The sequence below is a fragment of the Clostridioides sp. ZZV15-6598 genome, assembly GCF_020657705.1.
GTDB lineage: Bacteria > Bacillota > Clostridia > Peptostreptococcales > Peptostreptococcaceae > Clostridioides > Clostridioides difficile_F.
Genome location: NZ_JAGWCS010000003.1, coordinates 1 through 57671 on the forward strand (window position 1 = coordinate 1; position 57671 = coordinate 57671).

At 28.6% G+C, this 57671-nt stretch carries 49 protein-coding genes (1 of these 49 running past the window's edge); 6 read left to right on the forward strand and 43 right to left on the reverse strand.

The annotated features are described in order from the left end of the window. Positions 1 to 89 precede the first annotated feature (89 nt). Positions 90 to 866 (forward strand): 3'-5' exonuclease, encoded by a 777-nt coding sequence (locus KGF50_RS00815; RefSeq protein WP_227846389.1) that lies wholly within the window; start codon positions 90 to 92, stop codon positions 864 to 866. Positions 867 to 952: 86 nt separating this feature from the next. Here the strand turns inward: KGF50_RS00815 and KGF50_RS00820 are convergent, their stop codons facing one another. After that, positions 953 to 1705 carry an exodeoxyribonuclease III gene (locus KGF50_RS00820; RefSeq protein WP_227846390.1) on the reverse strand — a complete coding sequence of 251 codons (753 nt, stop codon included), beginning with the start codon at positions 1703 to 1705 and terminating at the stop codon, positions 953 to 955. Positions 1706 to 1840: 135 nt separating this feature from the next. Beyond that, positions 1841 to 2791, reverse strand: a complete 951-nt coding sequence (gene galT / locus KGF50_RS00825; RefSeq protein ID WP_227846391.1) for a galactose-1-phosphate uridylyltransferase — start codon at positions 2789 to 2791, stop codon at positions 1841 to 1843. A gap of 373 nt (positions 2792 to 3164) precedes the next feature. Between galT and KGF50_RS00830 the strand changes: the two genes are divergently transcribed. Further along, on the forward strand, positions 3165 to 4361 hold the full coding sequence (locus tag KGF50_RS00830; RefSeq protein ID WP_227846392.1) for a pyridoxal phosphate-dependent aminotransferase: 1197 nt from the start codon (positions 3165 to 3167) through the stop codon (positions 4359 to 4361). Between the two features lie 87 nt (positions 4362 to 4448). On the opposite strand, the gene KGF50_RS00835 is transcribed toward KGF50_RS00830, so the two are convergent. From KGF50_RS00835 to KGF50_RS00845, 3 genes are all read right to left on the reverse strand, one after another. Further along, positions 4449 to 4901: a MarR family winged helix-turn-helix transcriptional regulator gene (locus KGF50_RS00835; protein ID WP_227827215.1), complete on the reverse strand. Its 453-nt coding sequence runs from the start codon at positions 4899 to 4901 to the stop codon at positions 4449 to 4451. Positions 4902 to 5211: 310 nt separating this feature from the next. Further along, the gene (gene purB / locus KGF50_RS00840) at positions 5212 to 6657 is read right to left on the reverse strand and encodes an adenylosuccinate lyase (protein WP_227846393.1); all 1446 of its coding nucleotides are present in this window, start codon (positions 6655 to 6657) and stop codon (positions 5212 to 5214) included. A gap of 140 nt (positions 6658 to 6797) precedes the next feature. Continuing rightward, the gene (locus KGF50_RS00845) at positions 6798 to 7709 is read right to left on the reverse strand and encodes a tyrosine-type recombinase/integrase (protein ID WP_227434244.1); all 912 of its coding nucleotides are present in this window, start codon (positions 7707 to 7709) and stop codon (positions 6798 to 6800) included. A 255-nt stretch (positions 7710 to 7964) separates the two neighbouring features. On the opposite strand from KGF50_RS00845, the gene KGF50_RS00850 reads away from it, so the two are divergent. Together KGF50_RS00850 and lepB are read left to right on the forward strand one after the other, a co-directional pair. Continuing rightward, positions 7965 to 8789 (forward strand): undecaprenyl-diphosphate phosphatase, encoded by an 825-nt coding sequence (locus tag KGF50_RS00850; RefSeq protein ID WP_227846394.1) that lies wholly within the window; start codon positions 7965 to 7967, stop codon positions 8787 to 8789. 39 nt (positions 8790 to 8828) lie between these two features. Next, entirely contained in the window at positions 8829 to 9359 is a 531-nt protein-coding gene (lepB, locus tag KGF50_RS00855; protein ID WP_227846395.1) for a signal peptidase I, read from the forward strand. 77 nt (positions 9360 to 9436) lie between these two features. Here lepB and KGF50_RS00860 read toward each other — a convergent pair whose 3' ends face one another. The 31 genes from KGF50_RS00860 to KGF50_RS01010 all read right to left on the reverse strand — a co-directional run bounded on the left by KGF50_RS00860 (position 9437) and on the right by KGF50_RS01010 (position 50409). Continuing rightward, positions 9437 to 11224 (reverse strand): UvrD-helicase domain-containing protein, encoded by a 1788-nt coding sequence (locus KGF50_RS00860; protein ID WP_227846396.1) that lies wholly within the window; start codon positions 11222 to 11224, stop codon positions 9437 to 9439. Positions 11225 to 11576: 352 nt separating this feature from the next. Continuing rightward, the gene (locus KGF50_RS00865) at positions 11577 to 13910 is read right to left on the reverse strand and encodes a diguanylate cyclase (RefSeq protein WP_227846397.1); all 2334 of its coding nucleotides are present in this window, start codon (positions 13908 to 13910) and stop codon (positions 11577 to 11579) included. 349 nt (positions 13911 to 14259) lie between these two features. Further along, the gene (locus KGF50_RS00870; RefSeq protein ID WP_227846398.1) at positions 14260 to 15072 is read right to left on the reverse strand and encodes a response regulator; all 813 of its coding nucleotides are present in this window, start codon (positions 15070 to 15072) and stop codon (positions 14260 to 14262) included. A 4-nt stretch (positions 15073 to 15076) separates the two neighbouring features. Next, complete coding sequence (locus tag KGF50_RS22500; RefSeq protein ID WP_227846399.1) at positions 15077 to 16873, reverse strand: histidine kinase; 1797 nt, start codon at positions 16871 to 16873, stop codon at positions 15077 to 15079. Between the two features lie 325 nt (positions 16874 to 17198). Next, entirely contained in the window at positions 17199 to 18740 is a 1542-nt protein-coding gene (gene rny, locus KGF50_RS00880) for a ribonuclease Y (protein WP_227434331.1), read from the reverse strand. A 175-nt stretch (positions 18741 to 18915) separates the two neighbouring features. After that, the gene (gene recA, locus KGF50_RS00885) at positions 18916 to 19962 is read right to left on the reverse strand and encodes a recombinase RecA (RefSeq protein ID WP_227434237.1); all 1047 of its coding nucleotides are present in this window, start codon (positions 19960 to 19962) and stop codon (positions 18916 to 18918) included. 289 nt (positions 19963 to 20251) lie between these two features. Continuing rightward, positions 20252 to 20794, reverse strand: coding sequence for a CDP-diacylglycerol--glycerol-3-phosphate 3-phosphatidyltransferase (pgsA, locus tag KGF50_RS00890; RefSeq protein WP_227846400.1), 543 nt, complete (start codon positions 20792 to 20794; stop codon positions 20252 to 20254). Then, positions 20781 to 22115, reverse strand: coding sequence for a 30S ribosomal protein S12 methylthiotransferase RimO (gene rimO / locus KGF50_RS00895; RefSeq protein ID WP_227846401.1), 1335 nt, complete (start codon positions 22113 to 22115; stop codon positions 20781 to 20783). The genes pgsA and rimO overlap by 14 nt, the downstream gene beginning before the upstream one ends. Further along, on the reverse strand, positions 22109 to 23167 hold the full coding sequence (mnmH, locus tag KGF50_RS00900) for a tRNA 2-selenouridine(34) synthase MnmH (protein ID WP_227846402.1): 1059 nt from the start codon (positions 23165 to 23167) through the stop codon (positions 22109 to 22111). The genes rimO and mnmH overlap by 7 nt, the downstream gene beginning before the upstream one ends. A 2-nt stretch (positions 23168 to 23169) precedes the next feature. Next, on the reverse strand, positions 23170 to 25581 hold the full coding sequence (locus tag KGF50_RS00905) for an FtsK/SpoIIIE family DNA translocase (protein ID WP_227846403.1): 2412 nt from the start codon (positions 25579 to 25581) through the stop codon (positions 23170 to 23172). Positions 25582 to 25703: 122 nt separating this feature from the next. Beyond that, positions 25704 to 26438, reverse strand: a complete 735-nt coding sequence (locus KGF50_RS00910; RefSeq protein ID WP_227434232.1) for a ClpP family protease — start codon at positions 26436 to 26438, stop codon at positions 25704 to 25706. Positions 26439 to 26549: 111 nt separating this feature from the next. Next, positions 26550 to 27773, reverse strand: a complete 1224-nt coding sequence (gene dapG, locus KGF50_RS00915) for an aspartate kinase (protein WP_227846404.1) — start codon at positions 27771 to 27773, stop codon at positions 26550 to 26552. Between the two features lie 9 nt (positions 27774 to 27782). Further along, positions 27783 to 28028 (reverse strand): YlmC/YmxH family sporulation protein, encoded by a 246-nt coding sequence (locus KGF50_RS00920; RefSeq protein WP_003419503.1) that lies wholly within the window; start codon positions 28026 to 28028, stop codon positions 27783 to 27785. A gap of 34 nt (positions 28029 to 28062) precedes the next feature. Beyond that, positions 28063 to 29310 (reverse strand): M16 family metallopeptidase, encoded by a 1248-nt coding sequence (locus KGF50_RS00925; protein WP_227846405.1) that lies wholly within the window; start codon positions 29308 to 29310, stop codon positions 28063 to 28065. A 156-nt stretch (positions 29311 to 29466) separates the two neighbouring features. Beyond that, the gene (locus KGF50_RS00930) at positions 29467 to 30210 is read right to left on the reverse strand and encodes a polysaccharide deacetylase family protein (protein ID WP_227827201.1); all 744 of its coding nucleotides are present in this window, start codon (positions 30208 to 30210) and stop codon (positions 29467 to 29469) included. A gap of 384 nt (positions 30211 to 30594) precedes the next feature. Further along, positions 30595 to 31995 carry an MDR family MFS transporter gene (locus KGF50_RS00935; protein WP_227846406.1) on the reverse strand — a complete coding sequence of 467 codons (1401 nt, stop codon included), beginning with the start codon at positions 31993 to 31995 and terminating at the stop codon, positions 30595 to 30597. A gap of 48 nt (positions 31996 to 32043) precedes the next feature. Then, positions 32044 to 32460, reverse strand: coding sequence for a MarR family transcriptional regulator (locus KGF50_RS00940; RefSeq protein ID WP_227846446.1), 417 nt, complete (start codon positions 32458 to 32460; stop codon positions 32044 to 32046). A 156-nt stretch (positions 32461 to 32616) separates the two neighbouring features. Beyond that, positions 32617 to 34728: a polyribonucleotide nucleotidyltransferase gene (gene pnp, locus KGF50_RS00945; protein ID WP_227836148.1), complete on the reverse strand. Its 2112-nt coding sequence runs from the start codon at positions 34726 to 34728 to the stop codon at positions 32617 to 32619. Positions 34729 to 34851: 123 nt separating this feature from the next. Beyond that, positions 34852 to 35697 carry a DegV family protein gene (locus tag KGF50_RS00950; RefSeq protein ID WP_227846407.1) on the reverse strand — a complete coding sequence of 282 codons (846 nt, stop codon included), beginning with the start codon at positions 35695 to 35697 and terminating at the stop codon, positions 34852 to 34854. A gap of 238 nt (positions 35698 to 35935) precedes the next feature. After that, positions 35936 to 36193, reverse strand: coding sequence for a 30S ribosomal protein S15 (gene rpsO / locus KGF50_RS00955; protein ID WP_227434225.1), 258 nt, complete (start codon positions 36191 to 36193; stop codon positions 35936 to 35938). 103 nt (positions 36194 to 36296) lie between these two features. Then, positions 36297 to 37226: a bifunctional riboflavin kinase/FAD synthetase gene (locus KGF50_RS00960; RefSeq protein ID WP_227846408.1), complete on the reverse strand. Its 930-nt coding sequence runs from the start codon at positions 37224 to 37226 to the stop codon at positions 36297 to 36299. Positions 37227 to 37357: 131 nt separating this feature from the next. Next, positions 37358 to 38263, reverse strand: coding sequence for a tRNA pseudouridine(55) synthase TruB (gene truB, locus KGF50_RS00965; RefSeq protein ID WP_227846409.1), 906 nt, complete (start codon positions 38261 to 38263; stop codon positions 37358 to 37360). A gap of 12 nt (positions 38264 to 38275) precedes the next feature. Then, positions 38276 to 39247, reverse strand: a complete 972-nt coding sequence (locus KGF50_RS00970) for a DHH family phosphoesterase (protein ID WP_227846410.1) — start codon at positions 39245 to 39247, stop codon at positions 38276 to 38278. Further along, the gene (gene rbfA, locus KGF50_RS00975) at positions 39240 to 39620 is read right to left on the reverse strand and encodes a 30S ribosome-binding factor RbfA (protein ID WP_227434221.1); all 381 of its coding nucleotides are present in this window, start codon (positions 39618 to 39620) and stop codon (positions 39240 to 39242) included. Before rbfA ends, KGF50_RS00970 begins: the two co-directional genes overlap by 8 nt. A gap of 42 nt (positions 39621 to 39662) precedes the next feature. Further along, complete coding sequence (infB, locus tag KGF50_RS00980) at positions 39663 to 41603, reverse strand: translation initiation factor IF-2 (RefSeq protein ID WP_227846411.1); 1941 nt, start codon at positions 41601 to 41603, stop codon at positions 39663 to 39665. A 21-nt stretch (positions 41604 to 41624) separates the two neighbouring features. Then, entirely contained in the window at positions 41625 to 41936 is a 312-nt protein-coding gene (locus tag KGF50_RS00985) for a L7Ae/L30e/S12e/Gadd45 family ribosomal protein (protein WP_227434219.1), read from the reverse strand. Continuing rightward, a complete protein-coding gene (gene rnpM / locus KGF50_RS00990; protein WP_227434218.1) occupies positions 41926 to 42207 on the reverse strand; it encodes an RNase P modulator RnpM in 282 nt (93 codons plus the stop codon). The genes KGF50_RS00985 and rnpM overlap by 11 nt, the downstream gene beginning before the upstream one ends. A gap of 6 nt (positions 42208 to 42213) precedes the next feature. Next, positions 42214 to 43368 (reverse strand): transcription termination factor NusA, encoded by a 1155-nt coding sequence (nusA, locus tag KGF50_RS00995; RefSeq protein ID WP_227434217.1) that lies wholly within the window; start codon positions 43366 to 43368, stop codon positions 42214 to 42216. 29 nt (positions 43369 to 43397) lie between these two features. Next, positions 43398 to 43859: a ribosome maturation factor RimP gene (rimP, locus tag KGF50_RS01000; RefSeq protein ID WP_227846412.1), complete on the reverse strand. Its 462-nt coding sequence runs from the start codon at positions 43857 to 43859 to the stop codon at positions 43398 to 43400. 212 nt (positions 43860 to 44071) lie between these two features. Further along, positions 44072 to 48370, reverse strand: a complete 4299-nt coding sequence (locus KGF50_RS01005; RefSeq protein WP_227846413.1) for a PolC-type DNA polymerase III — start codon at positions 48368 to 48370, stop codon at positions 44072 to 44074. Positions 48371 to 48582: 212 nt separating this feature from the next. Then, positions 48583 to 50409, reverse strand: a complete 1827-nt coding sequence (locus tag KGF50_RS01010) for an SH3 domain-containing protein (protein ID WP_227846414.1) — start codon at positions 50407 to 50409, stop codon at positions 48583 to 48585. A 305-nt stretch (positions 50410 to 50714) separates the two neighbouring features. Between KGF50_RS01010 and KGF50_RS01015 the strand changes: the two genes are divergently transcribed. Further along, the gene (locus tag KGF50_RS01015; RefSeq protein WP_227846415.1) at positions 50715 to 51452 is read left to right on the forward strand and encodes an NAD-dependent protein deacylase; all 738 of its coding nucleotides are present in this window, start codon (positions 50715 to 50717) and stop codon (positions 51450 to 51452) included. A gap of 118 nt (positions 51453 to 51570) precedes the next feature. Beyond that, on the forward strand, positions 51571 to 51891 hold the full coding sequence (locus KGF50_RS01020; RefSeq protein WP_009905401.1) for a MazG-like family protein: 321 nt from the start codon (positions 51571 to 51573) through the stop codon (positions 51889 to 51891). A 212-nt stretch (positions 51892 to 52103) separates the two neighbouring features. On the opposite strand, the gene KGF50_RS01025 is transcribed toward KGF50_RS01020, so the two are convergent. The 7 genes from KGF50_RS01025 to KGF50_RS01060 form a co-directional block, all read right to left on the reverse strand. After that, positions 52104 to 52253 carry a hypothetical protein gene (locus tag KGF50_RS01025; protein WP_227846416.1) on the reverse strand — a complete coding sequence of 50 codons (150 nt, stop codon included), beginning with the start codon at positions 52251 to 52253 and terminating at the stop codon, positions 52104 to 52106. Between the two features lie 1036 nt (positions 52254 to 53289). Next, positions 53290 to 54741 (reverse strand): leucyl aminopeptidase, encoded by a 1452-nt coding sequence (locus tag KGF50_RS01035; protein ID WP_227846418.1) that lies wholly within the window; start codon positions 54739 to 54741, stop codon positions 53290 to 53292. Positions 54742 to 54756: 15 nt separating this feature from the next. Then, positions 54757 to 55197, reverse strand: coding sequence for a MarR family winged helix-turn-helix transcriptional regulator (locus KGF50_RS01040; RefSeq protein ID WP_227846419.1), 441 nt, complete (start codon positions 55195 to 55197; stop codon positions 54757 to 54759). Between the two features lie 260 nt (positions 55198 to 55457). Then, positions 55458 to 55886 (reverse strand): GerW family sporulation protein, encoded by a 429-nt coding sequence (ytfJ, locus tag KGF50_RS01045; RefSeq protein ID WP_227846420.1) that lies wholly within the window; start codon positions 55884 to 55886, stop codon positions 55458 to 55460. Beyond that, positions 55840 to 56391, reverse strand: coding sequence for a DUF2953 domain-containing protein (locus KGF50_RS01050; RefSeq protein ID WP_227846421.1), 552 nt, complete (start codon positions 56389 to 56391; stop codon positions 55840 to 55842). The genes ytfJ and KGF50_RS01050 overlap by 47 nt, the downstream gene beginning before the upstream one ends. Positions 56392 to 56691: 300 nt before the next feature. Then, entirely contained in the window at positions 56692 to 57231 is a 540-nt protein-coding gene (gene scpB / locus KGF50_RS01055; RefSeq protein ID WP_227846422.1) for an SMC-Scp complex subunit ScpB, read from the reverse strand. A gap of 1 nt (position 57232) precedes the next feature. Further along, on the reverse strand, positions 57233 to 57671 hold the 3' portion of the coding sequence (locus KGF50_RS01060; protein ID WP_227846423.1) for a segregation/condensation protein A. The gene runs 281 nt beyond the window's last position; only the last 439 of its 720 coding nucleotides appear in the window; its start codon lies off the right edge, out of view; its stop codon occupies positions 57233 to 57235.

Genomic DNA, 57671 nt, shown 5'->3' on the forward strand with positions numbered 1-57671 from the left:
AAAATAAAAGTATTTTTGTTTAAAAATTTAATTTAGCTTATAATATAATCTATACTAGTAATAATACAAAAATTTAGGAGATAAACTTTATGGAATACATAATTTTCGATTTGGAATTCAACCAAGGATTTGACAAAAAACTCAATAAAACTGTGTCCAATGAAAAATGTCCTTTTGAAATTATACAAATAGGAGCAATTAAACTGGATTCTAAATTTAATATAGTAGATACATTTAATAGCTATATTAAACCTACAATATACAAGGCAATGCACCCTTTTATTAGTCGCATGACTAATATCAAAGACTCTGATTTTAACGATTCACCTACTTTTCCTGAGGTCTATAACAATTTCATAAAATTTATATCATCACAAGACCCTATACTATGTGTTTGGGGAGTTGGAGATTTAAAGGAATTATATAGAAATATCAATTATCATAAGCTAGCATCAGATATTTTACCTAAGTCTTATATTAATATTCAACAACATGCATCTAAATACTTTAATAATCCAGCAGGGAAAAGTATTGGCTTACAAAATGCTATTTCTATATTGGAACTTGATGAAAAAATGTCTTATCACAATGCTTTAAATGATGCATATTATACAGCAAAGGTTTTTATTAAGATATACAATCCAAGTATAGTACCTGATATATATGTGTACACAAATATTAAATCTAAATCTATAAAGTATTCTAATAAAAAAAGAGTTGACTATGATAAATTATTTGATGAGTTTAAGAAAATTCTAAATCGTGATTTGACTAAAGACGAGAAAAAAATTATTAATTTAGCTTACAATATGGGAAAAACAAATCAATTTGAATTAGAAAATTGTAAGCAAAGAAAAAATAAGTGAAATTTTTCTAGGTTAAAAACAGGCATGTAGATTAAAAGAATAATTAAATTTACATCTACAGCCCAATTTTTATCCTGATTAAACTTCTATCTTATCTCTAATTCTACTGGACAATGGTCTGACCCCAATACCTCAGTGTGTATATTTACATTTGTCAATCTATCTTCTAGTTTTTTGGATGCACAAAAATAATCTATTCTCCATCCAGCGTTATTTTTTCTTGCATTAAATCTATATGACCACCAACTATACACTCCTTCTTTATCAGGATTAAAGTATCTATATGTGTCTATAAATCCACTATCTAATAATTTAGAGAATTTTTCTCTTTCTTCCTTCGTAAAACCTGCATTCTTTGTGTTGTTTTTAGGATTTTTCAAGTCTATTTCTTTATGTGCAACATTCATATCTCCACACACTATTACAGGCTTATGATTATCTAATTTAACCAAATAATCTATAAAATCATCTTCCCATCTAGTTCTATATTCTAATCTCTTTAACTCAGATTGAGAGTTTGGCGTATATACAGTAACAAAATAAAAATCTTCAAATTCTAAAGTTATAACTCTACCTTCCTTATCATGTTCTTCTATATTTATTCCATACATTACTTTTAAAGGCTCTTTTTTTGTAAATATAGCAGTACCTGAATAACCTTTTCGCTCTGCATAATTCCAGTATTGAAAATAACCTGGCAAATCTAACTCTATTTGCCCTTCCTGTAATTTAGTCTCTTGTAAACAAAATATATCTGCATCAATATCTCTAAAAAAGTCTAAAAATCCTTTCCCAACACATGCTCTTATCCCATTAACATTCCACGATATAAATTTCATATTCCACTCCTCATCTAAATAGTAATTTTCTATTAGTTTTTTCATTTATTTTTCTATTTGTTTTTATTTTAACATTAATATACTATAATTTTATTTTAAAATCATTATTTCTTTAATACCTAAAAAATATATACTTTAATCAAATTTTAATTTTTTTGTTAATTCTTCAGGATTCATTGAAGAAACATACATATTTGTTCCAAGTTCAAATCCTCCAAGGTTATACTTTCTTGGTATTATGTGCATATGAACATTAAAGTATGATTTTGTTTCAATTTTTGTTGGATGAGTATGAATACATAAGTTAAATGGCATATATCCATTTATATTATATAATTTTTTAAATAATTTTTCGAATATCATAGAAATCTCTTTTATATTGTTATCTGTTAATTCATCAAACTTTATGTTGTCTTTAAATATTACCCTTACTTCTCCACTGTATTTAGTTGCATAGGGTATAATTACTAAAAAAGCATCTCCATTATAAACTACTCTTTTATTTAAACTTATTTCATTTTCTACCAAGTCATTATACAAAGAGCTTTTATTGCTATCATAATACTCTTTTGAAACCAACAACTCATTTGTAATTTCAGGTGGAATAAAAGACATAGATAGTATTTGAGCATGTGGATGCATCAAAGATGCTCCAGCCTTTCTCAAGAAATTTTTAAAAATACTCACATATTCTACTTTGTCATCTTTCGACAAATCTTTAAATCTATTTCTATACATAAAAAAAACATCTTCAAATTCTTTTTGATTCATATTGTAAAAACTGCTGTTATGTTTATTACTTTCTATCATTACCTCATGAATACCATATATATCTCTTGCTAAACCATCAATTATAGGAAATTTATTATATATAGATTTTACAAGCCAACCTTCGTCATCTTTTATTTCAAATAGCGTATCCGTTGCATAAACTTCATTTCCCTTGCAAAATGGGCATCCTTCATCGTATTCATTAGTCTCTTCTTCATCATTTGGTACATCAATTGTATCTAATGGCCTTTTCAACCTATCAGTAGCAAATATAACAACATCATTAGTAATTGGATCTATTCTTAATTCTCTCATAATTAACACCTCTTAGTTAATAGCCTTTAATATAATTATATGATATTTATTGTATCTGTTAAATAAATTTATAATATTTTTTATAATTTTACATATTTAGTATTAGGTATTTTAAATTTGTAATACAAAAAAATATAACTAATATATCCATATATTATCATACTATAAATAAGTTTATGTACATATAATTTATTAGTATAAATATGAGTATTTCACTCTAATTTGTTAAAAGTTTATTTTAAAGCTATATTAATTTTTTTTGATGATTTTTACCTATAAGTATGTTATTATTATCTTGTAAAGATGTCTTGTATTCCAATATACAATTTACATAATACAATATACGTACTTAAATTAAATAGGGGGTATTAAAATGAATTATTCAAACAGAGTTAGTGCAATGCAAGCCTCTCCAATCAGAAAACTTGTTCCATTTGCACAAGCAGCAAAAGATAAAGGAATCAAAGTATATCACTTAAACATAGGTCAACCAGACATAAAAACTCCTCAAGGGTTTTTTGATGCTGTTAAAAACTTTGATAGCGAAGTTTTAGAATATGCTACTTCTGAAGGTATTCCAGAATTATTAGAAGCACTTCAAAATTACTACAAAACTTACGATATGAATTTTGAAAAAGATGAATTATTAGTGACTAATGGTGGTAGTGAAGCTTTACTTTTCACTATGATGGCTGTTTGTGACCCAGGAGATAATTTATTAGTTCCAGAACCATTCTATACTAACTACAATGGATTTGGTCAATGTGTAAACGTGGAAGTTAATGCTGTTACAACAAAAGCAGAAAACGGTTTCCACCTTCCATCAAAAGAAGAAATAGCTTCTAAGGTAGATGATAGAACTAAAGCTATAATTCTTTCTAACCCAGGAAATCCAACTGGTGCAATTTATACAAAAGAAGAACTTAATATCCTAGCTGAAATAGCTAAAGAAAAGAACCTATGGATAATAGCAGACGAAGTTTATAGAGAATTTGTTTATGATGGACTTGAATACACTAGCTGTGGTAACTTAGAAGGTGTACAAGACAGAGTTATAATAATAGACAGTGTTTCTAAGAGATACAGTGCTTGTGGTGCTAGAATTGGTTCTATTGCTTGTAAAAACAAAGGACTTATAGCTCAAATACTTAAATTATGTCAAGGAAGACTTTGTGTTCCTACATTAGAACAAATAGGAGCTGTTGAATTATACAAAACTCCAGTTTCTTACTTCAAAGAAGTTAATGAAGAATACAAAAAAAGAAGAGACGTATTATACAATGAATTAATGAAAGTTGAAGGTGTTATCTGTAAAAAACCAACTGGTGCATTCTATATAGTTGCTAAATTACCAGTTGAAAATGCAGAAGATTTCACAGTTTGGATGTTAAAAGAATTCAACAAAAATAATGAAACTGTTATGGTTTGCCCTGCTGAAGGATTCTATGCTACTCCAGGTTTAGGACGTGACGAAATAAGATTAGCTTACATCTTAAATGAAACTGACCTTCATAGAGCTGCTACATTATTAAAAGAAGGTTTAGAACAATATGTAGCTTTACACAAATAAATTTTAAAAATTTACCTTATGTAAATTTTATTAGATAAAAAATCCCCTTTTCAACCAGTATTTGAAAAGGGGATTTTTCATAGTTTCCTATTTAAATTCATCTTTATTTAATATATATTGAAGAGTATTTATTGCTCCTAGATAGTTCTTTCTATCTTCTTCAGTTAGTCTAGAAAGCTTTTCTTCTAATCCATCACTTAATTTATCCATAAAATCAGAAGCTATCTTATCTCCTTCTTCTGTAATATCAATTAAATACTTTCTTCTATCAACTAAATCTCTTTCTCTTGTTACATACTTCTTTTCTGTTAAATCATCTACCATACTAGTTAGACTGCCTTTTTCTATATTTAATTTAGAGCATAAATCAGTCATGCTTATTACTCCATAATTTCTTATAAATACTAATGCTCTTAATTGTGTTTTATTTACATTATAGTCTGGTGCGAATTTTTTTAGGTCTTCTAAATATAAACTAGAATAAATCTTAGGAAATGTTTTTACCAAAAAACTTATAGTATCTTTTACTACGTATTTCATACAATCACCTCGGTTGTTTTAAAATTTATTAAATTATCTAACTAACTTTATTTCAGTTTACATTAAAAATATTGCAAGTACAATAGTTTTTGAATAATGATTAAATTTAATTAGTAATCTTATTGTTTTTCTTATTTTTAACTATATTTTTCTAATTAAATATTATTTATATAGCTATTTTATTGAATTCATGATATAGTAAGTAAGGAAGAACTCTTCACAGCGGTGAAGAGCAGACGCTAGCCCATTAAAATGGCTATCTTATTTATAAATAAGATAGCCATTTTTAATTATATTTTATCCATAAAACTTAAACTCTTAAATCCACATCTACTTTTCCTAAATCTTCTTTATAATCTTTTATAGCTGGTTCTACAACTTCATTTACAAATTCCACAACCTGTTGTGGAGCTCTACCTATAAAGTTTTTTGGGTCCATTATAGATAGTATTTCTTCCTTGCTCATTTTAAATGAATCATCATTCATTATAAGCTCAATTAAATTATTATCTTTACCTTCATGTTTAACTCTATAAGCAGCTTTCATAGAATATTCTCTTATTATCTCATGTAATTCCTGTCTATCCCCACCTCTTTTTACAGCTTCCATAAGTATTGTTTCTGTAGCCATAAAAGGAAGTTCTTCATTTACACGTTTATTTATCATATTTTCATATACTACTAACCCATCAGTTACATTTATACCTATTTCAAGTATAGCATCTGCTGCCATAAAAGCTTGAGGTATAGCTAGCCTTTTATTTGCTGAGTCATCTAATGTTCTCTCTAACCATTGAGTAGCCTGTACCATTGCAGGGCTTATAGATTCAGATATTATATATTTAGATAAAGAAGCTATTCTTTCACTTCTCATTGGATTTCTTTTATAAGCCATTGCTGATGAACCTATTTGATTTTTTTCAAACGGCTCTTCTAATTCTTTTAGACTTTGTAAAAGTCTTATATCATTAGTCATTTTATGCATACTTTGAGCTATTCCTGATAATACACTTATTACTTGATAGTCTAGCTTTCTAGTATACGTTTGTCCACTTACTGCATAAGAAGAACTATATCCCATTTTTTTGCATATTTTCTTATCTAACTCTTTTACTTTTTCATGGTCTCCTTCAAATAAACTTAAAAAACTTGCTTGAGTTCCAGTAGTCCCTTTAACTCCTCTTAATTTCATATTGTCTATTCTATAATTTAAGTCTTCTAAATCAATGATTAAATCTTGAGCCCACAAACAAGCTCTTTTTCCTACTGTTGTAAGTTGTGCTGCTTGAAAGTGTGTAAAACCAAGAGCTGGCATATCCTTATACTTAAGTGCAAATTCTTTTAAGTTATTTATTAAATTTACAAGCTTTACTCTTAAAAGTTTTAAGGCTTCATTCATTTGTACAACGTCTGTATTATCTCCAACATAAGCAGATGTTGCTCCTAGGTGGATGATTCCTTTAGCTTTTTCACATTGTAAACCATACGCTTTTACATGAGACATTACATCATGTCTTACTTCTTTTTCTATTTTTCTAGCTTCATCAAAATTTATATTATCTATATTAGCTCTTAACTCATCTAATTGTTCTTCAGTTATATTGATTCCTAACTCATGCTCGCCTTCAGCAAGAGCAACCCATAATCTTCTCCATGTAGAAAATTTAAATTGTGGAGAAAATATATAACTCATATCTTTACTACAGTATCTATCTGTAAGCGGATTTGAGTACGTAGTATATTTGTTATCTATCATTATATTAGCACCTTCCTTAAATCTTTTGTTGTATAGTTATTATGTACATATTAGTACATAAATAATTATATATAATTTTACGAACTATAACAAGACTTTTTTATTTTTTGTTCATATTTATATAGAGTATTTTTTATGTGCTAATACTTTTTATTTATATCTAGATTATCTTTTTCGATTAAATAATCTACAATCTCACTATCAACAAAATTCAATACATATTTATATCTAATTGCATAGTATTTATCACTCCAGCCAAGTTGATTTTTTACGTCACTCTCATCTGCCCCAAGTCTTAAACTTATTGCTGCAAATGAATGTCTAAAATCTCTTGCTGAATATTGAGAAAGTCCAGCTAAATCTAATGCTTTTTTTACTATCAATCTGACATTTCTGTCTGTTATAGAATTGCTTTTTTGAGTTGTAAAAATAAAATCATCATTAGGTATTATTACTTCCGGAAGTCCAGAATAATTTCTGTAGTCTTCTAAAAGCCTAAAAAAGTATGGATGTAACTTTACTACTCTCTCTTTTCTTCCCTTTCCTAGTCTAACATACGAGTTATCGTTTTCATCTACCATAAGGTCTTTCCACTTTAAGCTAACTAATTCATTTAATAAACACCCAGTAGTAACTAGACAGACTATTATTACTCTATCTCTTATATTCAGTTTTGGTAAAATACCTATAAGCTTATTTATTTCCTGTATGCTTAAAACATCATCCTTTGTCTTTATTCTAGTTACTGTCGGTTTTTCTACATGTCTAAATGGATTTATATCTATATATCCTTCTTTTTTTAAGAAGTTATAAAAACTATGTAAATAACTATATATCTTTTCACAAGTTGATTTTGCATATTTAGTTTGTATATAGTCCACAAAATTTTTACAATCTTCCTTTGTTACATAAATTAATTCTTTTCCTTTTAAAAACTCTTTAAATAGCATAACCTTTGATAAATAATCGTGTTTTGTATTTGGGTTTAATTTTGTAGAAAAAACATTAAAAGTTTCATACTCATAATCATCCAATATTTTCGTACTATACATAATAACTCCTTTCCTTTTCATAAAATAAAATAGTTATACTTTTACTATACCATATATTTCCCCTTCTTATATACCCCTTATTCAATAGACAAGTTTCAAGTTTATTTTTTTTAATTATGAAGGTTTTATGAAAATATCAATCTTTCATTGTGCACTACACAGTACTGTGGTATTATAAGTTAGTAAAAGATGGCATATTTTATTAATATTTGAATAAAATATGCTACTATAAATTTGTATTGGAGGTATTTAAATTTGGAAACATTTAGTTTGCTTGAAGTTTTTAAAGCAGTCATTTTGGGAATAGTTCAAGGAATCACAGAATGGCTACCAGTAAGTAGTACAGGGCATATGATATTAGTTGATGAGTTTATAAAATTGAATTTTTCATCTACATTTATAAATACATTTTTGGTTGTAATTCAATTTGGTTCAATATTAGCTGTACTTGTTATATTTTTTAGGAAGTTAAATCCTTTTGATAGTGCAAAGAATACTAAACAAAAAAAAGAAACAGTTCGCTTATGGCTTAAGGTTATAATTGCAGTTATACCATCTGGAGTTATTGGGATACTGTTTGAGGATGATATAGATAGACTATTCTTCAATTCAACAGTGGTTGCTATTGCCCTTATCGTATATGGTATAATAATGATAGGACTTGAAAGTAGAAATAAAAGACCAAAATATAAAGATTTTTCTCAAGTTACATATAAACTAGCTCTTTGTATAGGTTTATTCCAATGTCTAGCTCTTATTCCAGGTACATCTAGATCTGGTTCAACTATAATCGGTGCAGTATTACTTGGTACTTCTAGATACGTAGCAGCAGAATTTTCATTCTTCTTAGCTATTCCTACAATGCTCGGAGCTAGTGCATTAAAACTTTTAAAAGCTGGCTTTGGATTTACTGGATTTGAATGGCTTATTTTGGGTGTTGGCTCTGTAGTAGCTTTTGTGGTTTCAATCGTAGTTATTAAGTTTTTTATGGATTATATCAAAAAACACGATTTCAAAGTCTTTGGTTATTATAGAATAATTTTGGGTATAGTTGTTCTTGGTTATTTCTTTTTATTCTAGAGTATTTTAATTTAATGACAAATGATAAGGAGAAAAATTATGAGTGTTAAAAAGGAAATATTTGATTGGATTAAGTCAATAGCCATGGCTATTGTACTTGCATTTGTAATATTACAATTTATAAGACCTTCTATTGTTAGTGGAGAATCAATGTATCCTACTTTAGATGATAAAGACTATCTAATTTTAAATAGAATATCATATAAAGTTGGTAAACCTGAAAAAGGTGATATTGTAGTTTTTAAAACTAATTTAGTTGATGGAGATACTGGAAAGAAAAAAGATTTAATAAAGAGAGTTATAGCTACAGAAGGCGACAGTATAAAAATATCCAATTCTAAAGTATATGTAAATGGCAAATTACTAACTGAACCATATATACATAATAATTATACTTCTGGAGATATAGACACAGTTGTTCCAAAAGGAAAGTTATTTGCAATGGGTGATAATAGAGAAAATAGTAATGATAGTAGATTCCCAGATGTAGGCATGGTTGATGAAGATGAAATTCTTGGGAAAGTCATGGTAAGATTATTACCTTTTGATAATATTGGAAAAGTAAATTAAAAAAATAAGAGACTGAGTTGGTAATATTTATTTTACACAATTCAGTCTCTTTTAATTTTTTGAATTCAAAATACTTTTTATTCCCTATCTTCCTTTGATTCTGTAATAATTCTTATTATATCACTTGCATCTTCATTAAAAGTTGTTACTATACTTAGATAATCAGTGGCCCTACTCATAGCCAAATAAACCTTATTTAAATCACCTACAAAGTCATTTACTTGATAATCTTGCTCTGTATCATTTATTGTTTGATTATATAACATTTCTAACTCACATATTATTATAGCCTTATATTCTAAATTCTTTATTGTATATATATTTGCTATTGTCGTTCCTATCTTCTTGCTTATGTTTGTTAAGTTATCTTCTGCACATATATAAGGAATTTGTGCTTCTTCTAATGCCTTTTTTAACATGTATTGAAAATAAATAGTTTTTCCACTTTTTAATTTCTTCTTGTTATAAGGATATACAATAGCAACTTCAGAATAATCAAGACCTTTTTTGCCTATCAAATATTCAATTTCCCATATTACAGAACTTATTTGGTCGTCTAAGTCACTTACTTTTATTATATCAACCGACTTATTACCACCTCTAAGTGCTTTTGTATTAAAAAAAGTATTAAACTTTGTATTAGGTCTTAATTCATTAATATAAGCATTAGAATGATTTGAAAAATTATTTGTAAAATCAACAATTTCTTTAGCTTGCCTATAATTTTTATTTAATATGATTTTATCATCAAACTCTATATTACTATATAGTTTCCTAAATATATTTAGTCTATTAAAGATATTTAAAGAGTTACAAGAATACACATTAAATATGAATTTTGTTTTATATAAAAACTCTCTTATAAAATCTATTTCATAATCTAAAAAACTTTCTGCTTCATCAATAAAAATAGCCTTAAACATGTTTTTATTCTTTATAATGTTTTGTGCTTGCTTTACAAGATTATTAAATGTTTTTTCATAATCATTTTTTAACATATTGTAGTCAATAATTAGATTATATTTTTTAGCTAATTTAAATATAAAAGAGCTAAATGTATGAACTTCTAAATTGTTGTTATCTTTATATAATAATTCAATTCTTTCTCGAAGTTCATTACATAGTTGTTTTGTATGTGTAAATATTAGTAATTTATGATGTGGATATACTTTTGCCAGTTTTATAGCTCTAGAAAGCATATTTGCAGTTTTCCCTATACCAGAACCGCCTTCAATAAGCGTATTTCCATATTTAATAGAAATAGCATCTTTAATTTGAACTTCTTCCATCATAGTTGCTGTATACTTATAGTCATCATTGTAGAAGGAAATTTTTTTAAATTTTTCGTTTAGGTGAAGTGTGTCATTTATTATATAGTATTCTGAACATATATCTAATAAAAATAAATTTAAATTTATTTCATCATTTTTTTCCTTAAGATATTCATCCAGTGAAGCACTAGCCATTATATCTTGAAGCTTATTTTTATCTATTATATTATTATTCACAAATTCTTCAAACTCATAAGCTTCGTCTACTTCAACATATGGCATAATATAAACATAATTATAGCTTATATTTCTATTCTTTTGTCCCATTTTAAGTTTCAAAAGTTCATATTCCTCATGCATAACTTCAAGTAACTCTTCTTCCAAAATAAAATATATATCTTCTGTTGTATCCATAAATTTTATAAATAAAATTTTTCCATCTTTTACATACAACAAGTCAGTATTTATTCCTTTAAAAGGAGTAACTTTTGGCACTACTTTAACGTCCTCATTGATATTTTCGTAAAATACTTTCTCGAATTCTTTCAATTTCAGGGCGTCTAACTGAGAGTTTATATTTATGTATTGGCTCACTTACATTACCTCCTTCTGTTATAATTAATTATACCATTTTAAACTATATTTTTATATATACTTTTTATAGGCAAATTTCGTAAATAAATTCAAAATAAGTACAAATAAATACAAAACTATTAAAGAAAATTTGCAATAAGTATAGATATATATAACTATAAAATACTTTATGATAGGTACTGACAAAATAAACTTCATAAATATTTTTTAAATAATAAATAAAATCAACTCTAAAAAGGTAAAATTTCTTTAACTAGTGACTTATATTACTCAATTATATAAAAATTAATGAACAAAAAATTTTAAAACCTGCTAAAAAACAATCCATTTTTATTAGCAGGTTTTATTTAAATTATTTTTCTACAAAAATATTAAAGTTTGATATATCTGTGTAAACTGCATAAAAAACAGGGTAACGATTTTGGTATAGTTCATTTACAAACTTACCTTGCATTCTCACAGGGAAATAGTGACCATCTGTATGACGGAAGTTAAAAATCACTTCAAAAGTTTCTCTCTTAGGTATTGCTTTATGCAGTGTATCAAGTACAACCTGTAAATCCTCTGGTGATATAGGTGAAAGTACATCAAAATCTTTAGATGAAACGTTTTTAGCTGAGTAACCAGTAAACTCAAGCATTTTTTGGTTAAAGTAAAGCAGTTTCAAATTTTCCATACAAGCAAATTTTGCAATCCCATCAGTAGACATCTCCAACAATAATTTTGCATCTCTAGTATCTATATGAAATGATATACCATCAATAGAATCATCACCAAAAATATGGAAAGAATTTTTTCCATGACCCTTTGCATAGTAAAGTGCCTGGTCTGCTTTTTCATAGAGTTCAGAATACTTACAGCCATGTTCAGGATATATCGCCACACCAATGCTACATGAAATAGAAAATTCTTTATGTTCAGCAAAACGTTTCTGGTTAATCTTAGAACAAAAACGCTCTAATTTATCCATAATTATATAATCACTGCTATTGAAATCTTTTATCAACACAACAAATTCATCTCCACCAATACGTCCAACAATATCATCTTCACGAAATTGAGACTTTAATTCCAATGCAAATTCACTTATAATAAAATCTCCAAATGCATGACCATATTTATCATTTACATTTTTAAAATCATCAATATCGAAAATTAGAAAAAAATGTTCCGAATTTTTATTTTTATCACTTTTTAAAAATGTACTAATAAAGTCCTCTGTTACTCCCTTATTATAAAGACCAGTAAGAGAATCACGTTGTGAACGCTCAAGAAGCAACAATTCTCTATTTTTTTCTTCATCTATATTTTCACGATAAGAAATCATACGAACAGATTCATCTGACGTCCAAAAGAAAATTCTAGCAGTAATCCTCATCCAATGATAATTTTCTTCATCTGTTTTAATTAAAAAATCATAGCTTATGTTATTGATTCCGCTATTATAACACTTAAGAACATTTTCAGGTAAAAATGTATCTAAGTAACCTTGTGCGTACTCTTCTTTAATTTGCCCTTTAGCAATTATATATAGTGCTTCATCATATGGTGTGCTAAGACCTAAGCCAAACTCTTGAAAATATCGATTTGCATCTTCACAACCAGCTCTATTATTAGTAACATCAATCTCAAAAATATTTTCATAGAGATCTTCAGTGGATTTACTCAATAACTTTTGATACTCTAGTTTCTGAGAAGAGCTGAGCTTAATTATTTGTTGCTTGTATTTCTTAAGCACACGTGTAATTGTAAAAAGTACAAATATTATAATTAAAATTATAATTGCAATTCCTTTTAAAAATTGTATTTGAAGTTGTTTACTCATTGCAGTCAAATCATTTTCCAAGACAAGATGCCATTTTAAGCTTGGGACATACTGATATACGACATAACTTTTTAATTTTTCTGATGAATTCCAAAAACTCTTCTGTTCTTTTTTGTTGTTCAAGATTAAATCTTTTGAAGCAGATAAATTACTACTTTCATCTTCAAATAAATTAACATGTTCATGGCCTGTTTTCCCAGATGATAATTGAACAAATCCTTTATCATCAATTAGACGTGCTACAACATCAAACTTTTCATCATATTCTTTAAGCAACATTTGTAATGAATCAACTTTTAATCCAACCCCAATAATTCCCATAGTTGACCCATTCTCATCTTTTATCTTACAATTTACAAATACAGTAATACTATTGTTACTTGCCTCATCATTATCAACATTTAACGAATATTCCTCATCCTGTTTTAAAAAATCATAATACCACTGATTCTCTGAATTATCAGCATTAAGTGTCCTATCAAGTCCATTAAAATGATAATAATTATTTGTCTTGGTTGAAACTAAAAAAACAGAATCATAGGAATATTTATTTCTGTATGTATTTAAGTAATCCTGTAATTTATAAACAAATTCCTTATCATTTATATGTTCTTTCTCACTATCTAAAAAATTTTTTAGTAGACTATCATTTGCCATGGTAAGAGATACATTTATAGGTTGTGAGAGAAGTTTATCTATCTGATAATAAATACCTTCAGCAGCTAATGTAGATACGTGCTCAATATCATTTTTAAAAATGTTAGTATTAGATTGGTATCCAATCACAGAAGTAGCTATAAAACCAATAGTAATAATAACGCAAACAATAACATTTGTATGTAAAAGTGTATTTTTTTTCATCATGTATCCTCTCTTTCATCATCACTTTGGCTCATTGTATTTTCAACTTTTTAGTACTCACAATATAATTAATTTTAATCAGCAAACTATCTCAAAAACTTAATTTTATTTCAAGTACTAAAATATTATTTTTTCATAAATCAATATTAATGCATAGATATTACATACAAAAATATATAAATTGCTTATCTAAATCATTTTTAATAATATAAATATATTATATAAATTTTATTTATTATTATATATTTTTAATATTTATATAATATATTAATATAATCGATAATGCACATCCAAAGCACATCAACAAAACAAAAAACTTAAGGACTCCTCCTGTCTAAAAACAGATTCTCTATCTTTCACAATTATAATTAAAAGTTTTTTGATACAGCATACCTGTAGTTAATTCTGCCCAGCTGTAATTTGTCATGTATTCTCCAGCATATGTGTTAACTGCCATCATATCCCACCTTAGCATATTATAATAATCACAATCAAATTTTGTAATATTTACTGCAAGACTATTCCATTTTTTAATAACTATATATTCAATTTTTGCATCCTTCATAGTTTTCATCAGATGTGATATAACAGTTTGCGTTTGGTTTTGCAAAGAACGGTTGTATTCTTTGTCCTCCCAAAGTACTGCTGCAATTTCAGCAATAGTCACACTTGCGCCTTTCCTATCTACTAAATAAGCAAGTAATTCTTTTGATTTTGCTCTAGTAAAAGTTAATGGCTTTTCATCTACAAATACCTCAAAGTTACCAAATGTATGAATAAATATATGGCTCTTATGCTCCAAAACAACAGGAGAGCGTAAATTTTCTATTTCTTTCTGAATTCCTTCTATTGTAACAGGCTTGAGAAGATAGCCACTAGCATGCATTGAAAATGCATCTAACGCATACTCTGAATAACCAGTTACAAAAATAATATTTATGTTTGGCAAAATTTCTTTTGCTAAACATGCAAACTCTAATCCATTCATACTGTACATCTCAATGTCAAGAAATGCAATATCTACATAATGTCTTTTTAAATATTCTAATGCCAACTTAGGTTCATCAAAAAGAGTGATTTTTTCAATACCAGAAATATATATTAATTTTTCATTCATATTTTTAAGAGCAATTTGCTCATCATCCACAACAATTATATTCATAATTTTACTCCTTTCTAATAGGAATGATTATTGTTACTATTGTACCTTTTCCTATACAACTTTCTATATTTAAATTTCCATTACATTGTGTCTCTAATCGTCTTTTTACATTTTGAATCCCAATATGGCTTTTTCCATCATTTGCTCTTTCAAAGGGTCGGAAACCTACTCCATCATCTTTTATAACAATATAAATGTTATTTTCATCCTTGGATGTTGATACTATAATTGTTCCACCTTCTTTTTGTTTTGTAACACCATGTCGTATTGCATTTTCAACAATTGGTTGTACAGTGAGAACAGGAATAAAAAAATCAGTAATTGTAAGCTCATAATGGATTTTTATACGCTCTCCAAAGCGTAATAGCTCTATGTACAAATAATTTTTTAAATGAGCTAATTCTTTTTCAAATGGAATTAGCTTTTTTTGTGTAAGAGAATCCATATTCCCACGAAGATAAGAAGAAAATTTTTCTACTGCATGAACTGCCATGTCAGAATCATGTTTACACAAATATTGAATAGTATTAAGTGCATTATATAAAAAATGAGGCTGTATTTGACTAAGCATTATAGAAATGCGATTTTCCATCAATTCTCCCTCTAATCTCTGTTGAAACTTTTCCTTCCTTTTGATAGACAGCATCATATGCCCAATCTGTAATACAATAGTGGTTAGAAAACCTATACAGAAAAATGGTAAGCTTCTAATGTATATAGTATAATAATTTGCTATTTCTGCAATACCACCTATAGTTGCTGGTAGATAAGCAACCAACGCAATCTTAGCATCAACTTCTCTATATATAATAATTTCTATAACCAAGAACCCCATACCAAGTGATACAATTAGAATACAGATGCTATTTTGTAAAATAAGAAACTCATGCAAATCGTAAATATGTAGTATTTGAAGAATCACACAAAATAGTATGCCAATCATAATTGAATACACACCTAAATTTATAACTTTTAATCTCCATTCAGTTAAGTAGGTAGCCAAATAAAGTATGCAAAACGTTGGAAGTAAAAACTGTGACAGTAATTCCAAAATACTAACAAGAGTTGGAGATTGGATAATAAGAGTAAGTATATTAAAATCCGCTAAACACCAAATTCCACCAAATATAGCAAACCATGATAATAAAAAAATCTGACGTGTTAGCTCACTTTTCAAACAAAACAAAATAATACTTGCAATTAAGCCAAACAATCCAAAAGATATTGTTAACATAGTAAATATAAGACCAATCCTATTTTCATGGAGTGTACTAACAATTAAATCTCCCTTAGAACCAATCTGCATTTCATCAAAAAAACATACTAATTGTAATGCTCGTCCGCTAGGGTACACCCGTTGTATAGTTATCTCAACTAAATCATCAACTGATATTCCATCAGATTTAAAACCTGTCCATAGATGTCCTGTAGACTTTGTTAGTGCATTTTCTGACTCCTCCTGACCTATGGAGAATACCTCTTTATTGGATACATGGATATTAACTTTTAGATGACTGATATGTAATAAAAGTGTCTCTCCTGCTGGAATATTTCTGCTAAAATGTCCACGCAAATAAATAGACTCTTTTCTTATATTATTCAATGAGTCAACATTGATAAATGGATGGAAATTTTCAGAATCAGATGTTCTAAATTCTCCAATAAATGAAACTGGAATAAGATTACTTCGAGGATTTGAATGTTTGTCTGATTTAAAAGCACAAACAAGCAACAGTATTACTGATAAAGTTAGTAATACAGGTAAATAATACATATACCATCTAGATGTTTTCTTTTCCACAATAGTTTCCTCCATAAAATATATGCATATTTTTTATATATTTAAATATATAAAAAAATTATATAACCTAAAAATATTTATTTAAATATAATAGATTATTTTATCACTTCATTATATCAAACAAACTTAAATAATTATACAAACAATGTGTATATAAGAATTAATTTTATTTATTCTTTATAATTAATATTTATTCACCTTATACTTATTTCAAATTATATAATTTTAAACCCTAAAAATTAAAAAGCCACAGGATAAATCATTATATCCTGTGGCAAATCTAAATTTTTAAAAATATTTTTATTATCATTTAGATATTTATATTTTATTTTGCATATTCTATAGCTCTTGTTTCTCTTATTATACTTACTTTTATTTGTCCAGGATATTCAAGTTCATCCTCTATTTTCTTAGTCATATCTCTAGCTAATAAGTGTATTTCTTCATCATTTATAGCTTCTGGTTTTACCATTATTCTAATTTCTCTACCAGCTTGTATAGCAAATGATTTTTCTACACCTTCGTATGAATTAGCTATCTCTTCTAGTTTTTCAAGTCTCTTAATATAAGCTTCCAAAGTCTCTCTTCTAGCACCAGGTCTAGCAGCTGATATCGCATCTGCTGCTGTAACTAATACAGCTTCTACTGTTTGAGGCTCATAATCTCCATGATGTGTACTCATAGCATGTATAACTTCTTTAGACTCCTTATAACGTCTAAGTAAATCCATACCTATTTCAACATGTGTACCTTCCATTTCATGATCTACAGCCTTACCTATATCATGTAATAAACCAGCTCTCTTAGCTAATCTAATGTCTGCGCCTATCTCAGCAGCCATTATACCAGCTATATGAGCAACTTCTATAGAATGTTTAAGGACATTTTGTCCATAACTAGTTCTATAATTAAGTCTACCTAATAATCTTATTAATTCTGGATGAATTCCATGTACACTAGTTTCAAATGCAGCTTGTTCACCATATTCTTTTATAATATTGTCAACTTCTTTTCTCGCTTTTTCAACCATTTCTTCAATTCTAGCTGGATGTATTCTTCCATCTGCTATTAATTTTTCTAGAGCAATTCTTGCAATTTCTCTTCTTATTGGATCAAATCCTGATAAAATTACTGCTTCTGGAGTGTCATCTATTATAAGGTCTATCCCTGTTAAAGTTTCTAGAGTCCTTATATTTCTACCTTCTCTACCTATTATTCTACCCTTCATTTCATCATTAGGTAAGCTCACTACTGTAACAGTAGTTTCAGCTACGTGATCTGCTGCACATTTTTGAATTGCATATCCTATAATTTCTCTTGATTTCTTATCAGCTTCTTCTTTAGCTTGACCTTCTATCTCTTTTATCATTATAGACATTTCACGTCTTACATCTCTCTCAGCATTTGTTAAAATAATTTCTTTAGCCTTATCAGATGTAATTCCTGATATGCTTTCTAATTTTTCCAATTGTTGAGTTTTTATTACTTCAACTTCTTCTTCTTTCTTTTCAACTGTCTTTAGTTTTTCACTTAAATTTACTTCTTTAGATTCTAAATTTTGTAGTTTTCTATCTAAGACTTCTTCTTTTTGTACTACTCTTTTTTCATACTTTTGTACTTCTGTTCTTCTTTCTTTGTTTTCTCTTTCAGCTTCTGTTCTCCATTTATGGATCTCTTCTTTAGCTTCTAATAACTTTTCTTTCTGTACTGTTTCTGAGTCGTGGTGTGCTTTATCTATTATTTCTTTGGCCAAGTTTTCAGCTTGTCCAATTTTTGCTTCAGATATATTTTTTCTAACAAAATATCCAGCTATAATACCAACAGCTGCACCTATTACAATCATTACTACACTATCTATGACATCCACCTCCTTCGTTAATAATCCCAAAATGTCATCACTATGATTAAAAAATATTCCTAATAATTAAAATTAAATTTAGATATTTTATCCTCACTTAATTTTATAATTTTTTCAACATTGTGTCAAGCTAATAGGGAGCGTGGTATGTCCTTATTTAATAGTTATTTTTTTATATTTTCACTTATTTTTCAACAACTTCTTCTGATACCAAAGTACCCGCTTCTTCACTAACCTCATTTAAGTTGTAAAATGTTCTAACTTTTTCATCTATTTCATTAGTTAAATCCATATTATCCTCTAGGAATTTTTTTACATTTTCTCTTCCTTGTCCAAGTTTAGTATCATTGTAACTATACCATGAACCTGATTTTTTAACTATATCTATGTCAGCAGCTATATCTAAAAGATCTCCAATTTTTGATATACCTTCTCCATACATTATATCAAATTCAGATTGTTTAAATGGTGGTGCTACTTTGTTTTTAACAACCTTAACTCTTGTTCTGCTTCCTATAACCTTGTCACCTTGTTTTATTGTGTCTATTTTTCTAACATCCAATCTAACTGATGAGTAGAATTTTAATGCACGTCCTCCAGTAGTTGTCTCTGGATTTCCAAACATTATTCCTACTTTCTCTCTTAATTGGTTTATGAATATAGCAACACAATTTGATTTTTTAATCGAACCAGTTAATTTTCTAAGTGCTTGAGACATAAGTCTAGCTTGTAAACCTACATGAGAATCACCCATATCTCCGTCTATTTCTGCTTTTGGAACCAATGCTGCAACTGAATCTATTACTATTATATCAATTGCACCACTTCTTATTAATGCCTCTGCTATTTCTAAGGCTTGCTCTCCTGTATCTGGTTGAGATATGATTAGATTATCAACATCCACACCTAATGCTTTTGCATATACTGGGTCAAGCGCATGTTCAGCATCTATAAATGCAGCTATTCCTCCATTTTTTTGAGCTGATGCTACACAACTAAGTGCAACAGTCGTCTTACCAGAAGATTCTGGACCATATATTTCAACTATTCTCCCTCTAGGTAGACCTCCTATACCAATAGCTATATCTAAACCGATTGCTCCTGTTGATATAACATCTATAGACATAGACGTTGCTTCTCCCAATTTCATTACTGAACCTTTACCAAAATCTTTTTCGATTTTACCTAAAGCTTCATTCAACGCTTTTAATTTTTCTTGATCTACACTCATCTCTATACCATCCCTTCATTTATCTACAAACATTTGTTCTCTTGTTATATATTAATTATATAACATAAATCAAACCTAGTCAATTTAAAAACGCTCCTAATGATTATATTTTTATTTGCTACATTTTATTTATAAACCATTATCAATAATTATATACACAAAAGAAAATATTACTGAAAAAGAAAAGAGGTATACTATTATAGTATACCCTTTTTTACATTTTTAAAATTTTAAGTTTTTATTTTTTATTTATTAATCAATCATTTTATGTTTATTAAATGCTAATATTCTATTTAGAAGACATGAAAAGTTCTTTATTTTTATATAGATATTCCCATCCAGAATATAAAGTAAGTAGTGTTGCTATAAGTATAAGAATTCCACCTATATTTAGTATTAATTCATTTTCAAACTGAGCTCCTAACAATAAAATTACTACTGATATCATTTGAGTTATCGTTTTAAGTTTTCCACTGCCACCAGCTGCTATTACTTTTCCATCAGCTGCTGCTATAGCCCTCAATATACTAACTGTAAGCTCTCTAGCTACTATTATAATTACCATCCAACTACTTACAAGACCATCTTCTATCATACATGTAAGTGCTGAGATTACTAATAACTTATCTGCCAATGGGTCCATAAACTTCCCAAAATCAGTAACTAAGTTATACTTTCTAGCTATTTTTCCATCTAGTGCATCAGTAATTGAAGCTACTATAAAAATAATACAAGCTAATATAAACTTATTTGGTACATTAAATAACATTATTAAAACAAATACTGGAATTAAAAATATTCTAAACAAAGTTAATTTGTTAGGCAAGTTCATCTACAACATCTCCCATTAAATCGTATTCCATTGCATCATTTATTTGAACACTTACGAATTCTCCTACTTCAAGATTATCTACACTTTTTACATATACTATACTATCAATTTCTTCTGCATCGCCCTGTGTTCTTCCTGTATATACATTATCTTCTATTTGTTCTTCTATTAGTACTTCATATGTTTTTCCTATTTTTTTATCATTAAGTTCTTCAGATATTTTTTGTTGAATCATCATCAAAGTATCTCTTCTTTGTATTTTTACTTCTTCATCTATATGATTTGGTAATTTATCTGCTGGTGTATCTTCTTCTCTTGAATATGCAAAAGCACCTAGCCTATCAAATTTAACTTCTTTGACAAAATCTACAAGCTGTCCAAAGTCCTCTTCTGTTTCACCAGGAAAGCCTACTATTATTGTAGTTCTAAGTATAGCATCTGGTATATTCTTTCTTATAAGTTTAATTTTATTTAATATATCCTCTTTACTAGTTTTTCTATTCATTAACTTTAAAATACTGTTACTTGCATGTTGTATTGGCATATCAAAATAGCTACATATATTATCATGTTCTTTTATAACTTTAATCAGCTCTTCTGTTATTGATTCTGGATATGAGTACATAACTCTTATCCATTTAAACCCATTTATCTTTGCAAGTTCTTCTAAAAGTTCTGGTAATCTTTCTTTCCCATATAAATCAAAACCATACTTTGTAGTATCTTGAGCTATAACTACAAGTTCTTTTACTCCAGATTCAGCCAATTTATTCGCTTCTTTAATTATATCTTCAAATTTTCTACTTCTATATTTACCTCTAAGCTTAGGTATTATACAATAAGTACAATTATTAGAACATCCTTCTCCAATTTTTAAGTATGCCATATAGCTAGGCGTAGATAGATATCTTGGTAAGTCCTCATTAAATACAAACTCGATATCATCAAGACTTACAATTTGATGTTTCTCACTCAAATCTTTAAGTATGTCATCTATATTTTGGTAGCTTCCTGTTCCAACTATTGCATCTATTTCTGGAATTTCAGTTTTTAATTCCTCAGAGTATCTTTGAGCTAGACAGCCTGTTACTATCAACAGCTTTAGATTCCCAGTCTGTTTTAATTCTGCAAATTCTATTATCGTGTCAATTGATTCCTGCTTAGCTGACTCTATAAATCCACAAGTATTTACTATAATTACATCAGCTTCTTCAAAATCTCCTATTAATTTATAACCTTTTTTATTTAAAATTCCCATCATTATTTCTGCATCCACTAAATTTTTTGAGCATCCTAATGATTCTAATGCTATCTTTAACATTTTTTCTCTCCTTCCAATATGCTCTCATATAAGCCTATAACATCTTCTAGGGCTTTTTGTGTGTCATCAAAATTTACAATTTTATTGTACTTATATTTTTCCACTGAATGCATATAAAGTGGGTCGTAATATTCTATAAGATATTTTTTTACAAGCTCTTCATATTTACCTGATTCTAATAAATCAATATATCCATCTACTGCTTTATGACCCAATCTTTTTCTGAATTTATTTATACACTCTTTTAAAACCAATATATTATCTTCATCTTTACCATAAATATAATCTCTACAAAGTCTATTGACTCTATTGTCAATATCACATTCCAGTAGTATATGATACCCATCTCGTATCATTGCGTCGAAGATTTCATTAGGAACTGTGACACTTCCAACTCGCTTACTTTCACTTTCAACAAATATATAATCCTTCTTGGAAAAAAATATATTTTCAAATAAGTTAGTTTCAAAGTTCTTTTGAGATGGTGGTTTCTTATCAAATGTTATAAAACCAAAAGTTGAGCCACTATTTTTAGCCAGACCTTCTAAATCTAATACATCTATTTCTTTTTTCTTCAATAAATGTAATAAATCAGTCTTTCCTGAACCAGTTAATCCATGCACAGATATAAAGTTCTTTGTATTCATTATATTTCTTAAGTAATCCAATACAAAGTTTCTATAAGCCTTATATCCACCTTCAAGTTGATAAACATTTACACCTAACGAGGACAATACATTTACTATACTTCCACTTCTCATTCCACCTCTTGCACAATATATGACAATATTATCATAATTTGCTGCAAGCTCTGCTGCTTGTAAATATATATCTTTTAGCTTATACGATACATAATCAAATCCCTTTTGTATTGCTTCATGCTTTCCCTGCATCTTATAAATAGTTCCAACTTCATTATGCTCATTGTTTTTAAAAATAGGCATATTAAAAGCATTTAATATATGGTCTTCTTCATATTCCCCTTCTGTTCTTACATCTACAAAAACTACTTTTTCTAGCTTAAGTGCCTTTTCTATTTTTATAACTGACAATTCTATTCACCTTCTAAATTCTGCAAATCTTGTTTGCTTATTAGTACCTTTCTTGGCTTGCTTCCCTCGCTAGCTCCAATTATACCTCTTTCTTCCATAGAGTCAATAAGTCTAGCTGCTCTATTAAATCCTATTTTAAATCTTCTTTGTAGCATAGAAGCAGACGCTTGACCGCTCTCTACAACAAATTCTATTGCTTCACTTAAAAATTCATCCTCATCACTAGATTTTGATGTGTTAACTTTAGATATAGTTTCAATTATATCTTCCTCATACTTTATTCCATCCTTAACTTGGTCTTTTACAAAATCAATTACTCTTTCTGACTCACTTTCTGATATAAATGCACCTTGAAGTCTAACTGGTTTTGCTGCTCCAAGTGGGTAAAATAACATATCACCTTTACCTAAAAGTTTCTCTGCTCCACCCATATCAAGTATTGTTCTTGAATCAGTTTGAGATGACACTGCAAATGCTATTCTAGATGGTATATTGGCTTTTATAACACCTGTTATGACATCAACAGATGGTCTTTGTGTAGCTACAATCAAATGCATCCCAGCAGCTCTGGCCATCTGAGCCAATCTACAAATATAATCCTCTACATCATTTGCACTTGCCATCATTAAATCTGCTAACTCATCTATTATTATTACTATTTTAGGTAATTTTTCCTCTGATTTTTCGTTATAACTTGTTACATCTTTTACTTGAGCATCTGCAAATAGTTTATATCTTCTATTCATCTCTGTCACTGCCCAGTTTAAAGCATTAGCAGCTTTTTTAGGGTCTGTAACTACAGGTATCAGAAGATGTGGTATTCCATTATAATTTGCAAGTTCAACCACTTTTGGGTCTATTAAAAGTAATTTTACTTCATCGGGGTTTGCCTTATATAATATACTACTTATCAAAGTGTTTACACAGACACTCTTTCCTGAGCCTGTAGAACCAGCTATAAGTAAATGTGGCATCTTACCTATATCTCCAATTATAATTTTACCTGCTACGTCTTTTCCAAGCCCCATTGCAAGAGGAGAATCAAAATTATTAAACTCTTCACTTTCTAGAACTTCTCTTACTCCAACCATTTGAGCTTCCTCATTTGGAACTTCTATTCCAATCGCACTTTTCCCAGGAATTGGTGCTTCAATTCTTATACTTTTAGCTGCTAAACTCAAAGCTATATCATCAGTTAAGTTTACAATTTTACTTACTTTAACCCCTGGACTTGGCTGTATCTCATATCTTGTTATAGTCGGACCAACTGTAACTTGATTAATCTTTGCTTCTACTCCAAAATCTGAAAGTGTCTTTTCTAAAAGAGAGGCATTTTTTAAAACTTTCTTCTTACCATTTTCATCAGATTTTTTATTTACTTTATTTAAAAGTTCAACACTAGGTTTTTTATAATTTGAATAGTCTTCAACATTTGACTCTGATACAATGCTTATTGGTTGAGTTTTTTCTATATCTAAATTAGATTTGCTTATATCAACTTTTTTTTCTGGTTTAGTCTCTACAACTGAATTTTCATTTGTAGCTTTCTGTAACTCTTTTAAAACATCTAGTTCTGGCATACTTTGAGTTCCTTCTAATATTTCTAAATATTCATCTTCTGCCTTGTTAAAACCAACTATTTTAATAGTCTTATCGTCTACACCATCACCATTTTCTTCTTCAAAATATTCCTCTTCTTCATCTTCATTGTTACGACCTTTTGACATCAACCCTTTAAAAAATCCAGGCTTCTTGTTTACAGTAGTATCGTCCACTTCATCAGTTATCATATCTATTGCAGACTTTTTCATATTTGAAATTTTATCTTTAAAAGTTAAATTACTGTCTTTTGATGCTTTAGATTTTGACTTTGCATTTGATACCAAATCTTTTATAGAAATATTGAATATAAACATTATAGAAAGTATAAGAGCAAATATACTTATTAGCCATCCACCTGCTATACCAAATATTTTACTCATATAATATGCAATAGTTGTTGCTATTAAACCACTACCTTGTCCACTTACACCCAATTTCATAACATCATCAAACATGTTACCTTTTAGTGGGCTATCTACAGGAAGAGTTCCTGCATTTAACAATCCATAAAATACAAAAATAAATAAAATAATTATGTAGTATAATTTAGTCTTTCTCAATCTATATATATATTCATTTCCATCAAAAAATCCTAGAAGTCCTGTTATAATCACTATAAATGGTATTGCTATGGAAAGTCCTCCAAATAATCCTTTAAAGAGATTTTGCATTATTACAGGTATCCATCCCATAGAATTAGAATTTAAACTATATAATAAAAATACACCTATAAATATTGTTATCAAATTATGATATTCTGCATTAAAGCTTAAGGTATTTACCTTCTTTTTTTTCTTTTTTTTCGTGGCCATTAATATCACTCCTTATTTTTAGCAAGTTTTACCCCTTCATAGCAAAAAGTGCTAATGCCTTAACACTAACACTCCTACTTTATTACATCATTATATCATAAATTTTATTATTTAAACAAATTTTAATCATTATTTTTTTCTTCCTCTGATTCTTTTATAAGCTCTTTTAATTTTTTAATAGCATCTTTTAATCCACCAACTTCATCTATAAGCCCATAATCTACAGCTTCTTTTCCTATTAGAACACTACCCACATCACTTATAAGTTCATCTTTCTCATGCATAAGTTTATCAAGTATATCTCTTTCTATATTAGAGGTTCTTATGATAAACTGAATTATTCTCTCTTGCATCTTTTTAAAATACTCGAAAGTTTCATTTATACCTATTACAAGACCAGTAGTTCTTACAGGATGTATAATCATTGTTGCAGTTGGAGCTATAAATGAGTAATCACCTGCAGTAGCAAGAGGAACACCTATACTATGACTTCCTCCTAATACAAGAGTAACTACTTTTTTGGATGTACTATTTAAAAGTTCTGCAATAGCTAGACCTGCCTCAATGTCTCCTCCAACAGTATTTAAAACAACTAATACTCCTTTAACATCATTACTTTCCTCAATTGAATAAAGCATTGGAATTATATGTTCGTACTTTGTAGCTTTTTTCTGAGGATTTCCTATAAAATGACCTTCAATTTCTCCAATTATAGTTATACATTGGGTATCTTTAGGAGGCTGAGGAGGCATCTCACTAGTGCCAAATTGTTTTATACATTCTCTTTCTTCACAGCTAGAATCTCTTCTACAATTATCTTTATCAAATGTTTCATTATCATCTTTATAATCTTTCATAAAAAAACTCCTATCAAAATATATTTAACTTAGTTTTACCAAATAAATCAAATATATTAAGATATACGCAAAATTATTAAATTTTGAATAAAAGTAATTGTATTATGACTCTTATTTTACATAAAATTGTTGGTGTATTGCATGTACTGCTGTATGCATATCTTCTTCACTAACTAAACAAGATATAGTCATATTTGAATCTGATGTTTGTAAGAGAGATACTCCAGCTTTTGATAAACCTCTAACTACTTTTGACATGATACCAGACATTTCATCAGCTATTCTTGAACATATCAATGTTACTTTAGCACAATCTCTATTTACTTCATAATCTAACTCAAATTTATCTAGTATTTCTTTTAATTCTTTTATATCAGCATCTTCAATAACAAAGGCTTTTTCTGATATAAAGAAATTTATCATGTCTATATTTATAAGTTTCTTTTCTATTTCATTTAATACTTCTGTAAACACTTCTTCTGCTGATTTAATCTTAACTTGAGCAACACTATCTTTATTCGCAACAGCAACTTTAAGGTCTTTTTCTTGTTCATATTCTATATTTTGTTCTAAATGCTTACATAAAGAACCTATTTTTGTACCTTCAAAAGTTGGATTCATTGTATTTTTTATTGCTAGAGTTATATTTCCACTTTTAGCCAACTGTACTGCTCTTGGATGTATTACCTTAGCTCCTTTATCTGCCATTTGAAATACTTCTTCATAATCTATAAAACTCAATACTTTAGCATTTGGTTCTACTCTAGGGTCTGCAGTCATTATACCATCTACATCAGTATAAATTTCAACTGTCTCACATTCTAAAGATTTACCAATAGCAACTGCTGATGTATCACTTCCACCTCTTCCAAGAGTAGTTACTTCACCATCATCTGTTACACCTTGAAATCCAGCTATAACAACAACTTTACCATCATCTAATGCTCTTTTTACCTTTTTAGGGTTTATATATTTTATTTTTGCATTAGAATACTCATCACTTGTAATTATACCTGCTTGTTGACCAGTAAAGAAAACAGATTCTATACCTTTTGCATTTAATAAATTAGCAAGAACTGTCCCTGATATTATTTCACCACAAGACATTATTAAATCAAGTTCTCTTTTATTTGGTTCATCATTTACTGAATTACACAGATTTATAAGTGTATCTGTGGCATATGGAGCACCCTTTCTACCCATTGCTGAAACTACTAATACTAATTGTAACTCTTCATCATTATCTTTGTATGCTTTTACTATCTTACATACTTCATTCATTTTTTCATATGATTCTACTGATGTCCCACCAAACTTTTGCACTAAAATACTCATTTTTTCCTCCTAAATATATCCCTCATATTCTATAATTATCATATCATTGCCTATTTTTTTTACATTTCTCCATGGAACTTCTAAAAATGACTTATCTTTTCTTCTGGCAAAAAAGCCTTTTTCTTTTGGAATTAAAAGCGCCAATATCCCGCCTGTAGTTTCATCTAGTATAAGGTCACACTCTCCAATAACTCCTAATCTTTCTCCTGTGACTAAGTTAACTATTTCCTTACCTGCTATTTCAGATAAATTCATATTTTATACCTCCAGAGATTTACTTTTTAAGATATTAATCCAAGTGCAGAATATCTTCTACATCTCTTCCAACTATGCACGTACCAATATTTTCTATATTGAATACCTTATCAACAACTTTTTTTACTGAATTAATATCAACATTATTTATACATTCAAGTATTTCATCTGTAGTTTTTACTTTTTTACTCAACAACATAGATTTACCAGTAGACATCATTCTACTGCTAGTACTTTCTAAATCCAATATATAATTACCTTTTAGTTGCTCCTTACTTTCAAATATTTCTTTTTCTGTAAGATAATTTTTTCTTATATTTTCAATTTCTTCTTTTATTAAATTATAAACATCTTGTAAATTTTCTGTACTCATACTTGCAAATATACCTAATTCACCACATTTTCTGTATAGTGTTTGTGATGAATATATTGAATATACTAAACCTTTTTCCTCCCTTATCTTCTGAAAAAGTCTTGAGCTTATACTTCCACCAAAAATATTGTTTACCACTGCCATTGAATAAACTTCATCATCATTTTCAAATGGAATACCTTTTAGACACATAGCCAAATTTACCTGTTCAGTATCTTTATTTTTTGATATAAAACAAGGATTAAACTTGGCCTCAGTTATGTCTATATTTAAATTTCTCTTTTCCCAGTTTCCAAATTTAGATTTAAGTTTATCCACCATATCATCAAAATCAAAGTTTCCAACTATAGAAATGACAGCGTTATTTGGAATATAATATTTGTTTAAGTACTCTAACATAGATTCCTTAGTTATATTGTATAGAGATTCTTTTGTACCAATTATATTCATCCCTAAACCATCATTAGCATATATATTTTCGACTAATAAATCATAAGATAAATCGTCTGGAGAATCTTCATACATCTTAAGTTCCTCCAATATTATGAGTCTTTCCTTATCTATATCATTTTTATCAAATCTAGAATTTAGTATCATATCACTTAATACATCTATTCCTGTATCTATATGCTCATCTATTAATTTTACATAATAACATGTACATTCTTTACTTGTAAATGCATTGATTTGCCCACCTAAATTGTCAATTGTGCTAGCAATCTCTTTTGAGGTTCTATTTTGGGTTCCTTTAAACATCATATGTTCTATAAAATGAGAAGTTCCACTTACCTCTTCTTCTTCTATTCTAGACCCTGCATTTATCCAAATACCTAACGTTATTGACTTTAGATATGGTATTTCTTCACCAATTATTGTAAGCCCATTTTCCAGTATTTTTGTCTTATACATTACATTCTCCTAAAAATTTATTCTTTATTTTACATTGGATTATTGAAAACACTATGTTCTAATTCTATTTATTTTTATATGTATTACATTATAAGTCAGTCTTTTAATTAATTCAACCACAACTTATACAATCTTAATCAAATATTTATACTTTGTCTACTTAAATACATCACTAAGTTTACCTGGTTTCAATCCTTTTTCTCTTACAATTGCTATAATATCATCTATACATTTTGTCGTTGCATCAGTTGGATGCATTAAGATTATACTACTATCTTTAATATCTTTTTTCTTCATTCTATCTATAATTACTTCTGGTTGATCTTTATATTTCCAGTCTATAGTGTCAGCATCCCATTTAATTGAAGTATATCCTAATTCTTTAGCTGCCTTTACTGTTTCTGCACCAAAAGAACCTGCTGGAGCTTGAAAAAACTTGGTCTTTTCATTTATAATTTCTTCAATTATCTTTTTAGAAGTTTCTATTTGTTCATAGTTATCTTCATATGATAGTGTCGAATAATCTAAATGTTTGTATCCATGATTACCTATTTCATGTCCTTGTTTCTTTATCTTCAATAATTCGTCTTTGTTTTTTTCTGCCCATTTCCCAGTTACATTAAAAGTAATTTTTACATTCTCTTTTTTAAGAGTTTCCAAAATAGATTCTATGTACTCTGTTTCCCATCCAAGATCTACGTTGCATGTTAATGCAACGTAGCCACTTTTATCTTTTGTACCTCTCTCATATGGTAAATCTACTCCATTGAACAAGTTAAAGACGGGCTTATTGTTAAACAATTTTAATACCATTACCCCTCCTGACAATCCTAATAATATCACTAAAATTAGTATTATAATTTTTTTGAGCTTACTCTTATTAAGTACCATCATTATCATTAAAACTCCCCCTAATTATGTACAAATTGTTTCTTATTTAATACTATTAAAGGAACGCTTTATTTATGCACTAAATATAACATAAACCTCTCTCTGTATATCAATAAAAAATTCTATTAAAAATTTCTTAAATAAACCTATATCATTAAACAGTTATTTGGTTAACTATTTATTTTTACTATCACTTTAAAATTTCCTAAAATACTTTCTTCTGCTATTTTTAATGCAAGAGGATGTAATACATTTTATATAAAAATCCTCTGTTAGCAAGAGTAACAGAGGATTTTTATTTCATATTCAAAAGTTTAATTTCATATTTGAAAATATATTATAATAACTAGAATATGTTTATGTAATTGTACTTTTAAACTCTATAAAAAAGCTTTAGTTTGTTGATTTCTTTAAATTTTTTCTTTCTATAAAAAAGAAAGCTATTAAAAACTGAACTACTGCAACAATTGAAATACAAATAAATGCAACATCTATTCCAAATACATTTGCTGTAGTATTTGTCATACCTCGTGATGTTACTGTAGCACTTGTCATTACTGCAACAAAAACTGCTGAGCCAATAGCACCAGCTATTGTACGCAATGAAGTAAGTAATGCTGTTCCATGAGCAATATTTTTTTCCCCAAGCACACTCATTCCCCAAGTAACAATAGGCATCATAATTAATCCAATAGCTATCAGACGTATAATATAAAAAGCAGAAATATACAATACTGAAGTATCTTTTCCTACAAAAGATACACCAAGACAACTTATTGCCAAGAATATACTTCCACATACAATTAGTTTTCGTATTCCAAACTTATCATAAAATCTTCCCGCAAAAGGACTTATAAGTGCCATTACAAGAGAACCTGGCATCATAATAAGACCACACTTAGTTGCTGAAAATCCTCTTACTGTCTGGATGTATATTGGAATTAAAGTGGAACCTGCCATCATTACAACATATAGAAGCATACTTATAATTACAGCAAGTCTATAACTTTTATTCTTAAGAATACGGAGTTCTAGAAATGGCTCTTTTGAGTGAATCTGACGCAAAGAAAATGCTATAATTGATACTATACCTACAAATAACGGTAAAGCAATATTTATACTGAAAAACTCAGTTGTTCCAATATTCCCAAGCCCAATCAAAAGACCACTAAATCCTACTGCACATAAAATCATAGAAAACGTATCAAATGATTGTTTTTTTGTCTCTATTACGTTTTGTAATACTCTAGATGCTATAATAATATCGATAATACTTATAACTAAAGAAAACCAAAAAATAGCTTGCCAATTAAAGATATCAATGACAATTCCTGCTAGAGTTGGTGCAAATATTGGTGCAGCACCAGCAGCCAAACCGTATATACCCATTATAGAACCCATTTGCTCTGCAGGATAAATTGTTAAAATTATTACTTGTGTCATGGATAGCAACACTCCATTACCCATTGCTTGTAATATACGACCAAACAAAAGAGGTGTAAATGAAGATGCACTAGCAGAAAGCAACAATCCTACCGCAAAAAGACTCATAGCACTAATGAAAAGTGGTTTTGTTGGAAATCTCCTAATCAAAAATGCAGTGGCAGGAACCATAATTCCCATAGCAAGTGTATACGCACTAGTAAGCCATTGAGCTGTTGTGGCTGATATGTTTAAATCTCCCATCATAACTGGCAATGCAGTAGTAAGAGATGTCTGAAGCAATGAGCCCACTATAGAGCCAATCAATAGTACAGCAAAAATCATATTTCTAGATTGCTTATTTAAATTCATGTCTTTACCTTCTTTCTGTTTTTTATTAGCAACTTTTAAGAAATATCTCTATTTTTTATCTTCAAAAAACTTCATAATCTTTTTTTGAATACGTATATAAGCAATAGCATCTTCTGGACCTAGTGCTTTTAAAAATTCAACTGTATATTCTAAAAATTCTTTTTCATTTATTTTCTGCTGTTGTATTCCCTTAGGCATTAATTGAACTAGTGTCTGTCTACCATTTTGTGGGTCAACACAACGCTCAATCATTTCCTTTGATTCTAACTGATTAAGAATAGCAGACATTCTAGCAGTACTAACATTCATAGTACTACTTATCTCTTTTGGATTTACTTTTTTATTGTTTTTAGATAAATAACCCAATACAAATTTTTCACCACTTTGTATATCTGCAATTTTATCTTTATGTGGTATTTTTACCATCAACGTCTTAACCTCTCCAAGTTCAAGTGCTAATTCCATATAGTCCACATTATCACTTCCTTAATTGCTAACACTATTAGTAATTTACCATATATTGTCACTAAAATCAATATTAGCACGATATTTAATAATTATTATCATATAGGCAATAAAAAAAGCAAAATCCTAAGATTTTGCCTTTAATTATTTAATATATTATTTATTTTTATGCTCTGGTTTTGGTAAAAGAACTTTTCTAGATAAGTTAACTCTTCCTTTTTCATCTATTTCTGTAACTTTAACTTCAACTTCATCTCCTATATTTAATACATCTTCAACCTTAGCAACTCTTTCATGAGCTATATGAGATATATGAAGTAATCCTTCTTTTCCTGGAAGTATTTCAATAAATGCTCCAAAATTCATTATTCTACTTACTTTACCTTTGTAAGTTTTTCCTACTTCTGGTTCAATAACTATATTATTTATAAGTTCTTGAGCTCTATTAATCATATCAATTTCAATACCTGATATGAATACTTCTCCAGTTTGTTCAATATCTATTTTAACTCCAGTTTCATCTATTATCTTAGTTATTATCTTCCCACCAGGTCCTATTACATCTTTTATTTTGTCAGGATTTATTTGCATTTTAACAATCTTAGGTGCATATGGTGAAAGCTCTGGTTTTGGTTGAGATATAGTTTTTCTCATTTCTCCTAGTATATGGATTCTACCTTCCTTAGCTTGTTTTAAAGCACGTTGTAGAACTTCTTTATCTATACCATCTATTTTTATATCCATTTGTATTGCAGTTATACCATGCTCTGTACCAGCCACTTTAAAGTCCATATCTCCTAAGTGGTCTTCCATACCTTGTATATCTGAAAGTACTGCTACTTTACCATCATGCTTTATAAGTCCCATTGCTATACCTGCAACCATGTCTCTTATAGGTACACCCGCATCAAGTAGAGATAATGTTGAGCCACATACACTCGCTTGAGATGTAGAACCATTTGAACTCAATACTTCAGAAACTAATCTAATAGCATAAGGGAAGTCTTCTTGAGATGGTATCACTGGTAGTAAAGCTCTCTCAGCTAAAGCACCATGTCCTATTTCTCTTCTACCTGGACCTCTTGATGGTCTAGCTTCTCCAACACTATATGCTGGGAAATTGTAGTGATGCATATATCTCTTGTTTTCTTCTTCATCTAATCCATCTAACTTTTGAACATCTCCTAAAGCACCTAAAGTGGCTACATTAAGTACTTGAGTTTGCCCCCTAGTAAATATAGCTGAACCATGAGCTCTAGGTATCATACCAGTTTCACACCATATAGGTCTGATTTCTTCTAATTTTCTATTATCTGGTCTTACATTTTCATGTACTATAAGCTTTCTTACTTCTTCTTTTATTATATCTTGTAATACTTCCTCTATATCACCAATAAGTTCTTCAAAGTTTTCAATAGTTTCTTCAAAATGAGCTAGAGTTTCTTCTTTAACTCTATCCATCTTTTCCATTCTTTCTAATTTTTCAAAAGTTTGAACTGCATCCTTCATCTTAGCAGTTGCAAATTCACGAACCAATTGAGTTATTTCTTCTCCCGCATGGTATAATTCAACAACAATTTTTTCTTTTCCAACTTCTGCAACTATACCATCTATAAATTCAACCACTTTTTTTATCTCTTGATGAGCAAATAAAATAGCATCAAGCATTATGTCATCTGGAACTTCATCTGCTCCAGCTTCAACCATCATTATTGCTTCTTTTGTACCTGAAACAACTAGATGCATTGAACTTTTTTCTCTTTGTTCTGCGTTTGGATTTACAACAAATGCACCATCTACAAGACCAATACATACTGAACCTGTTGGACCGTTAAATGGTATATCTGATATAGAAAGTGCTATAGATGAACCTATCATTGCTACTATATCTGGTGTGCAGTCTTGATCTACTGATAAAACTGTTGCAACTACCTGAACATCATTTCTAAATCCTTTTGGAAATAATGGTCTTATAGGTCTATCTATCAATCTTGATGTAAGTATTGCTTTTTCTGAAGGCTTACCTTCTCTCTTTAAAAAACCTCCAGGTATTTTACCTACAGAGTATAATTTTTCTTCATAATCTACACTTAAAGGGAAAAAGTCTATTCCGTCTCTAGGCTTAGCTGACTTAGTTGTATTTACCATTACCATACTGTCGCTGTATCTAACTATACAGCTACCGTTAGTCATTTCACAAATTTTTCCTATTTCTACAGAAAGTTCTCTCCCTGCGAAATCCATTTTAAATATTTTATGTTCAAACATTAATGCTTGTCCTCCTCTTATTAAAAACACGTATATCACTCTATTTACTATATTATCAAAAATACTATAAATTAACAATATAAAATTATCTTTGCCTATATATGCAAGAAGCTTATATTCCTGCTAATTAGAACAACTTATAGCCAATATATCTGGCCCTGTATGAGAGCAAATAGAAACTCCACCTCTAGTAAACAAGACTCTTCTTGCTTTTATTCTTTTATTTACTTCTTCTTTTAATATTTCACAATCATGTAGATTATCTCCACAACCTATTGTTACTATTTTCCCTTCTAAAGACCCTTCATTCATTTCTAAAATTATATCTACTAGTTTACTTGCTATATTTTTTACGCCTCTAACCTTGTTTACCAACTTAGCTTCCCCATTATCAAAGAAAAATATAGGTTTTATATTCAACATATTTCCTATTAAAGCAGTTGCTACTGGAACCCTTCCACTTTGTTTTAAGAAATCAAGAGTATATGGAGCAAACAGTAGTCTTATACTACTACGAATGTTTTCTAACTCATTTATTATTTCTTCAAACCCTAAACCTTCTTCAACAAGTTCACAGGCCTTTATAACATATTGCCCACTACCAAGCGATAAGTTTCGAGTATCAAATATATGTATTTTTTCTTTTTCATTCATATCATTTTTAGCTATTACAGCACTTTGAAAAGTTCCTGAAGCATTTGATGCACCTGTTAAACAGATTATATGATATCCCTCTTCTATAAACTTATCAAATACTTCTTTAAACTCCATATATGTAGCTTGCGAAGTCTTAGGTATTTGTTTTATTTCTTTTACTTTCTTGTAAAACTCTTCTTTATCTATATCCACTCCTTCTATATATTCTCTATCATTAAAAATAACTGTAAGTGGAACTATTTCTATATAATCTTTCTCTGATATTTCATATGGAATATCGCACAAACTATCACATACTAACTTTATTTTCAAAATAATATCCTCCTTATTCTAACTAAATGTTATAGTATAAAATTTCTATATTTATCTTATCTTTCCTTTTTAATTGACTATGTATTTATATATTACCTTATATTCTTACCCAATATTATTCATTTTATAATTTTTTATAATGTATAAATTACTTTTATTATTAACTATTTTACTCTATAATAAATTAACTATAAAAAAGCAGGTATACACTATACCTGCTTTTTTATAAAGAATGAAATTACTTTCTTAATCCTAATTTAGCTATTAATGCTCTATATCCTTCAAGATCTTTTTCTTTTAAGTAAGCTAATAAGTTTCTTCTTCTACCAACCATTTTTAATAGTCCTCTTCTTGAATGGTGGTCTTTCTTATGAGTTTTTAAATGTCCATTTAGATCATTTATTCTAGCTGTTAATAAAGCTATTTGTACTTCTGGAGAACCAGTATCTCCTTCAACTCTTCCATATTCTTTGATTATTTCTGTTTTGTTTATCATTTAGATTACCTCCGTATTTTTTTAGAAACGCCTATTACTAAGCATTGATTGGAGTATTCAAAAGCTGAGTAATGGTTATTTTCCTTAATCATTTTATCATACATTACCTGTTTTTGCAAACATACTTTTCATATACATAGTTTGTGTCATTAGACAATTGATTTTTTAAGTCATCTATTGAATTAAATTTTCTCTCATCCCTTATTCTTTCCAAAAATTCAACAATTATATTTTCACCATAAATATCTCTGTCAAATTCTAAAATGTTTGTTTCAATAGACAAAGATTTTCCATTAACTGTTGGGTTGTAACCTACATTTGTAGCACCAAAATAAACCTCATCTCCAATATGTACAATAGAAGCATAGATACCTCTCTTTGGAACGAGCATATTATTCTTAAGGTCAATATTTGCTGTTGGGAATCCCATGGTTCTTCCAAGGTGTTTAGAATGTATAACACAACCTTCTAATTTGTAATTACGACCTAAATACTCTTTGACATTAGTCATATCACCTTGGGATACTAAACTTCTAATATAAGTACTACTCACTCTTACATCATTTATTTTGATTGGTTTTATTATTTCCACCTCAAAACCAAATTCATCTTCTAAGCTTTTTAATAGATTGACATTTCCTTCTTTAGCTCTGGCGAACGTAAAGTCATGTCCAATCACTATTTTTTTAGCCTTTAATTTCTTTACTAGTATCTCCTCTACAAAATCCTTTGCAGGTATTTTAGTCATATACTCATCAAATGGTATTATTACAACTATATCTATTCCCAATTCTTTCAATAATTTTATTTTGTCCTCATTACTTATAATATTTTTTGTTGAGTTTGGTCTAAAGTAGTTTACAGGATGATTTGCAAATGTAAATACAATACTCTGTATATTTTCTTTTTTTGCATATTCAACTGCTTTTTTTATAAGAACTTGATGTCCTTTGTGTATGCCATCAAAATTCCCTATGGTAATGACACTTTCTTTTATGTTTGCTATTTCTGCTATAGATTTTATAATCACCATAATAAATTTTCCCCGCTAAAATTATAATTTACTCTTAACTTATTCACAAACTATTATAGCATAAGTAAAAGAGATAGACTATAGAAGTTATTATAGTACTATCTCTTTTGGTGTTTTTTCAAATACATTGATTATATAAACATCTTATCACTTTTAACACTTATTGTATTATTATGTTTTGATAATTTTCCTAATCCTAAGAAGTCATCTTTACTGTATACTCTTACAAATTCATCATCTTTACTGAGATTGTTCTTTAAAAATCTCTTATCATCTATTGAACCACCATTACTATAATATTTTATAGCATTAGGATTTAATACAATATAATTAAACGAATCCAATACATAATCTATATCATATAAGTGTTTATCTAGAGTTTCATTTGCATAAAATAATTCTAATTCTTCTAGCGTTATTGAATTTTCCAAGTTAAATTTACCAGAAGATGTTCTATTTAAAAACGACATATGTCCTCCACATCCTAGATGTTCGCCTATATCATGGCAAATGCTTCTCACATAAGTCCCTTTAGAACATTCAACATAAAACATTACTTTATTACCTTTTATACTAAGGATTTTTATATCTTTTATGTTTATTCTTCTAGTTTTTAAAGTAATCTCAGATCCTCTACCACTTCTCACTAAATCACACATTCTCTTTCCATTTACTTTTAAAGCTGAGTAAATTGGAGGAAGTTGATCTATTTCACCTTTTTGTGTATCAAAGGCTCTTTCTATATCTTCATTACTTAACTTAAAATCATCAATTTTTTTTATAATTTCGCCAGACGAATCATAGGTATCTGTACTTATACCTAAAGTAAGCTCACATATATACGATTTATCTTTGTTTAAAATAAGTTCACATACTTTTGTAGCTTTTCCTATACATATTGGTAAAACACCTGATGCATCTGGGTCAAGAGTACCTGTATGCCCAACTTTTTTTATATTTAAAATCTTTCTTACCCTACTTACAACATCATGAGATGTCATACCTGTAGGTTTCAATATATTTATAATCTTATTCATTTTATTGTCACCTTAAATTGATTTTAACACTGCCTCTAATACCATTTTTTTAGCATTATCAATACTATCTTTGATAGTACATCCAGCAGCTCTTATATGACCACCGCCACCAAATACTTTAGCTATTTCACTCACATCAACATAATTTTTTGACCTAAAACTCACTTTAATTTCATTTTGTTTTTTTTCTTTAAATAAAATCCCAACTTCAATATCTTTTATATCTCTAGTATATGTTGTTATACCATCAACATCATTGAAACTCATGTTATTCCTATTCATCATATCCTGAGTTAAAATTATACTAGATACCTTTGAATCAAATATCTCCAAAGATTTCAAAGCTTCACCTAATAATTTGTAATAATCAGAAGAATTACTTTGATATATATTTTGTATTATAGTATTTTTTTCTGCACCTAAAACAAGTAAATTCTTTGCCATTTCAAAACTACTTGCATGCACATTTGAATAGGAAAAATTTCCAGTATCAGTTACAAGACCTGTATATAAACATGTTGCTATGTCTTTATTTATAATCTTAATATCTTTTATTTCTTGAAATCTAACCAATAAATTATAAACTAATTCACAGGTAGAAGATGCATCAATATCTACATAGTTTAAATCTCCATATGAATCATTACTAGCATGATGGTCAATACAGATTACTTTTGATGCATTATTTTTGATTTCATCACTTACACATATTCTCATCTTATCTCCACAATCAAGTGCAATTAGAGAATACTTATTTATATCAAATTCATGAGACTTATAAATTTTTATACCTTCAACTAAAAATCTTAAATTCAATGGAGCTTCATCATCAAGTACATAATATACATTTTTCCCTAAACTTTTTAGTGTATAATACATTGAAAGTGTAGAACCAATATTATCTCCATCTGGACTAATATGAGAGGTAACTATAAAATAGTCACCCTCATATATATAATTTATAATACTATCAATATTATTCATCATAATTTTCATCCTCATTTTTTTGAGTATTTTTTTCATTTACTCTCTTTATAAGGCTATCCATATACATTCCTTTTTCTATTGAATCATCAAGTTTAAATATTATCTCAGGAATATATCTAAGCTTTATATTTTTTCCTACTTCTCTTCTTATATACCCTCCAGCACTCTTAAGTCCTGCTAATGTGGATTCTTCATCTCCACCTAGAATACTTACATATACATAAGCGTATCTTAGGTCATTTGTAACTTCCACATCAGTTACACTTACCAAAGATGTTATTCTAGGGTCTTTTACTCCATTTATAAGCATAGTGCTTACTACTTTTCTTATTTCTTCTGCAATTCTTCTTGTTCTATTATATGATGCCATACCATCGACCTTCTTTACTAACTGATTTTCTTTGATACGAATTTATAATTTTCTTTCTACTTCTTTAGTTATATAAGCTTCTATTACGTCGCCTTCTTTTATGTCATTATAATTTACAAAACTCATACCACATTCGTATCCAGAATTAACTTCTTTTACATCATCTTTAAATCTCTTAAGTGCTGCAAGTTCACCTTCATGTATTATTATACTATCTCTAACTAATCTTATTTTACAGTTTCTAAATATTTTACCATTAGTTACATAACATCCAGCTACTGTTCCAATACCAGATATTTTATATATTTCTCTTATTTCAGCTTTTCCTGTTTCTTCATCAACATATTCAGGGTCTAACATACCAGTCATAGCAGCTTGTATATCTTCTATAGCCTTGTATATTATAGTATATGTTCTTATATCAACATTTTCCTTTTCTCCTAGAGATTCTGCACCTGGAACTGGTCTTACATTGAATCCTATTATTATTGCATTAGAAGCTGCTGCAAGTAATATATCTGATTCTGTTACAGCTCCAACACCTCCATGTATTACTTTAACTTGTACTTCTTCATTTGATAATTTTTCTAAAGATTGTTTAACTGCTTGTACTGAACCTTGTACATCTGCTTTTATAACTATGTTAAGGTCTTTTATAGCACCTTCACTCATTTGACTAAATAAAGCATCTAGTGATAATCTTTGAGTTGATTTTAACATCTCATCTCTAACTAATTGTTGTCTTCTTGCTGCTACACTTCTAGCAATTTTATCTGTTGGAACCTCAACGAATTGGTCTCCACCTTGTGGAACTTCTGATAGACCTAATATTTCCACTGCTGTAGATGGACCTGCTGTTTTTACTCTTTTTCCTTTTGCATTTATCATTGCTCTAACTTTACCACATGCAACACCTGCAACGATTGGATCACCTACTGTTAGAGTACCACCTTGAACAAGTACTGTTGCGACTGGACCTCTTCCCTTATCAAGCTCAGCTTCTATAACAGTTCCTACTGCTCTTTTATCTGGATTTGCTCTTAATTCTTCTATTTCAGCAACCAACAATACCATTTCTAAAAGTGTATCTATTCCTTCTTTTTTCTTAGCTGATACTGGAACTGCTATTACTTCTCCACCCCAGTCTTCAACTAATAATCCTTGGTCTGCTAATTCTTGTTTAACTTTATCTGGGTTTGCACCTGGTTTATCTATTTTATTTATAGCAACTATTAAAGGTACTCCTGCTGCTTTAACATGGTTGATTGCTTCTACTGTTTGAGGCATTATACCATCATCTGCTGCAACAACTAATATTGCTATATCTGTAACTTGTGCTCCTCTTGCTCTCATTGATGTGAAAGCCTCATGTCCTGGTGTATCTAAAAACACTATTTTTTGTCCATTAATTTTAACTTCTGAAGCACCTATATGCTGAGTTATTCCTCCAGCTTCACCTGAAATTACATCAGTTTTTCTTATTGCATCTAGTAAAGATGTTTTACCATGGTCAACATGTCCCATAACTGTAACAACTGGTGGTCTAGGTTTTAAATCTTCTTCATTATCTTCTTCAATTTCCATTAAAGCTTCTATTTCTAAAGCTTCTGTATCATCACTTTCTGCTACTGTTAATTCAAATCCATAGTCTTTGGCAGCTAAAGCAGCAATCTCAAAATTTATCTCTTGATTTATTGTTGCCATAGTTCCCATTTTCATAAGCTTCATAATTATTTCTGCTGGAGATTTGTCTAATTTAGTTGCTAATACTTGTACTGTCAACTGTCCATCTATTTCTATAATATTTCCATTTTCTTGAGATGAATCTTCACTTAACACTTCAAGTGCTAATTCTAACGCTTCACCTTCTAATACTGAATCTTTGTCAGTTACATTTATATCTAATTCAGCTAACTTATTTATAAGCTCTTCATTTGATATATTTAATTTTTCTGCTATTTGGTATACTCTTGTTTTTGACACAAGATCACCCCCTATTTTATTTTAAATTTCTATTAGTTCAATTATCTTTTTAGCAAAATTTTCATCTTTTATTCCTACGACTGCTCTTGGAGATTTTCCTATTGCAAATCCTATTTCATCTTTTGTTGAAAAAAATAGATATGGAATATTTCTAAAAGTTGATTTATCTTTAAAAAGTTTTTTTGTGTTATTTGATGCATCTTCTGCAATTAAAATTAATTTTACTTTTCCTTTTTTTAAGTCAAGCAAAGTTGAATCATCACCAGACACTATTTTCCCTGCACGAGTTGCGAGTCCTAAGAACGAGTGTATCTTTTCTTTATTATTTTTCATATTCTTCTAACTCCATAAGTAGATTATCATAGACTTCATCAGGAACATCAATTTTAAAAGCTTTATTTAATGCTTTGCTTTTTATAGCTTTTTTTAGACATTCAGAGCTTTTGCATACATATGCTCCTCTTCCATTAGCTCTTCCTGTTGGGTCTAAAAATATTTTTCCTTCTTTATTTTTAACTATTCTTATAAGCTCTTTTTTAGAGTCTCTATCTTGACATGCTATGCATTTTCTTTGAGGCACTTTTTTTACTTTTTTCAAAGCCATCCCTCCTTACTCTTCTTCTTTGAAATTATCATCTGAGATATCTAACTCATCTTGATTGATAAATTCAGCTTTAATACCCTCATCTTCTATTTCTTTGGAATTTTCAAGATTTATCATTTCTTGTTCTGCTTGAGATTCGCTCTTAATATCTATCTTCCAGTTCGTCAATTTTGCTGCAAGTCTTGCATTTTGGCCTTCTTTACCTATAGCAAGTGATAACTGATAATCTGGAACAATAACTAAGGCAGATTTTTCATCTTCATTTATATCTACTTTAACAACTTTTGATGGGCTAAGCGCTGCTGATATAAACTCTGCTGGATTTTCACTATATTTTATTATATCTATTTTTTCATCACCAAGTTCATCCACTATATTTTTTACTCTAAGTCCTTTTGGACCTACACAAGCTCCAATTGGGTCTATTTTTTCATCTATAGATCTTACTGCCATTTTAGTTCTTGACCCAGCTTCTCTTGCCACTGATTTTATTTGAACTATACCCTCATATATTTCAGGAACTTCTTCTTCAAATAATCTCTTTACTAGACCTGGATGACTTCTTGATACAACTATTTGAGGTCCTTTGTTAGTCTTTTTAACTTCAAGTATATAGAATTTTATTTTTTGACCTGCTTTGTAATTTTCAAATGGGATTTGTTCACTTTGAGTCATTATCCCTTCTATTCTTCCAAGATTTACATAAACAATGTTTTTATTTGCTCTAGCAACCTCTCCTGTAACTATTTCATTTTCTTTTTCTATAAATTCATTATACACTATTTCTCTCTCAGCTTCTCTTATTCTTTGAACAACTACTTGTTTTGCTGTCTGAGCTGCAATTCTTCCAAAGTTTTTAGGTGTAACTTCATGCTCTATAATATCACCCAACTCATAGTTAGGGTTTATCTCTCTAGCATCTGCTAACTCTATTTCTAAGAAAGTATCATATAGGTCTGATTCATCGACAACTACTCTTTGAGAAAATACTTTTATATCTCCTTTGTCTCTATCAAACTCAACTCTAACATTTTGTGCTGAACCAAAGTTTTTTTTGTATGCAGTTAAAAGAGCTTGCTCTATAGTATCTATAAGTATTTCTTTATCTATACCTCTATCAACTACTAATTCGTTTAGTGCTTCCATAAATTCATGATTCATTTTTTATTTCCTCCCTATTTAATATACCACTAAAACTTTATTGCTAATCTAACAATAGCAACATCTTTTCTATTAAATTCCATTTCTTCACCATTTATAATGATTTTTATATTATTATCTTCTGTTAATCCTATAAGTTCACCTTCAAATTGTTTACATCCATTTAATGGTTTATATAATTTTAAATCTACCTCTCTACCTTGATATCTAACAAAGTCTCTGTCTTTTTTTAATGCTCTATCAAGCCCTGGAGAAGATACTTCTAAAAAATAATTCTCTTTTATAGGGTCTTTTTCGTCTAATATTGGGCTTAGTTCTCTACTAACTAATTCACATTCGTTTAAAGATATTCCTTCTTCTTTATCTATGTATACTCTTAAGTAGTATTCTCCCGCTTCTTTTACATATTCAACATCAACCATTTCAAATCCATGTTCATCCGTTATTTTAGTTACAATTTCTTCAATTGCTGCTTCTAAATCTTTTTTCATTAAATTACCTCCTATTCAATTGTAAATGACTAGTTTAATTTTATTAAATAATTTTTAAATTAAATGTATTTAATAAAATTAAACTAGTTCTTAATAATATATTTAAAATAAAAGAGTGAGAACAGCGGTCTCACTCTTAGTTTCTGCAAAGTATACTATTTTCTATACTATGATATCATAAAATTCTTTTATTTGCAACTTTTTGAACTAAGCTAAAACAATGACAATTGGTTTTCATCACTCATATTTTCAAGTGAGCCATGATTAGTAAGTGTTTCTATTACTGTTTTTGATACTTTTGCTCTCTTTCTTAAATCTTCTTTTGATATAAATTCACCATTTTTTCTTTCATTTTGAATATTTAAAGCTGCATTTCCTCCAAGACCTTGTATTGCTGCCATTGGTGGAAGTAATGTTTTTTCTCCAACAACTATAAAGTCGCTTGCATCTGATTTATATATATCGACTGGTAACAACTTTATCCCTCTCGCATACATTTCAAGGGCAACTTCTAATACAGTCAACATACCTTTTTCCTTTGTAGTTGCATCATTTCCCAATGCTTCAATCTCATTTATCTTTGATTTTATAGTATCCAAACCTCTAACAATTAAATCCGCATCAAAATCTTCCACTTTTGTAGTGAAGTAAGTTGCATAAAAGGCTTCTGGGTAATGTACTTTACAGTATGCAATTCTAAATGAGGTCATAACATAAGCAACAGCATGTGCTTTGGGGAACATATATTTAATCTTTTTACATGAACCTATATACCATTCTGGGACATTATTTTTCTTCATTTCTTCAATATGTTCTGGTTTTAAACCTTTCCCTTTTCTTACACTCTCCATTATTGTAAAACTCATCTTAGGAGGTAAGCCCTTAAATATTAAGTAGTTCATTATGTCATCTCGTGTAGATATAACATCTTTTAATCCCACTATATCTTCTCTAACTAAATCTTGTGCATTATTTACCCAAACATCTGTACCATGAGAAAGACCAGATATACGTACAAGCTCTGCAAACGTAGTGGGTTTTGTATCAAGGAGCATTTGTCGTACAAACTTAGTTCCAAATTCAGGTACAGCAAGACATCCTATAGGACAATTTATCTCTTCTGGGGTAACTCCTAACGCTTCTGTCGATGTAAATAAAGACATAGTCTCTTCATCGTCTAGAGGAATTTCTGTTATATTTATTCCAGTAATATCTTCAAGCATTCTTATGATAGTAGGACCGTCGTGTCCAAGTATGTCAAGTTTAAGTATCCTACCACTTATTGAATGATAATCAAAGTGAGTAGTTATAACACCACAAGAAGTGTCATTTGCTGGATATTGTATAGGTGTAAAATCATATACATCTTTATAGTCTGGTATAACCATAACTCCACCAGGATGCTGTCCTGAAGTTCTTTTTACACCAGTACACCCATTTGAAAGTCTAAGCACCTCTGCATTTGGTACATTTATATTATTTTCTTCTACATATTTTCTTGCATATCCAAAAGCTGTTTTTTCTGCTACAGTACCTATAGTACCTGCTCTATATACATATCCCTCTCCAAATAATTCTTCAGTGTATTTGTGGATTGTTGGCTGATAATTTCCTGAGAAATTTAGGTCTATATCTGGTTCTTTATCACCTTCAAAACCTAAGAAGACTTCAAATGGAATGTCATGACCATTTTTAGCAAGTTTTCTTCCACATTTTGGACAATCCTTATCTGGCAAGTCAACACCTGACCCCCATTCACCTATTTCATAAAAAAAGGAATATTTACAATCTTCATTTTCACAAATATAGTGAGCTGGTAGAGGATTAACTTCTGTTATATCACTCATCGTAGCTGCAAATGATGAACCAACAGAACCTCTTGAACCAACTAAATATCCATCTGAAAGAGATTTTGCAACTAGTTTTTGAGCTATGATATACATAACTGCATATCCATTACTTATTATTGAATTTAATTCTCTATCCAATCTCTTTTGAACTATTTCTGGTATTGGCTCTCCATAAATCCGTTTAGCTTTTTCATAGCACATTTCCCTTAATTCTACATCTGAACCTTCTATAATTGGTGGATATGTATCGTCTGGTATAGGTTTTATATTTTCAACCATATCAGCAATCAAATTACTATTTTCAACCACAACTTCATATGCTAATTCTTCTCCAAGATAACTAAACTCCTCCAACATTTCATCTGTTGTCCTAAAATGTAAATAAGTCTCTTCTTCATCTACCTTAAATCCTTGAGAATACTTTAAAACTTTTCTTAAAACAGCTTCATGTTTATCTAAAAAATGAACATCTCCAGTAGCTACTGGAATTTTATTAAATCTCTTAGCTGTATCAATTAATTTTCTATTTAATTCTCTTAGCTCTTCTTCATCCTTTACTTCTCCTTTATCAATCATAAACCTATTGTTATCTATAGGCATCACTTCTATATAATCATATAAATCTATTATTTTTTTCATTTCTTCATCAGATACATTTTTCTTTACAGCTTGAAAAACAACCCCTGCTTCACAAGCTGAACCAATTATGAGACCTTCCTTATACTCATTTAAAATACTTCTAAGGATTCTTGGTGCTCTAAAAAAATGATTTACATGTGCATCTGAAATTATTTTATATAAGTTTTTTATACCTACAGAATTTTTTGCTATCAAAGTTATATGATTTGTACTAAGCTTTGTGTAGTCAATTTTTCCAAGAATATTATTAACATCACTTAAAGTTTTTGCTCCTTTTTCTGTAAGCATCTGTAAAAATTTATTAAATATAAGAGCTGTTGCCTCTGCATCATCAACTGCTCTATGGTGATTTAAAAGAGGTATACCAAGCTCTTTAGCAACAATATTTAATCTATGTCTTTTTAACTTTGGAAGCATTACTCTAGCTAACATAAGTGTATCTACTTTTTTGTGATTATACATTATCCCCTGTTCTCTACACTTTTGTGATATAAATCCAGTATCAAACTCTGCATTATGTGCCACCAATACACTATCTCCAACAAACTCCATAAATCTTGGAAGAACTTCTTCAATAGTTGGCTTATCTTTAATCAATTCGTTAGTTATTCCTGTTAATTCTTGTATCTTATACGAAATATCTTTTTCAGGATTTATCAATTCACTAAATCTATCTACAATTTTAAAATTCTCTATTTTTACAGCACCAATTTCAGTTATTTTATCATTTGTATTCGAAAATCCAGTAGTCTCTATATCAAATACAACAAACGTCTGAGAAAGTTCTTTGTCATTTGCATCTTCTATAATAAGAGAATCATCTTCAACTAAATACCCTTCTACTCCATAAAGTATTTTTATGTTGTTTGCCTTACCAGCATTCATAGCATCTGGGAATCCCTGTACAACACCATGGTCCGTTATAGCAATCGCTGGATGCCCCCATTTAGCTGCACGTTCTACAAGTTTTTTAACAGAACAAATAGCATCCATAGAAGACATCTGAGTATGTGCATGAAGTTCTACCCTTTTTTCTTCTGAAATATCTTTTCTCTCTGGTCTAGTTTCTTGTCTAATTCCACTAATCATCATACTAATTTCTCTTTGATATGTATCATAAACTATGTCACCTTTAAGTTTTAAATAAGCTCCTTTTTTAACATTTTCAAGTACTCCATCTTTATTGGTATCTGTTAAAAACAGCTTACAACTTATTGAACTAGTATAATCTGTAATCGATGCTATCATAAGTATTTTTCCATTTTTAAGTTCTTTAGTTTCAACATCAAATATATCCCCAACAACTGCAACTGTTCCAGAAGAGGCATTTAATCCAGATATATTTTCAATCATAGCATTTGCATTATCTCCATAGACTAAATTTTCGTCAACTTCTGATTTAATAACATAACCTTCTTCTTCATTTTCTTCACACTTATCAATTTGTCCAATTTCCAATGCTCTAATTTTTTCTTCCATTTCTCTATCATTTATTCTTATGAGTCTTTCTACATTTACCTTTTCATCAACAGCTTTTTCAATAGTTATATCTAAGTCCAATCCCAATTCTTCACTAAGAACAGTTTTAAGTACATGAACTACATTTTTTTTTATTAATCTCTCATAAAATATACCCTTTGGAAGTTTTATTTTTAATTCTTCATCTAAACAAAGAAATTCAACTTGCTTATACCATCCTGCAATGGACGGACACAAGTACTTTAATATATACAATATATTATTCCAATATTTTTTTATAACATCTTTGTTAGATTTTCTTTCAAACCCAGTAAATCTTATTTTCATCTTTATATCTTTAAAATAATCAAGCTTATACATCAATTCTTCTCTAAATTTATCTAAAAGTTCATGCGAAACAATATCTTTAGATGTTAGGTAAAAGTAAACAATTTTATTTTCTTTAAAATAAACTACTCTATTTATGTAAACTTCTTTAAGTTGTTTTCCAAGACCACTGTTATTAATTTCTAATTTATCTAAATATTCCTTAACACTTTCCATTTATATCCTCCTTCCCTAACATTATATATATATTATTACCACTTTTTCTCTATTTCTATCTATTACTCACTTATATTTACTTAGAATTAATATTATAACATAAAAATTTTGCTAATATTAAAGTTTATATCTTGTAAATTATATACAAAAAGACTATAGATAATTTAAACAAAATGAAAAACTACCCATAGTCTATATTTTTTACTTATGTATTACTTATATTGTGGTACTTCAAAGACTAAACTACTTCCACCACCATAAAGGCCAATTAAATTTTCCATAATTCCAGAAATTCCATTAGCCCAATTTACATCAGTTGCATATTGGTGCCATGTATAATCATAATTCCACTTCATCTTGTAAATAGTATTTTGATTGTACTTAGAACTATTTACATAGTTTTGAGATATCCATTTTGCAGAACCATCTATTGTAGCTTCAATACTAGTCCATCCATTAGAATATGCTGCCTCTGCTCCTGAAACATTAGCACTTTTATCTATTGCTCCTATTCCAAAAAAATTATACACTTTAACTGGATTACTAAGAGCTTGTCCTTTATAAGAAGTCAATGTTTGACCTTGTGCAAGTGTAGATTTACCATAAGCAGTTTCCCACATAGCATGAGATACTAGATATACTACATCTATATTATACTTCTTAGCAGCATTTATAAATGCTGCTCCTTGATTCTTAAATACACTAGAAGATAATCCATTAAGGTACGAATTTAAACTTGACTCTGAGATGCCACCTCTATAACTATTAATCTTCAAAAATTGCATCATACCTTTTGTAGTATTTGTAAAGTTTTTAGGATTTAAATAATATTCTATATCACTTGAACTAGCATTTACAAATGAACTTGTTCTTTGTGCCGAAAATGTACTAAATTCAGGACTTGGAGCACTTTTTCTATTACCTGGAGCAATTACATTCCCTCCTGCTGTTGCTTTCTCAACTTGTTTACTTATATGAGAAGTTAACGTGTAGCTTAGAGATTTATAATCAATCTTAGCTCCACTTATATTTGCCATACCATTTACTTGTCCTGACGTTGTAGAATCATTATTTCCATTATTGTTGGAATTGTTATCTGAGTTATTATTTGCATTGTTGTCTGATGTATCTGTTGAATTAGATAAATAATTTCCCACAACAAAGGCTTCTTTATTATTAAAATTAATTTTAGCCCATCCACTACTTTCCGACAGTACAGTTACTTTACTTCCTTTATATACCTTTCCTAACTTACTATATGTAGAACCTGGACCACTTCTTACATTTAAAGAAGCTGTATTTACAAATTTGTTAGTATCTTTTTTATCAGTACCTTGGCTAGAATCATTTGTATCACTCTGACCTGCATCTGACAAATACATACTAGATACATATCCATCTTTTCCATTATACTTTATTTTTGACCATCCATTAGATTCTGATATTACTTCTACCTTACTTCCTTTTGGCAACTTACCTAATACACCATAGCTTGTATTTGGACCACTTCTTACATTTAGTGAAGTTGTATTTACTTGCTTAGTTTTTGATTTATTAGTTGAGCTTGATACATCTCCTAGATAAGAGCTAGATACATAACCTAGTCTTCCATCATATTTGATTTTTGACCAACCATTGCTTTCAGATATTACTTCTACTTTTTGTCCCTTTTTCAATACAGTTATAACTCTATAGCTTGTTCCTGCTCCATTTCTCATATTTAAACTATTTGAAGTAACTTGTTTTTCTTTATTTGTAGATGTTCTTAAAAAATCACTATTAGATTTTGCTATATATTTTGATGAAGCCCAACCTTCTTGTCCAGATTCAGCTTTTATTTTATACCATCCATTAGAAGAGTCTTTTATTAAAACTTTATCATCTTTTTTAGCAACAAAAGATATACTACTTTCGGCAGTTGGTTCATTTCTTACATTTAAATAATTTATAGTCACTATACCTATTTCTCCATCAGCATGTGCATTTACCATAGTTAATGGTAATACAGCTAATGTTGCTAAAGCTGCTTTTTTCTTCACTTACTTCCCCCGCCCTTCTTTTAACACTAAAACAATTTTAATATAATTATACGACAACTTATGATTTTAGTAAATATTGTCTATTTATATTATGTATACATTTCATTTATACTTTCTTTATTTTCATTTCTGATTTTAATTTATATATTGAAAAATATAAATTTTTTTAGCTTGTATAATTTTATTTATACCCACTCTTTAAATTGATTTGTAAACATTAAGAAAATACTCAGAATCTAATAAAGTAACATAAACTTTATAATATGTAGTACAATCTATATATAATAATTTTGGAGGTGTAGATTATGGATGCAAATAACCTAAAAGACTTAATATCTAATCATAATAATATAGTATTTTTTGGTGGAGCAGGTGTTTCAACTGAATCTAATATACCAGATTTTAGAAGCTCTACTGGACTTTTTAGTCAAAAACTCAATAAACAATTTACTGCTGAGCAATTAGTTTCACATACTTTCTTTGTTAAATATCCAGAAGAGTTCTTTGAATTCTACAAGGATAAACTAATATATCCTAATGCAAAACCTAATAATGCCCACATAGCTTTGGCAAAACTAGAAGAAATGGGAAAACTTAAGGCTGTTATAACTCAAAATATTGATGGACTTCATCAAATGGCTGGAAGTAAGAATGTTTTAGAACTTCACGGTTCTGTACATAGAAATTACTGTACTAATTGTGGTAAATTTTTTGATTTAGATGCTATGCTAAATCTAGGAGGTAACATTCCTCATTGTGATGATTGTGGCTCTATAGTAAAACCTGATGTAGTGCTTTATGAAGAAGCTCTTGATAGTGATGTTATTACTAAGACAATTTCTGCTATAAGTAATGCTGATTTACTGATTATAGGAGGTACATCATTAGCTGTATATCCAGCAGCTAGTTTTATAGATTACTACAAAGGTAAATATATTGCTCTTATTAATAAAGCAAACACAGTTTATGATAAATCTGCATCTCTTGTAATTAATAGACCTATTGGAGAAGTTCTATATGAAGCTGTATTAAGACAAATATAGATTTATTTCACTATTTTTATTATATATATGAGTTTTTATGTTGAATTTAAAGTTTGTTTTTAGTATTATTTTTGTTATGGTGTTTTAGTATAAATATATAATTTGAAAGGAGCTTTTTATGAAACTAAAAACTATATCTTTACCAGAGCTTAATAATTTAGACCCAACACTGGAGTCTACATTTATCAAAATGGGTGAAGAACAAGGCGAATTAGCTGAATGCATAGGCAAATTCAGAAATCTAAGTGGAGAAAATAATGACTTAGATGAAGTTGATATTATAAAGAAAACTGCTAAAGAATTGATGGATGTAGCCCAAACATGTGTAACTATGATGTTTAAACTAGAAGAACAATATGGTATTAATCTTGATGAAATACGCAAAGAACATATAAAAAAACTAGAAAAAAGAGGCTACATAAAAAATATAGATAAGTAAAACTGTTTGTTTAAATATTTATCAAAATAAATTTAAAATCTGAAAGATTTAATGTCTATGTAGATTTGCTATTAAATGGTATCTCAAAATGATTTTTTTAAATCGTAATTGAGATACCATCTTTTGTTTTATTTGTATATATTATTTAATGTTTTCACAAACAATTAAATTTTATCCAGTATAACAAATTTTTTGTTAGCAAGGTTTTATTTTTAACTTCTATATTGTTCTCTCTTATTTTCATAAATTTTACTATATTCTTCTACAGCTTCATCCCATGCTTCTATATCTGTTATTCCCTTTTCAATTGCTAATAAATGAACTATCTCAGCTAACTTTGATGCTGATTCTATTATTCCCATTTGTTACACCCTCTCTATTGTCAAATACTTACAAAAACTGTTAATTAGTTCTAATATTTGTTATTATTATTCCCCAAAACTTTAATAAATAAAAATATTTTTATTTTTTGACATGATTCTAACATACCCACGAAAGTTAAAATTTTTATTTCTTTAAAATTTCTATATAAAATCTTAACTTTATTAAATTTTTTATATATTAAATTGATAGAGGATGAATATATTTATATAGGTACATATTAATTTATTATAGGAGAGAATGCTCTATGTTTAAAATTTTTCTTTTTTCTAGTGAACAGTTTGTAAGTCTTTTTATATTTGGATTATTTCTATATCATTGCCCAAAGCTAACAAAAAATATTTTACCCTATAGTTACACAGTTGAAAAAATACTTTGCACCTTAATGGTAATAGTTGTTGCTTTAGAACAAATTTTAATTATTTCTTCAGGGAATTATAGCACCTTGAATTCCTTACCAATTGGAATTAGTCATATTTGTATATACATATGTATAGCTATATTAGCTTTTAAACAGTATCATTTTTTTAACATATTTTTTTCTTGGAGTTTAGTTTGTTCTGTTGGAGAACTTATTTTTTCTAAAAACTTAGGATATGAATTTCCTAGCTTCATATATTTTCTATTTATCTTCTCTAAATGTTTGATAATATATGCAAATATTTATATGGTTGATGTAAGAAAATTTAAAGTTAACAGACATGCATTTAGAGATAATTTTGTAATTTGTCTTATTTACTTTTCATTTATATTTTTACTAAATACATTTACTGATTCACAATATTACTATGGCTTTTTAAGTTACAATACAACTACCATTTTCATATTTATTTTTGCTACTAGCATTGTGTACATACTTCCTCTTTTATCCAATATAGACACCTTCATCCTTGAAAAAAAGAAAAAGAGTAAATAATTTATTTAAATTTATAAATAAAGCCACTTAGACATTTTTTAAGTTTTAAAAATATCCAAGTGGCTTTACACATTAAACTATAGTTTTTGTATTATATAATTTTATATCTCTGCTAAATAATACAATGTCCTAACAGGCTCTCCTGTTGCTCCTTTTGCTTTATATCCCTTTGATTTTGATGATGTACTTGTACCTGCTATATCCATATGTATCCATGGAGTACTGCCAACAAATTCTCCAATAAAGGCTCCTGCTGTTATGCATCCAGCATTTTTACCTCCAGTATTTTTAAGGTCTGCTTCTTCTCCCTTTACCATATTTTTGAACTCATCATAAAGTGGCATCTTCCAGACTCTTTCTCCAGATAAAGTAGATGCTTTTTCCAATTCACAATAAAAATCATCATTATTTGTTACTACAGGAGTTGCAACATTACCTAATAATGTTAGAGCTGCACCAGTCAATGTTGCTACATCAACAACTTTTGTCACTTTTTCATTATTTATAATGTAATATATTGCATCGGCTAATGTAAGTCTACCTTCTGCATCTGTATTTAAAACTTCGATAGTTTTTCTTGCCATAGAATTAATTATATCTCCTGGTTTGTATGAACCTCCTGATAAAGCATTTTCACATGCAGCTACTACTGCTATAACATTTTTCTTTAATTTACTCTGAGATATGGCACACATAGCTCCTATTACACTTGCAGCTCCAGCCATGTCTGTTTTCATATCTAGCATAGATGAATTTGATTTTAAAGAATATCCACCAGTATCATAAGTCAATCCTTTACCCACTAGACCTAGTATATCTGCATTTTCTTCATCTCCAAAATATCTCATTACTATAAATCTTGGTTTATTAACTGAACCTCTTGATACAGCAAAAAAAGCTTCCATACCCAATGCTTTTATTTTTTCTTCTTCATAAACATCAACATTAAATCCATACTCTGCTCCAAGTCTAACTGCCTCTATTGCCAATGTCTTTGGGTATATTATATTTGATGGTTCGTTAACTAGATTTCTCGCTATTATAGTTGAATTAGATAGTATTCTAGCTTTTTCTATTTGACACTCTGCTTCTTTTCCAGTAAATATAATTATATTGTCTATTTTTTTTTCTTCAAAATCTTCACTTTTTGTCTTATATTTATCAAATTTATAGTTTCCAAGCAATATTCCTTCTGAAAAAGCACCTATCTCTTCTATATCTAAATTAACATTTATTATGTTAATATCATTATTTTTACATGCTTTATTTCTCAACATACCTTTTATTTTTTTACATAAGTTGCCCCCTATGATTCTAAGTTTTTCTTTATCTAAAGATTCTTTCTTGCCAAGGCCAACTAGACAAAGGTCTATTAGATTGTCATTTTCAAGCAATGTCACAATCTCTATGTTATTTTCTTTGGCACTGAAGTTTTTACTTACAATATTTAATTTATCAAACATTGTAGAAACATTCTCATCTTCAAACACAGTAATTACAGTTATAGCATCATCTAAGCTTTTTAATATTTCTTTAGAACATTTTATCTGCATATCAAATTCTCCTTTTTAAAATAATTGCTCAATTATATTTCTAGAGTCTTCCAAAGAAGCAAATAATTTATCTTTGTTTTCTACATCTAAACAGTTCATTTTATCACTTATTATGGATATAAATTTTAATATTTCATCGTCTAGTGTTTTTTCTCCACTTTCAGTTATTCCATAGAAAGTATTTCGTCTATCCCTACTATCTTCTTCCCTATATACATACTCTTGCTCAACTAACTTATTAAGTAATATACACAAACTAGAAGTAGATACATGTAAATCTCTACTTAAATTTTTAAGTTCCATTTTATTATGTTTTCTTATACTTACTAAAGCAAAAAATTGCCTTTCTGTAAGTACTTTACCTTTTTTATATCTTTCATTATTAATAATCTTTATTAAATTATGAAAGTTATTCATACTTTCCAACAACAAAATAGATAACTCTTTATCACTCATAAAATTCACCTCAAAATTAATAATTGGGACTCCCTCTTATCCCCCAAATATGTTTATATATCTCTAATATAATACTTCTTTTCTTTTTATAATTATACTATAGATAAACTTTATTATCCATTTAAATTGTTTTAAACTAAAATATTATTAGACATAAAATAAAAAACATTTAAATTACATTATAAAATAGTGAGACTTATATCAATCTCACTATTTTATTTAAGGCTATATTTTATTTTCAAAAGTATTCTAATCTTATACTACATATTGTTCTTGTCTGGATTTTTATTATTTTGAGATATATTCTGAATTTTTTCTAATACTCTAGGAGTTATAGACAGTATATTATCTACTAGATTAATATTACTATCTAAGCTCATTATTCTAGTTTCTCCACTTTCAACTACTACAAATGCTACGGGTTGTACAGATATAGCTCCTGCACTACCTCCTGCAAAATTTGTATCTGCTTTTTCACTTTTTATTTCAATATTTTTATCTTTCTCATCATATCCTTTTGAATATTCTCCTCCACCTATACCAAATCCAATTGTTACTTTTGATATAGGGACAACTACTGTAGTATCTGTTTTTATAGGGTCTCCTATAATAGTATTTGCATCTATAGAACCTTTAATAGTTTCAAGAGTTGTTTCCATAAGACTTTGTATCGAACCTGTTGCTCTCATTACTATCACCTCCCTTATAATTTCCTTTATTTTTATTCATAACTTTGTTAACCATTATTATAAAGTGAAATAAATCTTTTATTCTTGACCTTATATGTATCCTTACATTTCCCAAAAAGTAATCTTTTGTAAAATTTGGATTTACATTTAAATATATTTTTTCTGCATCGATTATATTAAATAAATTTCCATATAGAGTATTTATTAATACATACACAGAAGATGTCACACCTATATTTTTAGTTCCAAAATCAATGTTTGAATAAAATTCATGTATTTTTATCTTTTTTAATAGTCTATAAACACTTAAAAGGTCATCAGCTAATAATATACTAGAGTCTATATTATTCTTCATCCCCTCTTTTTTATCATTATTTTTACTATTTTCAGCTGGGTAGAGTTGTCTATTTATATTTATTAAATCAAACATGTATTTTATATTAAGTTTTAAACAAACGTCTTTATTGTTTATATCTGCTATTAATAAAATATTTATATGAGACATAAAAAACAATATAATTATACTTATTATAAAAATTATTGCTATTATTAAATATTTAAAATTAAGTAATTCATTAATCTCCATGTCTATATTATCTTCAAAAAATTACTATTTATACTTAATTATCCATATTTATTTTACCAAAACTACTTTTTTATATTTACACAAAAAAACACAATAACTTAGATTATTTTAAACCTTCTAAAAAATTTAAAACTATAAACTAAATTACTGTGTTCTTTATATTTTTATTTTAAAAGTAACGTTTCTATTGTAAAATTAACATTATTTTTGTATAACATTTTATTCATTTGTTACTGCTTCTTGATAAGTTTCTATAGCAGGCAACTCTTCAAGGCTTTCTATATTTAACAGCTTTAAAAATTCATCTGTTGTCTTATAAATTATTGGTTTTCCTATTTTATTAAGTCTACCAGCCTCTCTTATAAGTTGATTTTCAAATAGAGTTTGTAGCACCTTATCACATTTTACTCCTCTTATATCTTCTATCTCTGCTTTTGTTATTGGCTGTTTATATGCAATTATAGTAAGAGTCTCTAGTGTAGCTTGACTCAAACTTTTCTTTTTCTTTGGCTCAATAATTTTTTTTATATATTCTGCATAGTCTTCATTTGTACACATTTGATATTTATTTTCCAATTTTATTATCTGAATGCCTCTATTTTTTTCTCTATACTCATCAATAAGTAAATTTAACATAATCTCTATCTCTTTTGATGAAAGTTCTTGATTTATTATATAATTTAATTCTTTTATACTTATTGGGTCACCATATGCAAACATAATAGATTCTATAATACATTTTATATCTTCTCTTTTCATTTTAACACTCCGAACTTTTTCTTATTAAAATATCATCAAAAAATATATCTTGTACCACTACTATTTCTTTTTCTTTTATAAGCTCCAATATAGATAAAAAAGTAGCAATTATTTCATCATTTTCATATGATTTTATGATATTTGTAAAAGTAACTTCTATTTTCTCTTTTATAACATTTCTTATATACACTATTTTTTCTTCCACAGATATTATCTTTTTTCTCACTATTTTATCCAATTTTTCATCATTAGTACTTTCAATTTGTGATGTTTTAACCTTAAATATGTATGGAAGTATATTTTTTATTGCTTCTATTGATATATCTTCTAAATCCACATTATCATCAATAATTATTTCTTCTTTGGTTCTATAAAATCTTTCATTAATATAAGTTATATTTTCCTTTATATCTTGTGATGCTATCTTAAATTTTCTATAT

Coding starts and splice junctions, on each gene's coding strand:
- rimO (WP_227846401.1), bottom strand. CDS start 22,115: ATGTTAAAGATAGCATTAGAATCATTAGGATGCTCAAAAAATTTAGTG.
- KGF50_RS00910 (WP_227434232.1), bottom strand. CDS start 26,438: ATGAAAGATTATAAAGATGATAATGAAACATTTGATAAAGATAATTGT.
- KGF50_RS01005 (WP_227846413.1), bottom strand. CDS start 48,370: ATGGAAAGTGTTAAGGAATATTTAGATAAATTAGAAATTAATAACAGT.
- KGF50_RS00845 (WP_227434244.1), bottom strand. CDS start 7,709: ATGTATAGTACGAAAATATTGGATGATTATGAGTATGAAACTTTTAAT.
- KGF50_RS00865 (WP_227846397.1), bottom strand. CDS start 13,910: ATGAAAAAAAATACACTTTTACATACAAATGTTATTGTTTGCGTTATT.
- scpB (WP_227846422.1), bottom strand. CDS start 57,231: ATGAAAAGAGAAGATATAAAATGTATTATAGAATCTATTATGTTTGCA.
- galT (WP_227846391.1), bottom strand. CDS start 2,791: ATGAGAGAATTAAGAATAGATCCAATTACTAATGATGTTGTTATATTT.
- KGF50_RS01015 (WP_227846415.1), top strand. CDS start 50,715: ATGGATGCAAATAACCTAAAAGACTTAATATCTAATCATAATAATATA.
- rbfA (WP_227434221.1), bottom strand. CDS start 39,620: ATGGCATCATATAATAGAACAAGAAGAATTGCAGAAGAAATAAGAAAA.
- pgsA (WP_227846400.1), bottom strand. CDS start 20,794: ATGAACTTGCCTAACAAATTAACTTTGTTTAGAATATTTTTAATTCCA.
- KGF50_RS00970 (WP_227846410.1), bottom strand. CDS start 39,247: ATGAATAATATTGATAGTATTATAAATTATATATATGAGGGTGACTAT.
- rpsO (WP_227434225.1), bottom strand. CDS start 36,193: ATGATAAACAAAACAGAAATAATCAAAGAATATGGAAGAGTTGAAGGA.
- rimP (WP_227846412.1), bottom strand. CDS start 43,859: ATGAAAAAAGATTTAGAAGCAGCAATTGAAGAAATTGTAACTAAAATA.
- truB (WP_227846409.1), bottom strand. CDS start 38,263: ATGAATAAGATTATAAATATATTGAAACCTACAGGTATGACATCTCAT.
- KGF50_RS01020 (WP_009905401.1), top strand. CDS start 51,571: ATGAAACTAAAAACTATATCTTTACCAGAGCTTAATAATTTAGACCCA.
- KGF50_RS01050 (WP_227846421.1), bottom strand. CDS start 56,391: ATGTCTCATATAAATATTTTATTAATAGCAGATATAAACAATAAAGAC.
- KGF50_RS00815 (WP_227846389.1), top strand. CDS start 90: ATGGAATACATAATTTTCGATTTGGAATTCAACCAAGGATTTGACAAA.
- KGF50_RS00830 (WP_227846392.1), top strand. CDS start 3,165: ATGAATTATTCAAACAGAGTTAGTGCAATGCAAGCCTCTCCAATCAGA.
- pnp (WP_227836148.1), bottom strand. CDS start 34,728: ATGTTTGAACATAAAATATTTAAAATGGATTTCGCAGGGAGAGAACTT.
- KGF50_RS01025 (WP_227846416.1), bottom strand. CDS start 52,253: ATGGGAATAATAGAATCAGCATCAAAGTTAGCTGAGATAGTTCATTTA.
- ytfJ (WP_227846420.1), bottom strand. CDS start 55,886: ATGAGAGCAACAGGTTCGATACAAAGTCTTATGGAAACAACTCTTGAA.
- dapG (WP_227846404.1), bottom strand. CDS start 27,773: ATGAGTATTTTAGTGCAAAAGTTTGGTGGGACATCAGTAGAATCATAT.
- KGF50_RS00920 (WP_003419503.1), bottom strand. CDS start 28,028: ATGAATTTATCTGAAATAGCAGGTAAGGAAATAGTTAACTTAGTCACA.
- lepB (WP_227846395.1), top strand. CDS start 8,829: ATGAGTGTTAAAAAGGAAATATTTGATTGGATTAAGTCAATAGCCATG.
- KGF50_RS00935 (WP_227846406.1), bottom strand. CDS start 31,995: ATGAATTTAAATAAGCAATCTAGAAATATGATTTTTGCTGTACTATTG.
- KGF50_RS00925 (WP_227846405.1), bottom strand. CDS start 29,310: ATGTATAAGACAAAAATACTGGAAAATGGGCTTACAATAATTGGTGAA.
- KGF50_RS00835 (WP_227827215.1), bottom strand. CDS start 4,901: ATGAAATACGTAGTAAAAGATACTATAAGTTTTTTGGTAAAAACATTT.
- KGF50_RS00870 (WP_227846398.1), bottom strand. CDS start 15,072: ATGAATATAATTGTTGTGGATGATGAGCAAATTGCTCTTAAAAATATG.
- rnpM (WP_227434218.1), bottom strand. CDS start 42,207: ATGGCTTTGAAAAAAGTAAAAAAAGTGCCTCAAAGAAAATGCATAGCA.
- KGF50_RS01040 (WP_227846419.1), bottom strand. CDS start 55,197: ATGAGTGATAAAGAGTTATCTATTTTGTTGTTGGAAAGTATGAATAAC.
- KGF50_RS00960 (WP_227846408.1), bottom strand. CDS start 37,226: ATGGTGATTATAAAATCTATAGCAGAAATAGCAAACATAAAAGAAAGT.
- KGF50_RS00930 (WP_227827201.1), bottom strand. CDS start 30,210: ATGATAATGATGGTACTTAATAAGAGTAAGCTCAAAAAAATTATAATA.
- KGF50_RS00820 (WP_227846390.1), bottom strand. CDS start 1,705: ATGAAATTTATATCGTGGAATGTTAATGGGATAAGAGCATGTGTTGGG.
- purB (WP_227846393.1), bottom strand. CDS start 6,657: ATGATAGATAACAAATATACTACGTACTCAAATCCGCTTACAGATAGA.
- KGF50_RS00940 (WP_227846446.1), bottom strand. CDS start 32,460: ATGGAATTAGCACTTGAACTTGGAGAGGTTAAGACGTTGATGGTAAAA.
- KGF50_RS00985 (WP_227434219.1), bottom strand. CDS start 41,936: ATGAAAAATAATAAAGAAAAGATACACTCGTTCTTAGGACTCGCAACT.
- recA (WP_227434237.1), bottom strand. CDS start 19,962: ATGAGTGTAGATCAAGAAAAATTAAAAGCGTTGAATGAAGCTTTAGGT.
- KGF50_RS01035 (WP_227846418.1), bottom strand. CDS start 54,741: ATGCAGATAAAATGTTCTAAAGAAATATTAAAAAGCTTAGATGATGCT.
- nusA (WP_227434217.1), bottom strand. CDS start 43,368: ATGAATCATGAATTTATGGAAGCACTAAACGAATTAGTAGTTGATAGA.
- KGF50_RS00905 (WP_227846403.1), bottom strand. CDS start 25,581: ATGGCCACGAAAAAAAAGAAAAAAAAGAAGGTAAATACCTTAAGCTTT.